This window comes from Thauera terpenica 58Eu (assembly GCF_000443165.1).
GTDB classification, from domain to species: domain Bacteria; phylum Pseudomonadota; class Gammaproteobacteria; order Burkholderiales; family Rhodocyclaceae; genus Thauera; species Thauera terpenica.
The window spans coordinates 1-55052 of the sequence record NZ_ATJV01000048.1; the positions used below are offsets into that span (position 1 = coordinate 1).

60 protein-coding genes (1 of these 60 running past the window's edge) are annotated in these 55052 nt (G+C 62.4%); 19 read left to right on the plus strand and 41 right to left on the minus strand.

Translation table 11 applies throughout. From position 1 onward, the window contains the following. Nucleotides 1-158 precede the first annotated feature (158 nt). The 7 genes from M622_RS26980 to M622_RS27005 are packed head-to-tail and all read right to left on the minus strand — an operon-like array spanning nt 159 to nt 7140. Nucleotides 159-572 (minus strand): type IV pilin protein, encoded by a 414-nt coding sequence (locus M622_RS26980; protein WP_021248725.1) that lies wholly within the window; start codon nt 570-572, stop codon nt 159-161. After that, a complete protein-coding gene (locus tag M622_RS26985) occupies nt 569-976 on the minus strand; it encodes a hypothetical protein (RefSeq protein WP_021248726.1) in 408 nt (135 codons plus the stop codon). The genes M622_RS26980 and M622_RS26985 overlap by 4 nt, the downstream gene beginning before the upstream one ends. Nucleotides 977-998: 22 nt before the next feature. After that, nucleotides 999-4511, minus strand: a complete 3513-nt coding sequence (locus tag M622_RS39635) for a pilus assembly protein (RefSeq protein ID WP_157281981.1) — start codon at nt 4509-4511, stop codon at nt 999-1001. A 10-nt stretch (nt 4512-4521) separates the two neighbouring features. Next, nucleotides 4522-5121, minus strand: a complete 600-nt coding sequence (locus tag M622_RS39320) for a pilus assembly PilX family protein (RefSeq protein WP_021248728.1) — start codon at nt 5119-5121, stop codon at nt 4522-4524. Further along, a complete protein-coding gene (locus M622_RS26995; protein ID WP_021248729.1) occupies nt 5118-6128 on the minus strand; it encodes a PilW family protein in 1011 nt (336 codons plus the stop codon). The genes M622_RS39320 and M622_RS26995 overlap by 4 nt, the downstream gene beginning before the upstream one ends. Then, entirely contained in the window at nt 6125-6625 is a 501-nt protein-coding gene (gene pilV, locus M622_RS27000; RefSeq protein WP_021248730.1) for a type IV pilus modification protein PilV, read from the minus strand. The genes M622_RS26995 and pilV overlap by 4 nt, the downstream gene beginning before the upstream one ends. Before the next feature lie 14 nt (nt 6626-6639). Then, nucleotides 6640-7140 (minus strand): GspH/FimT family pseudopilin, encoded by a 501-nt coding sequence (locus M622_RS27005; protein WP_031346551.1) that lies wholly within the window; start codon nt 7138-7140, stop codon nt 6640-6642. A gap of 372 nt (nt 7141-7512) precedes the next feature. Between M622_RS27005 and M622_RS40510 the strand changes: the two genes are divergently transcribed. Next, nucleotides 7513-8259, plus strand: a complete 747-nt coding sequence (locus M622_RS40510; protein WP_021248732.1) for a PEP-CTERM sorting domain-containing protein — start codon at nt 7513-7515, stop codon at nt 8257-8259. Nucleotides 8260-8332: 73 nt separating this feature from the next. On the opposite strand, the gene M622_RS27015 is transcribed toward M622_RS40510, so the two are convergent. The 7 genes from M622_RS27015 to M622_RS27045 form a co-directional block, all read right to left on the minus strand. After that, complete coding sequence (locus M622_RS27015; RefSeq protein WP_021248733.1) at nt 8333-8530, minus strand: YjfB family protein; 198 nt, start codon at nt 8528-8530, stop codon at nt 8333-8335. Nucleotides 8531-8667: 137 nt separating this feature from the next. Beyond that, a complete protein-coding gene (locus M622_RS27020) occupies nt 8668-9153 on the minus strand; it encodes a YajQ family cyclic di-GMP-binding protein (RefSeq protein ID WP_021248734.1) in 486 nt (161 codons plus the stop codon). A 21-nt stretch (nt 9154-9174) separates the two neighbouring features. Next, nucleotides 9175-9498, minus strand: coding sequence for a pyrimidine/purine nucleoside phosphorylase (gene ppnP / locus M622_RS27025; protein ID WP_021248735.1), 324 nt, complete (start codon nt 9496-9498; stop codon nt 9175-9177). 14 nt (nt 9499-9512) lie between these two features. Beyond that, on the minus strand, nt 9513-9743 hold the full coding sequence (locus M622_RS27030) for a DUF2788 domain-containing protein (protein ID WP_021248736.1): 231 nt from the start codon (nt 9741-9743) through the stop codon (nt 9513-9515). 110 nt (nt 9744-9853) lie between these two features. Further along, a complete protein-coding gene (locus M622_RS27035; RefSeq protein ID WP_021248737.1) occupies nt 9854-11083 on the minus strand; it encodes an argininosuccinate synthase in 1230 nt (409 codons plus the stop codon). A gap of 155 nt (nt 11084-11238) precedes the next feature. Next, nucleotides 11239-12165 carry an ornithine carbamoyltransferase gene (gene argF / locus M622_RS27040; protein ID WP_021248738.1) on the minus strand — a complete coding sequence of 309 codons (927 nt, stop codon included), beginning with the start codon at nt 12163-12165 and terminating at the stop codon, nt 11239-11241. 9 nt (nt 12166-12174) lie between these two features. Continuing rightward, the gene (locus M622_RS27045) at nt 12175-13350 is read right to left on the minus strand and encodes an aspartate aminotransferase family protein (RefSeq protein ID WP_021248739.1); all 1176 of its coding nucleotides are present in this window, start codon (nt 13348-13350) and stop codon (nt 12175-12177) included. Between the two features lie 232 nt (nt 13351-13582). Between M622_RS27045 and M622_RS27050 the strand changes: the two genes are divergently transcribed. Continuing rightward, nucleotides 13583-13873: a DUF3579 domain-containing protein gene (locus M622_RS27050; RefSeq protein ID WP_021248740.1), complete on the plus strand. Its 291-nt coding sequence runs from the start codon at nt 13583-13585 to the stop codon at nt 13871-13873. A 199-nt stretch (nt 13874-14072) separates the two neighbouring features. On the opposite strand, the gene rpsT is transcribed toward M622_RS27050, so the two are convergent. Beyond that, complete coding sequence (rpsT, locus tag M622_RS27055) at nt 14073-14339, minus strand: 30S ribosomal protein S20 (protein ID WP_021248741.1); 267 nt, start codon at nt 14337-14339, stop codon at nt 14073-14075. A 190-nt stretch (nt 14340-14529) separates the two neighbouring features. On the opposite strand from rpsT, the gene murJ reads away from it, so the two are divergent. The 3 genes from murJ to M622_RS27070 are packed head-to-tail and all read left to right on the plus strand — an operon-like array spanning nt 14530 to nt 17848. Next, the gene (gene murJ / locus M622_RS27060) at nt 14530-16071 is read left to right on the plus strand and encodes a murein biosynthesis integral membrane protein MurJ (RefSeq protein WP_021248742.1); all 1542 of its coding nucleotides are present in this window, start codon (nt 14530-14532) and stop codon (nt 16069-16071) included. Between the two features lie 24 nt (nt 16072-16095). Next, the gene (locus tag M622_RS27065) at nt 16096-17016 is read left to right on the plus strand and encodes a histone deacetylase family protein (RefSeq protein ID WP_021248743.1); all 921 of its coding nucleotides are present in this window, start codon (nt 16096-16098) and stop codon (nt 17014-17016) included. Between the two features lie 4 nt (nt 17017-17020). Next, complete coding sequence (locus M622_RS27070) at nt 17021-17848, plus strand: DUF429 domain-containing protein (RefSeq protein WP_021248744.1); 828 nt, start codon at nt 17021-17023, stop codon at nt 17846-17848. A 105-nt stretch (nt 17849-17953) separates the two neighbouring features. On the opposite strand, the gene M622_RS27075 is transcribed toward M622_RS27070, so the two are convergent. Then, nucleotides 17954-18298, minus strand: a complete 345-nt coding sequence (locus tag M622_RS27075; RefSeq protein ID WP_021248745.1) for a zinc ribbon domain-containing protein YjdM — start codon at nt 18296-18298, stop codon at nt 17954-17956. Between the two features lie 92 nt (nt 18299-18390). Between M622_RS27075 and dbpA the strand changes: the two genes are divergently transcribed. Then, nucleotides 18391-19839 (plus strand): ATP-dependent RNA helicase DbpA, encoded by a 1449-nt coding sequence (dbpA, locus tag M622_RS27080; RefSeq protein ID WP_021248746.1) that lies wholly within the window; start codon nt 18391-18393, stop codon nt 19837-19839. Nucleotides 19840-19866: 27 nt separating this feature from the next. On the opposite strand, the gene M622_RS0120100 is transcribed toward dbpA, so the two are convergent. From M622_RS0120100 to mltG, 6 genes are all read right to left on the minus strand, one after another. Beyond that, nucleotides 19867-20631 carry an ankyrin repeat domain-containing protein gene (locus M622_RS0120100; RefSeq protein WP_031346554.1) on the minus strand — a complete coding sequence of 255 codons (765 nt, stop codon included), beginning with the start codon at nt 20629-20631 and terminating at the stop codon, nt 19867-19869. Beyond that, nucleotides 20612-21388, minus strand: coding sequence for a TatD family hydrolase (locus M622_RS27085; RefSeq protein ID WP_021248748.1), 777 nt, complete (start codon nt 21386-21388; stop codon nt 20612-20614). The genes M622_RS0120100 and M622_RS27085 overlap by 20 nt, the downstream gene beginning before the upstream one ends. Nucleotides 21389-21534: 146 nt before the next feature. Then, on the minus strand, nt 21535-21900 hold the full coding sequence (locus M622_RS27090; RefSeq protein ID WP_021248749.1) for a PilZ domain-containing protein: 366 nt from the start codon (nt 21898-21900) through the stop codon (nt 21535-21537). Next, complete coding sequence (holB, locus tag M622_RS27095; protein ID WP_021248750.1) at nt 21897-22952, minus strand: DNA polymerase III subunit delta'; 1056 nt, start codon at nt 22950-22952, stop codon at nt 21897-21899. The genes M622_RS27090 and holB overlap by 4 nt, the downstream gene beginning before the upstream one ends. Beyond that, a complete protein-coding gene (tmk, locus tag M622_RS27100) occupies nt 22949-23587 on the minus strand; it encodes a dTMP kinase (RefSeq protein ID WP_031346556.1) in 639 nt (212 codons plus the stop codon). Before tmk ends, holB begins: the two co-directional genes overlap by 4 nt. Further along, on the minus strand, nt 23584-24603 hold the full coding sequence (gene mltG / locus M622_RS27105) for an endolytic transglycosylase MltG (RefSeq protein ID WP_031346557.1): 1020 nt from the start codon (nt 24601-24603) through the stop codon (nt 23584-23586). The genes tmk and mltG overlap by 4 nt, the downstream gene beginning before the upstream one ends. A gap of 147 nt (nt 24604-24750) precedes the next feature. Between mltG and ygfZ the strand changes: the two genes are divergently transcribed. The 3 genes from ygfZ to M622_RS27120 are packed head-to-tail and all read left to right on the plus strand — an operon-like array spanning nt 24751 to nt 26932. After that, nucleotides 24751-25797 (plus strand): CAF17-like 4Fe-4S cluster assembly/insertion protein YgfZ, encoded by a 1047-nt coding sequence (gene ygfZ / locus M622_RS27110; protein WP_021248753.1) that lies wholly within the window; start codon nt 24751-24753, stop codon nt 25795-25797. A gap of 45 nt (nt 25798-25842) precedes the next feature. Continuing rightward, nucleotides 25843-26145 (plus strand): DUF4936 family protein, encoded by a 303-nt coding sequence (locus M622_RS27115; protein ID WP_021248754.1) that lies wholly within the window; start codon nt 25843-25845, stop codon nt 26143-26145. A gap of 4 nt (nt 26146-26149) precedes the next feature. Further along, nucleotides 26150-26932, plus strand: a complete 783-nt coding sequence (locus M622_RS27120) for an NRDE family protein (RefSeq protein ID WP_021248755.1) — start codon at nt 26150-26152, stop codon at nt 26930-26932. A 16-nt stretch (nt 26933-26948) separates the two neighbouring features. Here M622_RS27120 and M622_RS27125 read toward each other — a convergent pair whose 3' ends face one another. From M622_RS27125 to M622_RS27145, 5 genes are all read right to left on the minus strand, one after another. Next, nucleotides 26949-27743 carry a spermine/spermidine synthase domain-containing protein gene (locus M622_RS27125; protein WP_021248756.1) on the minus strand — a complete coding sequence of 265 codons (795 nt, stop codon included), beginning with the start codon at nt 27741-27743 and terminating at the stop codon, nt 26949-26951. Beyond that, nucleotides 27740-28198: a GNAT family N-acetyltransferase gene (locus tag M622_RS27130; RefSeq protein ID WP_021248757.1), complete on the minus strand. Its 459-nt coding sequence runs from the start codon at nt 28196-28198 to the stop codon at nt 27740-27742. The genes M622_RS27125 and M622_RS27130 overlap by 4 nt, the downstream gene beginning before the upstream one ends. After that, complete coding sequence (locus tag M622_RS27135; protein WP_021248758.1) at nt 28195-28674, minus strand: L,D-transpeptidase; 480 nt, start codon at nt 28672-28674, stop codon at nt 28195-28197. The genes M622_RS27130 and M622_RS27135 overlap by 4 nt, the downstream gene beginning before the upstream one ends. Then, nucleotides 28675-29139, minus strand: a complete 465-nt coding sequence (gene tadA, locus M622_RS27140) for a tRNA adenosine(34) deaminase TadA (RefSeq protein WP_021248759.1) — start codon at nt 29137-29139, stop codon at nt 28675-28677. It abuts the gene before it with no gap. Between the two features lie 118 nt (nt 29140-29257). Then, the gene (locus M622_RS27145) at nt 29258-29833 is read right to left on the minus strand and encodes an HdeD family acid-resistance protein (RefSeq protein ID WP_021248760.1); all 576 of its coding nucleotides are present in this window, start codon (nt 29831-29833) and stop codon (nt 29258-29260) included. A 170-nt stretch (nt 29834-30003) separates the two neighbouring features. Here M622_RS27145 and M622_RS27150 point away from each other — a divergent pair, with 170 nt between their 5' ends. Next, on the plus strand, nt 30004-30681 hold the full coding sequence (locus M622_RS27150) for a response regulator transcription factor (RefSeq protein ID WP_021248761.1): 678 nt from the start codon (nt 30004-30006) through the stop codon (nt 30679-30681). After that, the gene (locus M622_RS27155; RefSeq protein WP_021248762.1) at nt 30668-32068 is read left to right on the plus strand and encodes a sensor histidine kinase; all 1401 of its coding nucleotides are present in this window, start codon (nt 30668-30670) and stop codon (nt 32066-32068) included. The genes M622_RS27150 and M622_RS27155 overlap by 14 nt, the downstream gene beginning before the upstream one ends. A gap of 58 nt (nt 32069-32126) precedes the next feature. Here M622_RS27155 and M622_RS27160 read toward each other — a convergent pair whose 3' ends face one another. The 3 genes from M622_RS27160 to M622_RS27170 form a co-directional block, all read right to left on the minus strand. Then, nucleotides 32127-32888: a COG4705 family protein gene (locus M622_RS27160; protein WP_021248763.1), complete on the minus strand. Its 762-nt coding sequence runs from the start codon at nt 32886-32888 to the stop codon at nt 32127-32129. Nucleotides 32889-32971: 83 nt separating this feature from the next. Further along, nucleotides 32972-33754 (minus strand): 3-hydroxybutyrate dehydrogenase, encoded by a 783-nt coding sequence (locus tag M622_RS27165; RefSeq protein ID WP_021248764.1) that lies wholly within the window; start codon nt 33752-33754, stop codon nt 32972-32974. A gap of 44 nt (nt 33755-33798) precedes the next feature. After that, the gene (locus tag M622_RS27170; RefSeq protein WP_031346562.1) at nt 33799-34926 is read right to left on the minus strand and encodes a DUF3734 domain-containing protein; all 1128 of its coding nucleotides are present in this window, start codon (nt 34924-34926) and stop codon (nt 33799-33801) included. Between the two features lie 338 nt (nt 34927-35264). Here M622_RS27170 and xpt point away from each other — a divergent pair, with 338 nt between their 5' ends. Continuing rightward, nucleotides 35265-35867, plus strand: coding sequence for a xanthine phosphoribosyltransferase (gene xpt, locus M622_RS27175; protein ID WP_021248766.1), 603 nt, complete (start codon nt 35265-35267; stop codon nt 35865-35867). Between the two features lie 79 nt (nt 35868-35946). Further along, nucleotides 35947-36810: an HDOD domain-containing protein gene (locus M622_RS27180; protein ID WP_031346564.1), complete on the plus strand. Its 864-nt coding sequence runs from the start codon at nt 35947-35949 to the stop codon at nt 36808-36810. An 8-nt stretch (nt 36811-36818) separates the two neighbouring features. Here M622_RS27180 and M622_RS27185 read toward each other — a convergent pair whose 3' ends face one another. Continuing rightward, nucleotides 36819-37766, minus strand: a complete 948-nt coding sequence (locus M622_RS27185; protein WP_021248768.1) for an alpha/beta hydrolase — start codon at nt 37764-37766, stop codon at nt 36819-36821. 227 nt (nt 37767-37993) lie between these two features. Here M622_RS27185 and ppk2 point away from each other — a divergent pair, with 227 nt between their 5' ends. Further along, on the plus strand, nt 37994-39202 hold the full coding sequence (gene ppk2, locus M622_RS27190; protein ID WP_021248769.1) for a polyphosphate kinase 2: 1209 nt from the start codon (nt 37994-37996) through the stop codon (nt 39200-39202). A gap of 159 nt (nt 39203-39361) precedes the next feature. Here ppk2 and M622_RS27195 read toward each other — a convergent pair whose 3' ends face one another. Next, nucleotides 39362-39694, minus strand: a complete 333-nt coding sequence (locus M622_RS27195; RefSeq protein ID WP_021248770.1) for a DUF2249 domain-containing protein — start codon at nt 39692-39694, stop codon at nt 39362-39364. 258 nt (nt 39695-39952) lie between these two features. On the opposite strand from M622_RS27195, the gene M622_RS27200 reads away from it, so the two are divergent. The 4 genes from M622_RS27200 to M622_RS27215 all read left to right on the plus strand — a co-directional run bounded on the left by M622_RS27200 (nt 39953) and on the right by M622_RS27215 (nt 42842). Continuing rightward, nucleotides 39953-40582, plus strand: coding sequence for a LemA family protein (locus tag M622_RS27200; RefSeq protein ID WP_040830627.1), 630 nt, complete (start codon nt 39953-39955; stop codon nt 40580-40582). Nucleotides 40583-40605: 23 nt separating this feature from the next. Continuing rightward, nucleotides 40606-41526 (plus strand): TPM domain-containing protein, encoded by a 921-nt coding sequence (locus tag M622_RS27205; RefSeq protein WP_021248772.1) that lies wholly within the window; start codon nt 40606-40608, stop codon nt 41524-41526. Further along, entirely contained in the window at nt 41527-42078 is a 552-nt protein-coding gene (locus tag M622_RS27210; RefSeq protein WP_021248773.1) for a TPM domain-containing protein, read from the plus strand. Between the two features lie 257 nt (nt 42079-42335). Next, the gene (locus tag M622_RS27215; protein WP_021248774.1) at nt 42336-42842 is read left to right on the plus strand and encodes a phasin family protein; all 507 of its coding nucleotides are present in this window, start codon (nt 42336-42338) and stop codon (nt 42840-42842) included. A gap of 140 nt (nt 42843-42982) precedes the next feature. Here M622_RS27215 and moaE read toward each other — a convergent pair whose 3' ends face one another. The 4 genes from moaE to mobB are packed head-to-tail and all read right to left on the minus strand — an operon-like array spanning nt 42983 to nt 45520. Beyond that, complete coding sequence (gene moaE, locus M622_RS27220; RefSeq protein ID WP_021248775.1) at nt 42983-43522, minus strand: molybdopterin synthase catalytic subunit MoaE; 540 nt, start codon at nt 43520-43522, stop codon at nt 42983-42985. 3 nt (nt 43523-43525) lie between these two features. Continuing rightward, a complete protein-coding gene (moaD, locus tag M622_RS27225) occupies nt 43526-43780 on the minus strand; it encodes a molybdopterin converting factor subunit 1 (protein ID WP_021248776.1) in 255 nt (84 codons plus the stop codon). Between the two features lie 28 nt (nt 43781-43808). After that, entirely contained in the window at nt 43809-45014 is a 1206-nt protein-coding gene (locus tag M622_RS27230) for a molybdopterin molybdotransferase MoeA (protein WP_021248777.1), read from the minus strand. After that, nucleotides 45011-45520, minus strand: a complete 510-nt coding sequence (gene mobB, locus M622_RS27235; RefSeq protein WP_031346567.1) for a molybdopterin-guanine dinucleotide biosynthesis protein B — start codon at nt 45518-45520, stop codon at nt 45011-45013. The genes M622_RS27230 and mobB overlap by 4 nt, the downstream gene beginning before the upstream one ends. Nucleotides 45521-45764: 244 nt before the next feature. Between mobB and M622_RS27240 the strand changes: the two genes are divergently transcribed. After that, nucleotides 45765-47363, plus strand: coding sequence for a GMC family oxidoreductase (locus M622_RS27240; protein WP_021248779.1), 1599 nt, complete (start codon nt 45765-45767; stop codon nt 47361-47363). Between the two features lie 88 nt (nt 47364-47451). On the opposite strand, the gene yoaA is transcribed toward M622_RS27240, so the two are convergent. The 5 genes from yoaA to M622_RS27265 all read right to left on the minus strand — a co-directional run. After that, nucleotides 47452-49413, minus strand: a complete 1962-nt coding sequence (gene yoaA, locus M622_RS27245; protein ID WP_021248780.1) for a DNA repair helicase YoaA — start codon at nt 49411-49413, stop codon at nt 47452-47454. 125 nt (nt 49414-49538) lie between these two features. Further along, nucleotides 49539-50651, minus strand: coding sequence for a cell division protein ZapE (gene zapE, locus M622_RS27250; RefSeq protein ID WP_021248781.1), 1113 nt, complete (start codon nt 50649-50651; stop codon nt 49539-49541). A 101-nt stretch (nt 50652-50752) separates the two neighbouring features. After that, complete coding sequence (lpdA, locus tag M622_RS27255) at nt 50753-52177, minus strand: dihydrolipoyl dehydrogenase (RefSeq protein ID WP_021248782.1); 1425 nt, start codon at nt 52175-52177, stop codon at nt 50753-50755. Nucleotides 52178-52260: 83 nt separating this feature from the next. Next, complete coding sequence (gene odhB / locus M622_RS27260; protein ID WP_021248783.1) at nt 52261-53448, minus strand: 2-oxoglutarate dehydrogenase complex dihydrolipoyllysine-residue succinyltransferase; 1188 nt, start codon at nt 53446-53448, stop codon at nt 52261-52263. 24 nt (nt 53449-53472) lie between these two features. Further along, on the minus strand, nt 53473-55052 hold the 3' portion of the coding sequence (locus M622_RS27265; protein ID WP_031346569.1) for a 2-oxoglutarate dehydrogenase E1 component. The gene runs 1273 nt beyond the window's last position; only the last 1580 of its 2853 coding nucleotides appear in the window; its start codon lies off the right edge, out of view; it ends in the stop codon at nt 53473-53475.

Below are 55052 nucleotides of genomic sequence, written 5' to 3' on the forward strand. Positions count from 1 at the left end.
CGGTCGTACTCCGCCCAGTTCGTGACCTGGTAGCGGTACTTTGGCTTGGTTGTGCCAGGATCCTTCTTCGCTCGCGCTGCCATGTTTGATCTCAAACCGTCAGGAAATCCGGCGCCGCCGGGCTGGATGACATTTTATTGCACCAACGCCCCGCACAATTACCAGCACTGCCGGGTCGTCATCCCTGAAGCCGGAGTCTTGAGACCGGTGTTGTCGATTGACAGCGTCCCGCAACGGTCTCCCGTTTGCGCGCCTGCTGGAACTGCCTGTATGACAAAAGTCAGCGCAGTCGGTTCATCTTCTGCGAAGCCAAGGACGTAACTCGACGGTCCGCCGTCCGCAGGACACTGAACCGGGCCCGGCAAAGCACCGACATAAGAGTTGGTCGTTGAAAACCTGCGCTCCATCGCATTAGCCTGTCCGAGCAGCACACTCGCACACTCAGCCCGTCGAGCGCGCTGAAGATATTCCATGTAGTTCGGATAGGCTATGCTGGCGAGGATGGAGATCACCGCCAAGGCAATCATCAATTCGATCAGGCTGAACCCCGCCACTGTCTTGCGGAACTTCATCGCGCAGGTCCCTTCGCACGCTCGCCCTGGTTTGTGTCCATAAGCGTATCGAGCAGAATCACATTGATGCTGCGAGATTCAGCTGCCTCATCCCGCCAGCCAAAGCTGACTGCCTTGCCCACGAGTTGCGTGCCGATCTGTGAAAAAACAACAGACTCGGGGCGGCGGTCTGCGATGAGCAGCACCCGGTTGCTCACCGAATATCGGACACCGTCAATGACCATCGCAGGAGGGGCCAGGGACACGCTCTGAACCACGCCGAAAAGCTCAGGAAGCATTGGCAGCGCATCACGCTCATACGATTGCGCCCAGGCCGTGGTGGTAGAAACTCCGCACAGCGAAACGGCCCATAACAGCGCACAAACCGATAATCTCCTGAACATCAACATCTCCTTGAAAAGCACTCTCACCGCCTGCCTGCCTGCATCAGCGCAATTGGCGCCAGGACTGGCGTCCAAGTTCCCCAGACGTACGGTTTGCCGTTTTACCCAAAACAGCGCCAGACCCCATCGTGTACTTGAAAGTTGCACCATCTCCAGACACGGTGGCTGGCGTCTTTGCCAGGCCACCCGGAACTTTTCGGCCACTCACGACACCACCGCCCTCACCAGTGAGATTATCAGAGTCGTCAAATTTCCCATCCGCATTCATGTCAAATACAGAAAATGTAGTGCGCGCGCCCGATAGCGGCGCCAGTTCCATGATCCAGCTCTCACCCCCATACGAACAGGGATCAGGGTCGGGAATCTGGGTGACGAAAATGATGCGATCATCCCATATTAGAGGCGTGCTGACGGCACGCTCACCTTGCTTGCCATGAACAGGCGAAACAAGATCCATATAAAAACCGAGATCCTTCGTGCCCAGCTTGTTTTCACTGGTGATGCGTGCATCCCAGGTCAAGTCGCCAAACGTCCCGTTCACTTCCTTGATGATCGACTGCTGCACAAGGCTGGAGCGGGCTATATGGGCAGTGTGGCCATCGACCGTTGTCGCCTTGCCGCAGTCCCCCGCCTTGCTTAGCCCACACTTGTCGATAAGTCCATAAAAGCTCTGAACGCGCATGTCGCCCTGATCACCGATCTCAAACATCTGTCCGGTGCCGAAATAGACGGCCACCCCCCCGGTCGGATTACGTGCTGCCTGCGGTTTTGCAGTGATCGCTTGCAACTCGGAGCCGTAGCGCGCTACGAACAGGGGTGCAGGCTTGCTGTTTGCACTGAAAGGAATCCCCCACTCGCCCGCATCCTTTGAACCTAAATCGAATTTCCACAGATTCCCGTGCATGTCCCCAGCATAGACCAGGTCTACCGCACCGTTGTAATCCGTATCAATGGCGAGCGGCGTCGCCAGTCCATTGGGGGACGCGGACCCCGTACCAGTGCCACCCACCTGCGTGTCAATCTTCTTGAGCAACGCTCCCGTCTTGAGATCAACGATGAAAAGCTGCGCCTTGTGAGACACGCTGTTATAGCCATTCCCAAAAATTGCCAACCATTGACCGTTCTCACCGACAACGATCGCAGCTTGACCAATCGCAGCTCCCAATTCAGCGTCGGTAAACTCCCACATGATCTTGCTGGCAGACATTGCCTCAGGGTTCTCGACATCAAGTGCGAAATACCCCTTCCCACCCGCGCCGGTGGAACCGACCAGCACCGTCTTCCAGGCTCCATCCATATAGGCATCAGCAACCCGTGCCGGCCCATCGACCAGGTAGCGATGACTGTATGAAGGTTGCGTCAAGCGAAACAGATTATCGAAGCCAATCAGGTGAGGGATATACGCAAACTCTTCAACGCCGGTCTCCGCATTGAAACCGTGCAACATGCCGTCATTGGAGCCTACGTAGAGCATCCTCTTTCGATTCTTGAATTCCTTTTTTGATTTTCGTTCCACGTAAGCTTGGCGTGCTGATAAATCCAGGACTCCGGCAGAGCCATAACCATAGTCCTCCACACCGACAAAGACCGGATCAGAGTTGACAATATCACCCAAGCGTTTTCTTCTGTCTCGAAAGGCTCCACCATTTGCTTCTTCTTTGCTCTGATCCCCTCTCACCCAATTGACCACATCTGCCGCATCGACGAGATTAGTGCCACCTTTGAGAGCCGCATTTTGAGTATCAGATAGATTTTCCGAAAAAAACTCAACTCCTTTAGGAGGACTCATATCAGGGCGCCAGGTAAATATCTTTCGCGCGGCCGCAGCGGGGATGAGAGTGCTTGCACTCCAGGACGCCGTACTTGCCGGAGAACCCGTGGACCGATTAAGGGGAAAAGCTGTTATCTCACCAGTCCAGCCTCCACTCTCGAAAGTGACTTGATAAATAAGACTGCCTGAAAAAAGCCGATTTGAGTTCGTTGCCACTGCAGCAGACGAGGCCGTTCGCTCCCCAATTTTCGCCAAGGTTTCACTCAAGGCAATAGAAAATTCGTTTGGATTCTGTGCGCTGAAAAATCCACCGCGACCGTTTATTGACGCATGCAGAAGGTCATCAATTAGGTTCAAATCTCTTATTTTCTGAGAACCTCCTCCCCAATCAATTTTCGCCCCACTATCAATTGCGGCAAATGCTTCCACAGGTGAAATAGTCCCAATTACGCCAAGCCCGATGCTGAACGTCACCATATGCTGCCAGAATGCGGGGTCCAGCACCGAAGTCGGCACCCGGTTCGCTAGACTCCCATGCAAATCGCGCTTCCAGTAGTACATCGCCACATCGGCCAGGGTTTCTTCAAAGCCATCGGCAAAGGGGCTTTTCGCCTCATAAGTATAAGAAGCCCCGTCAGGCCCGCTGATCGTGGGACCAGCCACTCCATCCTCGTTCTTGATCGGCGTCTTCCTGAGCTCCCCCTCGTCGCTCCAGTAGCCATCAGTCATGAGAATGGTATAACTCTGTCGGCAGGACAGATGCGTGCCACCCTTTACGCCGGGCGTGCTACTCCAGGGTCCTATTACGCTGCTATTCTCATAGTACTCACCCGCAGCGCGCAGTGCCCGACGCAGCGGCGTACTCAAAGTTGGGTTGATCGCAAACAGCCAGTCGAAGAAAGCTTTACGGTCCGAACCGGAAAAGGCGCGGACACCGCGCTCGATGGTCGTTATCTTCTTGCCATCGACGGTGTCCTCAGTCGCCTTGTTGATACGCCCATAGCCGATGCGAATACCCTCACCCAAGTTCGCAAACGCTCGGCTGACACCCGCCTTTGCCGCATAATCCCGTGTTCTGTAATAGGAGTACCAGTTAGCGAAGTTTTGACGTTCATCCTTATCGGCTGACGTAAATTCTCCATCATTATTGAGATCAATGAGACCAGGTCCTGAAGTCGAACTCACTACCACCTCATCAAAGCAGGCATCATTCAATTCTGCCGAATTGCAACCTTCGTTCGATTCATTGTAGGTGTAATAGTACGCAGACCGCCCTTGCGCATTTTCTGGCTCATAGTATTGGCTATCTTCGTAAGACCAAGTAGGCCTGAAATTTTCACTCAAATTCACCTTGTCCGAAATGTGTGCCCCAGCAGCGTCCAACTGATACCCATTTGTCCAAGCATCCATGAAACTGGCATTACCCAGCGAAACGTTTTCATGATTCCGTGGTGGCAAGTAAACAGCATTCGGATTGTAGTAAACGTTATTAAATCCACTCCATCGTGTCCGACGCCGCCCGGAGCTAAAATAGACTTCATCGGGCATGAAGGACCAAAACATCGACCCTGAATCATCATGGAGATAAATGAGGTTCGGATCAATCGTACCCCCGAGATAGAGTGGTACCTGTGACACATCGAAGCCCTGCGCCTGCACCGTTCCGCATGTGGACAGCGCCGTGGCGGCAACTATTGCAAGCACTATTCTCCTGGATATCGAGAGCTGAGTGAGCGAACACTCTGTACATGACTCAAGCTCCAAGGACAAAATTTCCTTGTTCATCAGCGCCACCTCATTTCATTTTGAAACTGCTTTGCAACACAACCACAGCGACTTCCCTACCATCGACGCCACGACTTGCACCGACGCCACGACTTGTCACTTTGGTTACCTGGATGTCTTTAGAAACTCCAACCTCCAAAGAAGACCCTCCAACAGGGGGTTGGCGCTCCAAAAAAAATCGGGGGGGGACTGCGGCCTGAAAAAAATCGCCATGCGTCTTCGGTTCAGTGCAAGCGTCATCGAAGCTATCGAAAGGAAAACTATTATCTTCCGTCCACTCCGCAGTGGCTGCAGAGGCAATGAAGGCCAGCGCATCTACACCCAGCGCATCTACACTGTTCGCTTCAACATCAAATGCGCCTTTTCCGTTGAAAACGATGACACACTGATTCTCCAGCGCTGATTCACCCTCACGAAGCGCGCTCTCTGCCGCCTGGAAGGCAATATTACGATCCCTCAGGTTGCCTGCCATTCGCTCTTGCTGGGTCGTGACCTGCACGGCAGTCAAACCCAGCATGGTCATCACGAGCAACAGGATCAAGCCGACGATGAGCGTGATGCCTTTTTGTCTCCGCACGGTGACCAGACTCCTGTAGTCAAGGACTGTCATTTGAGCATATTCCTCAGCGCGATGACCTGAGAAAACTCCTGACGATAGACGCGATCTGTAATGTCTCTTTCGAAGAAGGAAGAGGCCTGGGCCTCAGAAAGAACTTCTTCCTGTGTGCTCATCCAGAGATGAACACGGACCGCAACAACCCTTCCCCAATCACCGACCTCGGCAGCGCTTACAAAATCCGTCCGGTCACCGTCAAGCACATAAAAGAAGCGCAGGTCAGCGACACCATCCACCACCTCTTCGTCCACCCCATTCACTTGACGAAACAACGCAAAAATCGGCCCTCCTGAGCTGTTGCTACGTTCCGTTCGGCGTATAAAAAATGCAATATTCATGAAGCGCATCACTTGCGCATCCGGACCGTAAGTCTTTTCTAAATCACCGGATGTATTCTCGGCTGCGCCGTGCCCAATAATGAAGGGGCCATCGCCCTCTACCTTGCTTGCGCGAAAAAGATCGCCAACCTCACAATCCGTAATAAGCACAGCATCCCCCGCAGCGATACCATCCGGATTGCTTTCAAGCTCTATATCCGAACTTTTCAATTCAAGACTTCCTGAAAGAGTGACCGTTTGCCCTGAGCCACGAAACATCACAAGCACATCAGAGCCTTCGACGTTCGGACCAGTCACGACGTCCTCTTCACCATCATGAATAAACCCTCTTAAAACATCATCACTGGTAAATTTTTCCAGCGGAGGTGTTTTTGCAATAACGTCGATCTGGATCGAGTCTGTTTTTCCACAGCCAACGAATCCAGCCATCCTTATGTCATGACTAAGAGCGTCCAGCGCAATTCGCGCATTCTCCTGATTTCTGGACATCGTTTCATTGTAGGTATAGCTCGTACGGCTTTGAAAGAAGACGAAAGTCATCGCACCCAGGATCAGCGAGCCTATGACCAATGAAATCATCAACTCGATGAGTGACATGCCGGTTTGCGGTGCCTTGCCCGTAGAGGAGCGGCCGGCCACACCAAATTTCTGAATGCGCTTCATAACTGCCCCATCACGGTAACCGACTGACTCGCACCAGAGCGGTCGTTTTCATCTGCCCAATCAATGCGGACTATGAAGTTATCGCCGCTGCCTGTGCATACTGCCAAAGCGGGATTATCCGTCCTGCAGATCATCGCCGCGCCGCCTGGCAAGGAGTCCCGAATTGCTGCACCCCATTGGCTCAGATTTTCGTTTTTCTTCGCCGCGATCAACGCCGCTGACATGGTCGTGGTTATGGACTCCTCTTCGTCCACAACAACCACATCATATTCACCTCCATTCGCAACTTCCTTATCCCCTCGCATCCGATCCAGGATGTCGTAGGCGAGTACGCTCGCCTGCGATCTTTGCATTGCGCCTTGATTCACACGCAGACCAGTCAACTGCAAGCCCGCTAGACCGAGCATGCCGATGGACAGGATCACCACCGCGATCAAGACCTCAAGCAGCGAGGTGCCGTGCTGTCCGCGACACGAATCAATTTGCTTGCCCCTCACGATGGGTCTTCTCCTCAAGGACAAAGTTTGCGTTCGGTGGCGATGCGCCCCGCGCCCCGGATCGTCACCTCGCGCGCTCGCGGCGATCCGGACGGGCAATCACCGTTCGCCGCAAGCAAGGAGATTGAGATTGTTCCTGCCCCGGTTTGAAGCGCCCCTCTCGCCGTGAAGCGTAGCGAGACCAGATTTCCAAGCACAACGACGTTTGCAAGCTCTTCGTGCCAGATGAGTACAGCGTCTGGGTCTGAGTCTGCATCGCACGCAACACCCGGAATGATGTACCAGCCACTCACCAGATTTTTGCCATCCTCTGAACACATCATCACATCGTCGCCACGCTTGATGGCCTCGCTGCGAGCGAAGTTCAGTGCCGCCACAAGCTCGTTGGTCTGGCTGGTAACGCGGTGATTGACAATGAGTTGACGCATCTCAGGTACTGCAATCGCGGCGATGATGGCCAGTATTGCAATCGTGATCATCAGTTCGATCAGCGTAAAGCCACCCTTATTGCGCATTACCACACCCTCGATATTCTTGCATGTGAGCATAGAGCCGGCTGTGAAGGAACGCGAGCACGGCTGGATCAGTGGGGCAAGTAGCAGGACGAACGGCGCGGCTGCCACCTTTGCGCGCGCTTCCGCGCCCGCGGATCGTTCGGACCAATTTCGGTCGGAAGCGGGGAGGGCACCAGGACGCTCACTCTACCTCCCACTAAGCTTGTGGCCTGTGATCTCACCCACGGATGTGAGCCTTCGGTGTTGGTGAAATTCTGTCGGAAATATTTACACATGCCAACAGCGCACTCTTTATAATTAATATAAATCAGCGAGTTACGATATACGGCACGAAAATTGCTTTAGAAAGATGACAATTACGAGGTGGCTCAGATGCTCAATACATTTTCAAAGATGGCGGCCGGCGGTGCGGTCGCCTTTTCGATGCTGGTATCAATGCCGGCAAGTGCCCTTGTCATCGACTCCAACTTTCAGGGCTGGGTGGACCAGTATGGTGACGGAAATGGCGCCATCGCCAACAACGACACGTTCACTGGATCGTGGCGGGATCCGCTTACATTTTCAAAAGCCAAGTACAACAGTTGGGCAAATTTCAACCTCAGCGGCATTGCTTCGCCCGTGATTTCAGCAAAGCTGGAAATCCATGCTGCAATCCACCCGGGGGGCGTGTCAGCACCCTATCAAGTGGACGTTTTTGAGGTCAGTACGCCGCTTGCCGCCTTAGGATCAAGCGCGCCAGGCACTGCGGCCTACTGGGACCTTCGGGAGGGTGAGTTATACACGTCCGCTCTTTTGGCAGACGGCGATGTATTGCAACTTGACCTGTCGCTGCAGGCCCTTGCCAACATCAACGCTCTCCTGGGCTCCGACTTCCGCGTAGGCTTCACCAATATCACCACGAATTTGGTCGACCCAGACCGTACTTCAGGCATGTACATCAACGGCAGTGGATCGCTTCCGGGAGGAAGCTATGCCGGACCGAAGCTCATACTTGGATTCGCGAACAACAACACCGTCCCCGAACCTGCATCACTCGCCCTTCTGGGTCTTGGACTGGCAGGCCTTGCGTCGATCCGGCGCAAGCCCCGCGCTGCAAACGAGCTGACCGGGACGGTTTGATACTCACCCAACACCCCAGCCACAGACTCTGATGAAAGGGCTCGTCACTTCACGGTGACGAGCCCTTTCCTATTCAAACCCAGGTATCAATCACCCCGCCGGCTGTACTACCAACCGGCGCTGCAGGCGGTGCAGGAATCGCCTGCAGCAACTGCATCGCACTCTCGGATTGAATGTCCATCGCCATCTTCAGCACCCTGACCGAGGCTTCGGCCTGAACTTCTGCGCTGGCATTGGCGCTGGCGGCGGCGGCGATTGAGGAAACGTCCATGATCTGCTCCGGGTCTGTACATGCACCGCAGCACGATCGCCACGGCACGCTACATGGAGTAACGGCCGCTGATGCGGCCGCTTGAGCATTTTTCCGTATCGCATCGACGCCTGTCAGCGCTGACCGGCGCCATGCCCTCAATCGCGAAAGTTTCCGTACTGCAGCGGGAAGTCGATGATCTGCTTCTTCACCAGCGCGATCGCGTCCTGCAAGATGTCGCGCTTGGCGCCGGAGACGCGAATGGCCTCGCCCTGGATGGCAGCCTGCACCTTCATCTTGCTGTCCTTCAAGAGCTTGACGATCTTCTTCGCCAACTCCTGATCGACGCCTACGCGGACCTTCACTTCCTGCTTGACCTTGTTGCCGGAGATCTTCTCCACCTCACCGTAGTCCAGGCAACGCACGTCCACGTTCTTCTTCGTCATCTCGGGCAGCAGGATGGTCTTGATCTGATCGAGCTGGAAGTCGCTGTCGCCATACAGGGTGAGCAACTTGTCCGCATGCTCGATCTTGGCGCTGCTGCCCTTGAAGTCGTGGCGCCCGTCCACCTTGCGGTTGGCCTGCTCGACGGCGTTGCGCAGTGCGGGCTGGTCAACCTCGGACATGATGTCGAAAGATGGCATTGTTTTGATCCTCCCGCGTGCTCAGCCGTAATGGCAGATGTAGTGATAAGGCTCGCCCACGACCTCGATATCGAAGCTTGAATTGCCCGGCACCTTGAAGGACTCACCCGCGCCGTAGGTCTTCCACTCGGCCTCACCCTTGAAGCGCACGCGGCAGCTACCCGCCGCGCACTCCATGACTTCAGGCGCGTCAGTGCTGAAGGTGAGCGCAGCCGGCAGGATCACGCCCACCGACTTTTTCGTGCCATCGGGAAACTGGAGGCCATGGCTGATGCACTTGCCGTCGAAGTAGACGCTGGCCTTGGTGGAGACGGCGACGCCGTCGATCTTTTCGGTGATGCTCATGAAGATTCAGATCCTTATTCGATGCCGAGCCATCTCTGGATGAAGCCCTTGGCGACGAAGCCGACGAAACCCAGACCCAGCCCGATGAACATCCAGATTGCGCCGTATTTGCCCGCTTTCGATTCCTTGACCAGGTTGCCGATGATGAACAACATGTACAGGATCAGCGCGGTGAAGCAGACCTTGAGGGAGATGTCCTCGAACTCTGCCATCGTCAAACCGAAAATCAGTAGATCCTTATCCATCGCCGGAATTCCAGTGGCCTCTTTGCGTCTCGGGCGGGCTTGCTTGTCGGAGTCAAACGCTGGCAGCACGCATTGCCCATGCGCCTGCCCAGCATCTGGCCAGCCGGCTCTCAGTCGCGCTTTGCCCTGGCGTTGGCTGCGATGCGCAGGCGCAAGGCATTGAGCCGGATGAAGCCATGCGCGTCCTTCTGGTCATAAGCGCCCGCGTCGTCCTCGAAGGTGGCGATCGTCGGGTCGAACAGCGAGTCGGTCCTGGAGTCGCGGCCGGTGACGATGACGTTGCCCTTGTAGAGCTTGACCCGTACCCAGCCGTTAACCGTCTGCTGGGTGTTGTCGATGAGCGCCTGCATGGCAAGGCGCTCGGGGCTCCACCAGTAGCCGTTATAGATCGCGCTGGCGTAGCGCGGCATGAGGTCGTCCTTGAGGTGGGCGACTTCACGGTCGAGGGTGATCGATTCGATGGCGCGGTGGGCCTTGAGCAAGATGGTGCCACCCGGGGTTTCGTAGCAGCCCCGGCTCTTCATGCCGACGTAGCGGTTTTCCACCAGATCGAGGCGGCCGATGCCGTGCTTGCCCCCCAGCTCGTTGAGCTTGGCCAGCAGTTCATGCGCCTTCATGCGCGTGCCGTTGATCGCGACCAGATCGCCCTTCTCGAACTCCAGGTCGACGTATTCAGCCGCATCGGGTGCCGCTTCGGGCGACACCGTCCACCGCCACATCGACTCTTCGGCTTCGGCCGCGGGGTCTTCGAGGTGGCGGCCTTCGAAGGAGATGTGCAGCAGGTTGGCATCCATCGAATAGGGCGAGCCACCCTGCTTGTGCTTCATCTCGATCGGGATGCCATGCTTCTCGGCATAGGCGAGCAGCTTCTCGCGTGACAGCAGATCCCATTCACGCCACGGCGCGATGACCTTCACGCCCGGCATCAGGGCGTAATAACCAAGCTCGAAACGCACCTGGTCGTTACCCTTGCCGGTGGCGCCATGCGACACCGCGTTGGCCCCACGCTCACGCGCGATCTCGATCTGACGCTTGGCGATGAGCGGTCGCGCGATCGAGGTGCCGAGCAGGTATTCGCCTTCGTACACGGTATTGGCGCGAAACATCGGAAAGACGAAATCACGCACGAACTCTTCGCGCAGATCGTCGATGAAGATGTTCTCGGGCTTGATGCCGAACTGCAGCGCCTTGATGCGCGCGGGCTCGAGTTCTTCGCCCTGACCGAGGTCGGCGGTGAAGGTGACCACTTCGCACTGATAGGTGTCCTGCAGCCACTTCAGGATGACCGAAGTGTCCAGCCCGCCCGAATAGGCGAGCACTACTTTGTTGACGTCGCTCATGCTGTTTTCCTGTTTCCTGCCATGTTGCCGGCGCACACGCCCGTGCGTGCCGTGAGTGTCCTGGGGTTTGAGTCAGTCCTGGATGCGGCCGGGCATCAACTACTCGATGAGTGTCTTGAGGGCGTGCAGGCGATTCTGGCTGCGCCGAAATCCATTCATCTTGCCTCTATCCGACCGAGCATCAGGTATTCCATGAGTGCCTTTTGCGCGTGCAAGCGATTTTCCGCCTCTTCCCACACCACCGACTGCGGGCCGTCGATGACCTCGGCCGTCACTTCCTCGCCGCGATGCGCAGGCAGGCAGTGCATGAACACCGCCTCCTTGTTGGCCACCGCCATCATCTCGGCATCAACGCACCAGTCGGCAAAGTCCTTCTTGCGCTCTTCGTTCTCGGCCTCGAAGCCCATCGAGGTCCACACGTCGGTGGTAACCAGATCGGCGCCCTTGCAGGCCTCCATCGGATCGGCGAACGCCTCGAAGTTGGCGGTGCCGTAAAGTCCGGCACGTTCGGGCTCGACCTCATAGCCCGGCGGGGTGGACACATGGACGTTGAAGTCGAGTATCTCGGCCGCCTGCAGCCAGGTGTTGCACATGTTGTTGCTGTCGCCCACCCAGGCCACGGTCTTGCCCTGGATGCAACCGCGCTGCTCGATGAAGGTGAATACATCGGCCAGGATCTGGCAGGGGTGATATTCGTTGGTGAGGCCATTGATGATGGGTACGCGCGAATTCGCGGCGAAACACTCCACCATCTCCTGCTCGAAGGTGCGGATCATCACCAGGTCGCTCATGCGCGAGATGACCTGCGCAGCATCTTCGACCGGCTCACCGCGGCCGAGCTGCGAGTCGCGCGTATTGAGGTAGATGGCCGAACCGCCGAGCTGCTGCATGCCGGCCTCGAAGGACAGGCGCGTACGCGTGCTGGCCTTCTCGAAGATCATCACCAGGGTGCGGTCAAAGAGCGGGTGATAGGGCTCGTAGCGCTTGAACTTGTCCTTGATCCACTTCGCACGCTCGAAAACGTATTCATACTCTTCGCGGCTGAAGTCCTTGAACTGCAGATAGTGCTTGATCGGAGTCATGGGCAATCCTCAGCCGTTGGCAAGGAAGTCGCGAATCATTGGCGCCAGCATGGACACCAGGGTCTGCGCCTCGTCGGCGCTGAAGGTCAGCGCCGGCAGCAGGCGAATGACGCGATCTGCGGTGACGCTGAGCAGCAGCCCCTGTTCGGCGGCACGCCCCATGAGCACGCCGCAGGGACGGTCGAGCTCGATGCCGATCATGAGCCCCTGGCCACGAATATCGACCACGCCGGCGACATCGGCCAGGGCCTCGGCCATGCTCTTGCGGATCAGGTCGCCGATGGCGATGGCGTTATCCATCAGCTTGTCGTCGACGATGGTGTCGAAGGTGGCAAGGCCTGCAGCGCAGGCCAGCGGGTTGCCACCAAAGGTGGAGCCGTGGTTGCCTGGCCCGAACAGCCCCCTGGCATTGCCGGCGGTCACGCAGGCGCCGATCGGCACGCCGGATGCAAGCCCCTTGGCCAGCGTCATCACATCGGGCCGGGTGCCCGCGTGCTGCCAGCCGTACCACTTGCCGGTGCGCCCCATGCCACACTGCACCTCGTCGCACATCATCAGCCAGCCCTTGTCGTCGCAGATGGCGCGCAATTCACGCTGGAACTCCGTGTCCGCCACATTGACGCCACCCTCGCCCTGAATCATCTCGAGCAGGACGGCAACCACGTTGCGATCGTGCTGCGCGATGCGGCGCACGGCTTCAATATCCTTGTATGGCACACGGATGAAGCCCTGCACCAAGGGCTCGAAGCCGGCCTGGGTCTTGCGGTTGCCGGTTGCCGACAGGGTCGCCATGGTGCGGCCGTGAAACGCGCTCTCCATGACGATGATGTGCGGCAGCTCCACGCCCTTGTTGTGGCCGTACATGCGCGCGAGCTTGATCGCGGCCTCGTTGGCCTCACAGCCCGAGTTGCAGAAGAACACCTCGTCCATACCGGAGGTCTCCGCGATACGGTCGGCGAGCTGCTCCTGCAGCGGAATGCGATAGAGGTTGGAGGTGTGGATGAGCTTTCCCGCCTGTTCGGCAATGGCCTTGACCAGTCGCGGGTGAGCGTGGCCCAGCGTATTGACCGCGATACCTGACAAGGCATCGAGATAGCGTTTGCCGGTGTCGTCGTACAGCCACACGCCTTCCCCGTGGGTGAAGGCCACGGGCAGTCTGGCGTAGGTGTTCATGACATGGGACATGGGATACCTCGATCGAAGCTGAGCTGAAAACGCACACGGCGGCAGGCGCCGCCGTGCAGAAACAAGCGGGAATCTTAAGCGAAAACCGGCGCTGCTGTACAGGCGCGTGCGCGCTGGGTGACTGACCGCCGCGCGGTCCGCAAGCTTGTTTTCTGCTAGAATGCGGCGCGCTTTGAGCGCCGCCCACGGGGCAGCGCTGGCGACGCAATCATTCGGCGCTCGGGGGCAATACGTGACTCAGAAGATCGAAAATTTCATCATCGTCGGCATCACCATCGACGGGAAGAAATTCCGCCCCAGCGACTGGGCCGATCGGCTCTGTGGCGTGATGTCGGCATTCGGCGCCGACAACCGGATGATGTACTCGCCCTATGTTCGCCCCGGCTGCACGCTCAAGGGGGACAAGACGGTGCTGGTCGATGCCCGCCTCTACGACATCGAGCCGATGGCTTACAAGTTCATGGTGAACTTCGCCAGGGACAACCAGCTGCAGGTCGACTGGATTGGCGACACGCCGCTCTGAACTCCCAGCGCGTGCCCCCGCAACAAGAGCGGCACATCCAAGGCAGAATCCCGCAGCATCCAGTCAAGCAATCTCCCGGCAAGGCACCCACACAAAAAAAGCGACCCTGAAGTCGCTTTTTTTACTGTGTTCCCGCTTTGCTTGTCGATGCTGTGTGACCCACTCAGCCTTGCTCAAGCACAGCGAGCATCTGACAGGATCAAGCAGCCATTGCTTTGACGGCAGCGGACAGGCGGCTCTTGTGGCGAGCGGCCTTGTTCTTGTGGATGATCTTCTTGTCGGCGATGCTGTCGATGGTGCTCATCGAGCTACGGAAGACCGACTGCGCTACCGACTTGTCGCCACCCACGATCGCCTTGCGCACGGACTTGATCGCGGTACGCAGACGTGAACGGAGGCTGGCGTTATGGGCGCGACCCTTGACTGCCTGACGTGCGCGCTTGCGAGCTTGTGCCGAGTTGGCCATAAATATGATTCCGCTGAAGATTGGTTCTGGAAAGTCGGCCATTCTATCCAGCTATAAAAGCGAACGCAAGCATAGTTTGCCCGCCGGCGCCACTGTTGCGGCTTACAGTGGCGCCGGCACACGGCTATGATGCGTGCCTTGCCGCTCGCGGCCCCGCTTCATCCCACGACCTTCACCTCATCGACTCCGCATGAACCTGCTGCGCGCCCTCGCTACCGTCAGCGGCATGACCCTGCTGTCCCGCATCCTCGGCTTCGTGCGCGACTTCGTCATCGCCCGCGCCTTCGGCGCCGGCATCGCCACCGACGCCTTCTTCGTTGCCTTCCGCCTGCCCAACCTGCTGCGACGCATGTTTGCCGAAGGTGCGTTCTCGCAGGCCTTCGTGCCCATCCTGGCGGAATACAAGAACCGCCAGGGCGCCGAAGCCACCCACACCCTGGTCAATCGCGTCGCCACCCTGCTCGGCCTGATCGTGGCGGTGGTCGCCGCCCTGGGCGCGCTGGCCGCGCCGCTCATCATCTACCTCTCCGCGCCCGGCTTCTCCACCGACCCGGGCAAGTTCGAGCTCACCGTCGAGCTCACCCGCATCACCTTCCCCTACATCTTCTTCATGTCGCTGGTGGCGCTGGCGGGCGGCGTGCTCAACACCTGGAGCCGGTTCGCGATTCCGGCCTTCACGCCGGTGCTGCTCAACCTCTCCTTCATCGCCATGGCACTGTTTGCCGCGCCCTACTTCGAGCCGCCCGTGCTGGCGCTGGCGTGGGCGGTGTTCATCGGCGGCGTGCTGCAACTACTGCTGCAGATCCGCCCCTTGTGGAAGATCGGCATGATGCCGCGCTTCGACCTCAACCTGTCCGACCCGGGCGTGCGTCGCATCATGAAGCTGATGGCGCCCGCCATCCTCGGCGTATCGGTGAGCCAGATCTCGCTGCTGATCAACACCATCTTCGCCTCCTTTCTCGCCAGCGGCAGCGTGTCCTGGCTGTATTACGCCGATCGCCTGATGGAGTTTCCCGCCGGCCTGCTCGGCGTCGCCCTGGGCACCATCCTGCTGCCCAGCCTGTCCAGACTGCATGCCGACGACAAGGCCGGCGAGTTTTCCTCCCTGCTCGACTGGGGCCTGCGCCTCACCCTGATGCTGACCCTGCCCGCTGCGCTCGGCCTCGCCCTGCTGGCGGTGCCGCTGGTGGCAACACTGTTCAACTACGGCGCCTTCGGTGCCACGGACGTGATGCAGACGCGCAGCGCGCTCATCGCCTACAGCGTGGGCCTGGCCGGACTGATTCTGGTGAAGGTGCTGGCGCCGGGCTTTTACGCCCGTCAGGACATCCGCACGCCGGTCAAGATCGCCCTGCTCACCCTGCTCGCCACCCAGCTCATGAACGTCCTCTTCGTCTTCGTGCTGCCGCTGCGCCATGCTGGACTTGCGCTGTCGATCGGCTTGGCGTCCTGCCTCAATGCCGGACTGCTGTATCGCGGTCTGCGCCTGCGCGGGGTCTATCTGCCGCAAGCGGGGTGGACGCGCTTCCTGCTCAAGTTGCTGGCGGCGCTGGTGGTGATGGCGGGCGTGCTGTGGTTTGGCGCCGGGCCAGACCACCTGTGGGTCGAAATCGGCGGCCTGGCGCGCGGCCTGCGCCTGACCGCCGTGGTCGGCGCCGGCGCTCTGGCCTATTTCCTCACCCTGTTCGTGCTCGGCTTTCGTCCGCGCGACTTCCGTCGCCGCGGCGCCTGAGCGCAGCCGAGGCCGTCTTCCGCGATGAAGCTCTACTACGCCGACCACTTCGTGCTGCCCCTGCCCGACGGCCACCGCTTCCCGATGGAGAAATACGCGCTTCTGCGCAGTCGACTGCAGACCTGTGGCCAGTTTGCAGCTGCGGATTTCTGCGTGCCGACGGCGGCGAGCACGGACGAAATTCTGCGCGCGCATGACGCTGACTACCTGCAACGCATCACCAACGGCACACTGGATGCGGCGCAGATCCGACGCATCGGCTTCCCCTGGTCAGCCGCGATGGTCGAGCGTTCACGCCGCTCGGCCGGTGCCACCCTGGCCGCCTGTCGCAGCGCGCTCGAACGCGACGGTGGCAGCGCTTGCGCCATCAACCTCGCCGGTGGCACCCACCATGCCCATCGCGACTTCGGCTCGGGCTTCTGTGTGTTCAACGACGCTGCGATCGCCGCCCTCAGCATGCGCGCCGAAGGCCGGGTGCAGCGCGTGGCCATCATTGACTGCGACGTGCATCAGGGCGACGGCACGGCCGCCATCCTCGCCACCGAAGCCGACATCTTCACCTGCAGCCTGCACGGCGCACGCAACTTCCCGTTCCGCAAGCAGCGCAGTGATCTTGACGTCGAGTTGGCGGACGACACCAGCGACACGGCCTACCTGCTGGCGCTCGACGCGGCACTGGACACGGTGTTCGAACGTGCGCGACCGCAACTGGTGATCTATCTCGCCGGCGCCGACCCCTACGCTGGAGATCGCCTTGGCCGCCTTGGACTGAGCATTGCCGGTCTGCAGGCGCGCGACGCCCGCGTCCTCGGCGCCTGTCGCAGGGCGCAAGTGCCGGTCGCGATTGCCATGGCCGGCGGCTATGCCGAGCCGATCGAAGACACGGTGAGCATTCACTTCAACACCGTCATCACCGCCGCGCGCATGCTGCGCCACATGTCCTGAAGGCATGAGCGCAAGGCCGGTAGAGCTCACACTGATCGGGGTCGACTTCACCTCGGCGCCGCGGCGGGCCAAGCCGATCACGGCCGCCATCGGGCGCCTCGACGGCAAGGCGGTCGAACTCACGCGCATCGAAACCCTGTCCGACTGGCCTGCCTTTGAAGCCCTGCTCGTACGCCCCGGCCCCTGGCTCGGCGCTTTCGACTTTCCCTTCGGGCTGCCACGCGAAGCGATCGTCGACCTGGGCTGGCCATTGAACTGGCCCGAACTGGTGCGCCACTGTGAAGCGCTGGGCAAGAGCGCTTTTCGCAGCGCACTGGACGCCTATCGCCAGACCCGGCCCTTCGGCCAGCGCTACGCACACCGCAGCACCGACTTGCCAGCGCGCTCGCACAGCCCGCTCAAATTGGTGAATCCGCCAGTGGGACTGATGTTCCTGCAAGGTGTGCCGCGCCTGCTGGGCGCGGGCGTGAGCCTGGCGGGCATGCATGCTGCGGACCCACAGCGCCTCGCAGTGGAAGCTTATCCCGGCCTGATCGCACGCAGCATCACGCCCGACTCGTACAAAAGTGACGACAAGCGCAAACAGACCTCAGCACGTCGGGATGCGCGCCGCTGCATCATCGACGCCGTGTGCACGGGACACACGCCGCAAGGCTTCGGCCTGAGGCTTGACGACTTCCACCGGGCGCGCTTGATCGATGATGCCAGCGGCGACTGCCTCGATGCCGCGCTCGCACTGCTGCAGGCCGCCGCCTGCGCCCACGCCGGCCCACCCCATTTCGGCCTGCCCGCAGACATCGACTCCCTGGAAGGCTGGATCGCCGGCGCCTGAAGCGCTGCGCTCTTGTGCCAGGGCTCACGGCGCACCGGCGCCGTCGTGCAAGGCGACAGGCCGCAAGCCGCGCGCCGCAAGCCGCACTTTGGGCGCAGCCCCGGCTCAGAGCTTCTTCACAAACTCCGTCTTCAGCCTCATTGCGCCGATACCGTCGATCTTGCAGTCGATGTCATGGTCGCCCTCGATGAGGCGGATGTTCTTCACCTTGGTGCCGACCTTGACCACCAAGGATGAGCCCTTCACCTTCAGATCCTTGATCACGGTGACGCTGTCACCGTCCTGCAGCACATTGCCGTTGGCGTCCTTGAACACTTTCTCGGCTTCCCCGCCCTCGTCGGCGGCGGCCTGCGGCCACTCGTGGGCACATTCGGGGCAGACATAGTTCGGTCCGTCTTCATAGGTGTATTCCGAACTGCATGCTGGACACTTCGGCAAATTGCTGCTCATCCTGTTTCCTCGTTCGTATCGATTGCATGACCGGGCATGTCGCCACCAACAGATTTTCTCGGCGTGCGCCGTCTCCGGCCTGATAATTGCGCATGACCGACATTATCCCCCCTACCGCTTCAAGCGCCGACGCCACCGCCCTGCCGCAGACCACAACAACTGCACAGGCTTTCGACACCTTGGCGCTGCCCGCAGGCATGCTCGCCAACCTGCAGCAACTCGGCTATCTGTCGATGACGCCCATCCAGGCCGCAGCCCTACCCTTCGCCCTCGCCGGCGAGGACCTCATCGCCCAGGCCAAGACCGGCAGCGGCAAGACCGCCGCCTTCGCCTTGCCGCTGCTGGCCCGGCTCGAGCCCCAGCAGCTGGCCGTTCAGGCTCTGGTGCTGTGTCCGACGCGCGAGCTGGCCGACCAAGTGACACAGGAGATCCGCCGCCTCGCGCGCTTCGCCGAGAACATCAAGGTGCTGTCACTGTGCGGCGGCACGCCGATGCGGCCGCAGCGCGACAGCCTGGCGCACGGCGCCCACGTCGTGGTCGGCACCCCGGGCCGCATCATGGATCACCTCGAACGCGGCAGCCTCAGCCTCGACACCCTGAACACCCTGGTGCTTGACGAGGCGGACCGCATGCTCGACATGGGCTTTCACGACGACATCGCCTGGATCGCCCAGCATTGCCCACCCAAGCGCCAGACCCTGCTCTTTTCCGCCACCTTCCCGGCCGGCATCGCCGCGCTCGCGCAGCGCTTCCTGCGCACGCCCAGGACGGTGAAGCTGGCCGAGCAACACGCCGCCGACAAGATCCGCCAGCGCTTCTACGAAATCGAACACCCCGCACGGCTGCAGGCGGTTGCCACCCTGTTGCGTCACTATCGGCCGGTCAGCACCCTGGCTTTTTGCAACACACGCCAGCAGTGTCGGGCGCTGGTCGAGCTGCTGCGCACCGAAGGCTTTCACGCGCTCGCCCTGCATGGTGAGATGGAGCAGCGCGAACGCGATCAGGTGCTGATCCAGTTTGCCAACCGCAGCTGCTCGGTGCTGGTGGCCACCGACGTGGCCGCGCGCGGGCTCGACATTGCGCAGCTCGAGACGGTGATCAACGTGGATGTGACCCCCGACCCCGAAGTGCACATTCACCGCATCGGCCGCACCGGGCGGGGCGATGCCGAAGGCCTGGCACTGAGTCTGTGCAGCGGCGCGGACAAGCGCCGCGTGGCTGCAATTGCCCAGGCCGCGGGCTTCGAGCCGGAGTGGCAGGACATCACTGCTCTGCCGATCGAGGACGCCTCAGCCTTGCGCCCACCGATGAGCACACTGCTGATCCTGGGTGGGCGCAAGGACAAGATCCGCCCCGGCGACGTGCTCGGCGCGCTCACCGGCGAAGCGGGCTTCACCCGCGAGCAGGTGGGCAAGATCACCGTGACCGACCATCACACCTATGTTGCGGTGACCCAGGAGATTGCAGGCGATGCGCTACGCCGGCTCGCAGCCGGCAAGCTCAAGGGGCGCCCGGTGAAGGTGCGCGCACTCGAGGACTGAAGAGCCGAGGAACTGAGGGGCCTGAGCTTATTCGATCGTTACCCGGATCGCCGGCGCCGGCAGGCCACGTCGCTTGCGCTCGGCCTGTATCAGTTCAGCGATATCGGTGTTGGCGTTCTGCAAGGCCCACACGTCGGCTGCCAGGCCGGCGTCGTTGAGCGCGTTGAGATCGGTGGCAGGCACGGCGAGCAGACGACGCACCACCTCGATATGGCCATTGCGGGCGGCGATCATGAGCGGGGTGGCGAGGTTGGGTGCCTTGATATTCACATCGGCGCCGGCGCTCAGCAAAGTCTCGACCATCGACTCCCTGCCCTCGAAGGCTGCGTAGTGCAGCGGCGCCCAGCCTTCGTGATTGATCTGGGCGCCGGCCTTCAGCAGCGCCCGCGCGGCATCGTCGTGGCCACGCAACACGGCCAGCATCAGGGCCGAGTCACCCGCCGGGTTGCGGTAATCGATGCGCACCCGGTACTTGAGCAAGGCCTCCAGCGCCGCAGTCTGACCCTCGCGCGCGGCGAGAATCAGCAGCGTGTTGCCCTGCGCATCGACGGTGTCCGGATCGACTCCGCGCTGCAGCAGGCTGGCGAGCGCCTTCGCGTCGCCCATCGTCGCCGCATCAAGTGCGTCGTCGTAACTGCCGGCTAGGCTGGCGGTGGACACCAGACTGCAGGCAAGGATGGCGCCAAGGGCGAGAAGCTGGCGCAGCCCGGCACGGGAGAAGGGAGTCGGGGAGAAAGGGGGCGGGGACGAACGCAGAGCGCGCGAAGCGGATTCAGGCAAGTTTCTGGGCATGGCGAAATAGGCGAAAGAAGTTATCGGTACTGGCCTGTTCGATACGGGCCAGCGGTTCATCGCGCAAGCGGGCGATTTCTTCCGCCACGTGCACCACCCAGCCGGGTTCGTTGGTCTTGCCACGATGCGGCATGGGTGCGAGGTAAGGCGCGTCGGTCTCGATCAGCAGGCGCTCGAGCGGCACCCGCTTTGCCACCTCCTTGAGCTCCTTTGCACTGCGAAAGGTGACGATACCGGAGAAGGAGATATAAAAACCCAGCGCCAGCGCGCCTTCGGCCATCTCCCAGCTCTCGGTGAAGCAGTGCATCACGCCGCCTGCTTCGCCCGCCTTCTCCTCGCGCATCAGGCGCAAGGTGTCATCTGCGGCGCTGCGCGTGTGCACGATCAGCGGCTTGCCGGTCGCGCGCGCCGCGCGGATGTGGGTGCGGAAACGCTCGCGCTGCCACTCGGGTGCATCCTTGTGCCAGTGGTAATCCAGCCCGGTCTCGCCAATCGCAACCACCTTGGGGTGGTCGGCCAGCGCTGCGAGCTGGGCCACATCGGGTTCCTCGCAGTCGGCGTTGTCCGGATGCACCCCGACCGAGGCCCACAGGTGGGGGTGGCGCTCGGCGAGCCCGAGCACACGCGGGAAGTCCTCGAGCTTGACACTGATGCACAGCGCGGCACCGACATCATTGTGTGCCATGGTGGCGAGCACTTCATCCTCGCGCGCGGCAAGGTCGGGAAAATCGAGATGGCAGTGGGAATCAACAAACATGGGAAGGGCCAGACAGGAAATCGGAACGGACGCCACACTGACACACAAAACAGTGCGACGGTTCAGCAGGGTATTCAGTTGGGTGCTCGGTGACCCGGCGGTGAGCCGAGCCGGATCGAGTCCGCGTACTCACTCCGCACGCCCATTCAGACCGTATGCCTGGGCCGGCTGGAGCCGAGGTGGCTGCCAAGAATCTGTTCGATGCGCCCGCGCAACACCTTGCCCGCGTCGTCGTCCGCGAACTGCACACCGACACCCTGGGTCTTGCCACCCTGCGCACCCGGTGGCGTGATCCAGGCCACACGCCCGGCGACCGGGTGTCGGGTCGGATCATCCATCAGCTGTACCAGCATGAAGACTTCATCGCCCAGGGTGTAGTGCTTGGAGGTCGGCACGAACAGGCCGGCATGGCTGAGAAAAGGCATGTAGGCGGCATACAGCGCAGACCTGGAGCTGACGTTCAGGGAGAGCACGCCCGGGCGCGCCGTCTGCGGCTTGACGTGAGTGCTCACGGCCTTGCTCCGGCAAGCGCGCGCGCATAGCGCAACAGCATGTCCTCGAGCACCAGGCGCGTGTTCAGTGGGTGGCGAGAGAGCTTGCGAATCTGCATCGTCTCATTGTAGCAGCCGCTCAAGGCCGCAATGCTGCAGCGGCTCGCGAGCGCTGACATCAAGCCCTCCTGCGCCGGGAAGAAGCGCAGCCTGCCGCCCATGCGCAAGGCCGCCAGATCACCGACCCAGCACTGCATCCAGGCGCACAGCTCAGGCAGCCCGAAGCCAGCAGCAAGCGCCTCCCTGGATTTGAGCCAGGCTTCCCACTGCGCGGCAACACGCAGCGCATCGGCCGCCTGCAAGGCCGACACATCGCGCACGAAGCGCGCCAGCAAGGCGCCTGTGCCCGTCGCCGCCATGCGCTCCGCTGCCAGCGGCATGCCTCCGGCGAGCGCGAGCAGCGCCAGCAGCTGCGCGTCGGCCTTCGCCTTCCACGGCTGCAGGGAATCCGCCGACGGGCGCGAGAACGACCACTGCTGGCAGCGGCTGCGGATGGTCGGCAGCAGGCGCCGCGGTGCCGACGACAGCAGCAGGAACACACAGCCCACCGGCGGCGCTTCGAGCAGCTTGAGCAGCGCATTGGCAGTGAACACGTTCATCGCCTCCGCCGGGTCGAGCACGATGACACGGCGCGAGCTGTGGTGTCCAGTGACGCTCAAGGACGCTTGCAGGTCGCGGACCTGTTCGATGAGGATCTGCGCCGACTTGGCCTTGCCTTCCTTCGCGCCGGGGTCCGCGCCTTCACTCTCGGCGCCCTCAGCGACCAGATCGGCGGCCGGCACCAGGTGATGCAGATCGGGATGATTGCCTGCCAGCCGCCACTGGCAGGCCGTGCACCGGCCACAGCCGTGGCCGTCCGCCGTGGGCGCCTCACACAGCAGGCGGGCAGCCAGCGCTTCGACCAGTGCGCGCTTGCCCAGCCCGGGTGGGCCCACGAACAGCAGCGCGTGCGGCAGGCGTTCGCCGAGTTCGACGAGTCGCGTCCAGGTGTCCTGCAGCCAGGGCTGAATCATGCGCCCACCAGCGCCGCGACGATGCGCTCGATGTCGGCACGGATGAGCTCGGGCGCACGATTGGCATCGAGCACGCGGATGCGTTGCGGCGCCATGCGCGCACGCTCGAGGTAGGCCTCGCGCACACGCACGAAGAAATCGCGCTGTTCCCGCTCGAAGCGATCGGGGTCGGCGCCGGTGGAGGCCACCCGCGCCGCGGCGATCTCGGGCGGCAGGTCGAACAACAGGGTCAGATCGGGTTGAAAGCCGGGATGAACCCAGGCTTCGAGCACATCGAACTTGGCCCGCGCCAGGCCGCGCCCGCCCACCTGATAGGCGAAGGTGGCGTCGGAGAAGCGGTCGCACACCACCCAGCGCCCTGCCGCCAGCGCAGGTTCGATGCGCGCGGCAAGATGCTCGCGCCGCGCGGCGAACATCAATATGGCCTCGGTCTCCAGATCCATCGGCTCGTGCAGCAGCAGCTCGCGCAGGCGTTCGCCCACGGGCGTACCACCGGGTTCGCGCGATTGCTCGACGACAATGCCGCGCGCCTGCAGCAAGGCAAGGGTCGCGGCAATCTGGCTGCTCTTGCCCGCGCCGTCTATGCCTTCGAAGCTGATGAAACGTCCGCGCGCCACACGCTCAGTCGAGTTCAAGGTTTGCCCCCATTGGGTTTGCCGCCATTGCGGATGAAGCGGTTTACCGCCTGGTTGTGTTCGCTCAAGCTGCGCGAAAACTCGCTGCTGCCATCGCCGCGCGCAACAAAATACAGATAGTCGCTGTGCGCCGGCTTGAGCGCCGCACGCAGCGCATCCGGACCGGGCATCGCAATCGGCGTCGGCGGCAGGCCGCCGCGCGTATAGGTGTTCCAGGGGTGGTCGGTGTCGAGGTGCTTGCGCCGCAGGCGACCGTCGAAATCCGCTCCCAGGCCATAGATCACGGTCGGGTCGGTCTGCAGCGGCATGCCGATGCGCAAGCGGTTGGCAAACACCGAGGCCACCAGGGCGCGGTCCTCGGCGCGACCGGTCTCCTTCTCCACGATGGAGGCCAGAATCAGGGCCTGATAAGGCGACTGCAGCGGTGAGTCCGGGTCGCGCTCGGCCCAGGCCTGATCGAGCCGCGCCTGCATCGCGTGATAGGCCCGGCGCAGCACGCCAGAGACCGGCGAGCGCTTGTCGAACAGATAAGTATCCGGAAAGAACAGGCCTTCGGCCTGCGTCTCGCTGGCGCCGATGAGGGCGAGAATCTCGGCATCGCTCAAGCCGGCGGTGTCGGGCTCGAGTTCGGCGTGGCGCTCGAGCGTATTGCGCACCTGGCGGAAGGTCCAGCCCTCGACCAGCAGGACCTCGGCCTGCGACACGTCGCCATCGGAGAGCTTGAGCACCAGCTGCCAGGGCGTGATGCCGGCATGCACTTCGTAGCTGCCGGCCTTGATCGTGTTTGCGCGCCCGCCGATGCGCGCCAGCCAGCTCAGCCAGACTGGATTCACCTCCACGCCGGCACGCGCGATCACCGCCGCTGCCTGGCGCATGCTCAAGCCACGCTGCACGGTGAAATCAACCACCTCGCCCTTGAGCGTCAGCGGGCGGTGCGCAAACTCGTATGCCGCCCCGAGGGCGAACACGGCCAGCGCCAGCAACAGCAACACGGAGCGCAATACGAGACGTTTCATGGCGGATCGACAAGACCATGGTGAGCGCAGGGGCGACCACCGTTTGGCGGGCGCCTATAATACTGCATCGCACTGAGCTCACTGAGCCTGTAGCCAGCAAGCTCATCAACCCCACTCACCCACCCCACTCGATCGCACACCGACACCATGACCGCCTGGACCGACCACCTTGCCCGGCAGGGCGCACGCTTCAACGACGATTCGTCACAAGCCAGCCTGCACTTCACCGACCCCTCTTCTGAAGCCTCTGCCGCAACGACCTCGACCGTCGTCGTTCCGCTGCTGCATCTGGGCACGATCCGCTCGGTGGGGCCGGACTCAGCCGCTTTCATCCACAATCTTGTCTCCAACGAGGTGAACAAGCTCGCGCCGGATGCGGCGGCATGGAACAGCTTCAATTCGCCCAAGGGGCGCATGATCGCCAGCTTCCTGATCTGGCCTGAGGCCGAAGGCCACGCGCTGGTGCTGTCGGCCGACATCCTGCCCGCCTTCCTGAAGAAATTTTCCATGTACGTGCTGCGCAGCAAGGTGAAGCTGGCCGACGCCAGCGCAGACACCGTCCTGCTCGGCGTCAGCGGCGCCAACGCAGCCACGGTGCTCGCCGCCGCCGGCCTTGCCGTGCCCGACGCCCCCATGAAGCACACCGGGGGTAGCGAGCACGGGCCACGCTGTGTCCGGCTGGATGAGCGCAACTTCATCATCGCCGTGGCCGCCGATGCAGCGCCTGCGCTGTTTGACGCCCTGCAGGCGGGCGGCGCGCTCAAGGCCGGCACCGCTGCCTGGCAACTGGCGATGATCCGCGCCGGTGTGCCGCAGATCACCGCGCCCACGCAGGAAGAGTTCGTGGCGCAGATGCTCAACTATGAACTCATCGGCGGCGTGAGCTTCCACAAGGGCTGTTACCCCGGCCAGGAGATCGTGGCGCGCACGCAATACCTGGGCAAACTGAAGAAGCGCACCTATCGCCTCGCCATTCCGGCCGGCACCAGCCCGGTCGCGGGCGCGGATCTCTACGCTCCCGCCTTTGGCGAGCAGTCGGCGGGCAAGATCGTCAACGTCGCCGCGGCGAGCGATGGTGGTTTCGAGGCCCTCGCGGTGCTCCAGAGCAGCAGTTTGGAGGCGGGCGAAATTCACCTCGGCGCAGTGGACGGCCCTCGCCTCACCGTGCTCGAACTGCCCTATTCCCTGGGCTGAAGCCCTCCCCGCCGGGGTCCCTGTTTTCACTCGCAGGCGTTCGTGATGACGTCAACTCCCGTCCTCGGTCTTTACATCTATTACCGCCTGCGAGCGGACCTTGATGCCGACATCGCGCACGCCAGCGTGCGTGCGATGCAGGCGGCGCTGGAACGAGCCACCGGCATCGCCGGGCGTTTGCTCCAGCGTGCCGACGACGCGAGCACCTGGATGGAGATCTACGAGGGCGTGACCGAGCACGCCGCCTTCATGCACGCGCTGGAGCGTGAAACCGCCGCCCACCAGCTTGCTGATGTGCTCGCCAGCGGCAGCGTCCGCCATCTCGAATGCTTCATGGAAAAGCGCTGAACCCATGTGCCTGATCGTCTTCGCGTGGCAAAGCCACCCCGACTTCCCACTCATCGTCGCCGCCAATCGCGACGAGTTCCTCGGCCGCCCGGCGGCGCCTGCGCACTGGTGGACCGACGCGCCCGATCTGCTCGCCGGGCGCGACCTTGAGGCGGGCGGCAGCTGGCTGGGGCTGTCGCGCAGCGGCCGCTTCGCCGCGCTCACCAATTATCGCGACCCCACGCAACGCATCAGCGGCGCGCCCTCACGCGGGGCCCTGGTGCGCAGCGCGCTGGAGCGCGACGACACGGCAGAAGCCACCCTGCGCCAGCTTGCGGCAGGTAGCGCCGCCTACGCCTCATTCAATCTCCTGGTGGGTGACGGGCGCAGGCTCGGCGTACTGGAGAGCACGAGCGGCCAGGTGCGCATGCTCGAGCCTGGTGTGTATGGCTTGTCGAACCACCTGCTCGACACACCCTGGCCCAAGCTGCTCAAGGCCCGCAGCGGCCTCGCCGCGCTGCTGCCCCGGCTGCCGGACGACGATGCGGCGCTCGCGCTGTTGCGCGACGCCACGCCTGCGCCCGACCCCCACCTGCCCAACACCGGCATGAGCCTGGAGTGGGAACGCTGGTTGTCCTCAGCCTTCATCCGCGCACCGGACTACGGCACGCGCTGTTCGAGCCTGGTGGCGGTCGAGCACAGCGGCAACATGCGGCTGCGCGAATGGACCTGGGACAGGCATGGTGATCTGCGCAGCGAGCTCACCCATCGCTTCGTCGCGGAGCAGCGCCAGCGTACGCGGGGCTGAGCGGAGCGCGCGCTGGCTAGTCGCTATGAGACCCGGCGCCATCCAGCCCAGCGTCGGCCGAGCGCCTGCCCATCATCCGATCCAGACGAGCAAGCACACGCTGGGCGATGTCAGCGACGTCGAAGCTGTGCAGCTCGGCCAGTTCGGCGCAGCGCGCCAATATCCGGCCACGCGATGGCGGGAAACCCGGACCCGGCGCGGAAAAGCTGATGCGGTTGTCGCCGTCTTCGGCAGCGATCGCAAGCACGCGTCCATCGAAGGCCTCGCGCAGGCGAGCGGCATACACCGGGTAGCGACCATCACCCGCCCAGTGGTTGACCACCAGCACCCCATCGGGCGCGAGCGCGCGCCGGCAATCGGCAAAGAAGTCCGCGCTCCCCAGCCGCGCCGGCTGGCCTGTCGCGACGAAACCATCGACCAGCAGCACATCGGGCGCGTCGTCGCTGTCGCGCAGGTAGTCCGCCCCATCGGCACACAGGACGCGAAAGCGCTCATCGTCGGGTGGAATGCCGAAGCGCTGTCGCAAGGCGATCACCTCCGGGCTGATCTCCACCGCGGTGAAGCGCGTATCGGGCAAGGTGCGCAGACAGTACTTTGCCAATGAACCTCCACCCAGCCCCACCATCACGATGTGGCGTGGACGCGGCTTGAACAGCAGGAAGCCCATCATCGCGCGCGTGTAATCCAGCGCCAGCACATCCGGGTCGGCAATCGACATCACGCTCTGCACCGTCAGCCCATCGAACTGCAGCGCACGCAGGGTGCCGAATTCGGTCACGAACGGCCGGCTCTGTCCTTGCGCCTCGCTCACGCCCCACCCTCACCCGACGCCCTGCAGCACCGCCGCATGGCGCGATGCACGATTCCCGCCTCCATGAAAGGCTCTCCTTCCTCGATGAAACCTTGACGGCGATAAAAGTCCAGCGCCTGCACCTGCGCATTGAGCATCACCTGCTCCATGCCGTGCCGCACGGCCTCGGCAACCAGCGCCTCCAGCACCGCTGCGCCGATGCCGCGTCCGCGCCAGCGCGCATCGACGGCCATGCGCCCAATGTGACCATCGGGCAGCAAGCGGCCAGTGGCCACCACCTCGCCGCCGGCGTTGAGCGCCAGCGCATGCCGGCTCAGCGCGTCGAAGGCGTCGAGCTCGAGTTCGGCGGGCACCCCCTGCTCGACCACGAAGACCTGCATGCGTAGCGGCATCACACGCGCCTGCGCGGCGCCCCAGTCCACGATCTCGAGGTTCAGCTCATGCTGCACATTCATTCGCAGATCTCCACCTTGGTGCCGACCCTCACCAGATCGAACAGCTCCATGATGTCGCGATTGCGCATGCGCACGCAGCCATGCGACAAGGGCACCCCCATCGGCTGGTCGTCGCCGGTGCCGTGGATGTAGATGTAGCGCCGCATGGAATCCACCGCGCCGAGGCGGTTGCGTCCTGGCTCCTCGCCACACAGCCACAGGATGCGGCTCAGGATCCAGTCACGCCCGGGATGCTCGGCGGCGAACGCAGGCGTCCAGTACTCGCCGCTCGGACGCCGGCCCCGAAACACCGTGCCATCAGGCAGACCCTCGCCGATGCGGGCGCGGATGCGGTGCCAGCCGCGCGGCGTGCGATAGCTGCCCGCCTCTTCGCCTGCGCCATTGCGCGCGGTGGACACCGCATAGCGACGGATGCAGGCCCCGTCAGCACCGAACAACTCCAGGCACTGCCGGCCGATATCGACGCGGATGCGCATTCAGGCCACCAGGGTCTTGTTGCGGCGCGCGGCAAAAAAGCTCGACAGCATGCGCCCGCATTCGTCACCGAGCACACCGCGCTCGATCGTGGCGTGGTGGTTGAGGCGCGGCTCGGCGAACAGGTCCACCACGCTGCCGGCGACGCCGGTCTTGGGGTCGGCAGCGCCATACACCACGCGCGCGATGCGTGAGTGCATGATCGCTCCTGCGCACATGGCGCAGGGCTCAAGCGTCACATACAGCTCGCAGCCGGGCAGCCGATAGTTGCCCAGGCGCGCACCGGCATCGCGCAAGGCCATGATCTCGGCGTGCGCGCTCGGGTCATGGCGCCCGATCGGCTGGTTGAAGCCGCGCCCGACGATCTCGCCATTGAGCACCACCACCGCCCCCACTGGCACCTCGTCATTGGCACCGGCCTCGCGTGCCAGCTCGACTGCCGCACGCATGTAGTCTTCGTCGCTCATTGCTTCACTCATTCTTGCGTGGGGCGAATTCTAACGGATGGTGACCGTAGCGGACGCCGCAGGCGGCCCGTTGCCGTACTCCAGTGCTATCGCCACAGTGCACGAGAGGGGCTTGTCATCACGCAGTGTCTTTCGCGGCGCGTGCCAGCATGAGCAGCGAAATCCCGGTCGACAAGAAATTCAGCCCCAGAAGCAGACCCAGGGTCCACACCGCCGTTTGTGGCCATCCAGCAAGAATGATGGCACCAAGGATCAGCGAACACAGCCCGCTGAAGATCATCCACCCCCAGTTGTGCAGGCCTGCGCTCATCCGCAGACCAAGAAGGATGGAGACGATCCCTTCCATCAGGAAAACCACCATCATCACGACCGTCAGCGCTTCAACGCCCACGCTGGGGTACAGCAAAAAGAGGAGCCCCAGGAGAAAGGTCGCGCCGAACGCAACAGCGGCATAGCGCCCTTCCTGTGCGGCGCGCATTTCCCAGGCAAACCAGAGGCCAGCCGCACCCCACAAGCTCAGCATCCAGGCGATCAGAAGCTCTCCGGCCAGCGTCGCCCAAGCCGGCACAAGAATGGCAATCGCCCCGATCACGATAAAGACGATACCGATGCCCTTGAAGCGTTTCGCGATGCCATACCGCAGGAAAGGCGGCTTGAGGACCGCGCCTCTTGAAGGGTGATCCAGGGTACGCATTTGAGGTTTCTCCGCTGTCGGTCGGCCCTGATGACCGTCCGGTCTGACCGTTCTACGCTCCCGATCGGACACGAAACTCACCCCAAGCTTACGTTTGCGCAAGCTTCGCAGAAAAGCTGGTTGAAACCGGAGCCGATGCGTAACCTTCCCCGAACACACGGAGTGCCCCCATGAAAATCCTGCTGGCCGAAGATGATCTGAAAATGGCCGAATACCTTTGCGCCGGATTGATCGAGAATGGCCACAGCGTCGATCATGTGACTGACGGACGCGAAGCCCTGAGCTATTGCCTCTACCAGACCTGCGACATCGTCATCCTCGACCGCATGATGCCGGGGATGGACGGGCTGTCGGTTCTCAAGGCGCTGAGGGCGGCGCGCAAGGACGTGCCGGTTCTGTTTCTCACCGCCATGGGGCAGATTGATGACAGGGTGGAAGGGCTCTCGGCGGGCGGTGACGATTATCTCGTCAAGCCCTTTCATTTTTCCGAGTTTCTGGCGCGCGTCGCAGCAATTACACGGCGCAAGCTCGAGACGCCGGAAACGAACGCACTCGACGTCCACGACCTGCATCTCGATCTGCTCTCACGCACCGCGTCCCGCCAGGGCAGGCTGATCGAGCTCCACGCCAAGGAATTCGCCTTGCTTGAAATCCTGATGCACAACGCGGGCCGCGTGGTGACGCGCACGATGCTGCTGGAACGTGTCTGGAACTTCAACTTCGAACCCAACACAACGGTGGTCGAGACGCACATGAGTCGCTTGCGCAGCAAGATCGACAAACCCTTCGATACCGCCCTGATCCACACCATCCGCAACACCGGATACTCGATGCATGGACCGCGGTAACGTCCTTTCAGGGGCCGCGTTCTCGGCGGTCCTGATGTCGGCGCTGGTTTTTCTGGTCGTGCTGATCACGGTTGGGGTGGTGACCCATGGCTACGTCGAGCGCAGCATGACCGAGGAGTTGCGCGACGACGTGAGGACGCGATGGGATCTGTTCGCGGCCGACTATGGCGACAAGGACATCGCCGCCGTTGCCGAACTGATAGCCAACGCCACCCTGTTCACCGCGCAGGGACGTGGGGTCGTCGGCCTGTTCGACCCCGCGGGGACCCCAATCGCCGGCAACATTCTCGAACGTCCGCACGCACCCGGTTGGCACGAGGCCGCGCTGGCCGTGTCGGGTGCTGCCACGCCGATCCAGACTGGCGAGCGCGACTTCACCTATCTCTATCGCAGCGCCCTCCTCGGTGGCCACACCCTGGTCGTCGGTCAACGCACCGACCGTCTGGCCCTCACCAAGCGTGCCACTTTCCGCACCCTGGCCATATCGGGTTTTGTGGTGGTCCTGGCAATGCTGAGCGCAGGCTATTTTTTCAGCCGCAAGAGCCAGTACAAGCTTGAACAGCTCGAGACCACGCTTGCGCGGATTTCGGACGGCGACATGAGCGCACGCACAAACTTGTCGTCAGACAAGGACCAGATCGACCGCATCGCTGAACGCATCAACGCCCATCTCGACACGCTGTCGCACCTGATGGTCTCGACCCGCGTCACCGCCGCTGCCATTGCTCACGATCTCAAGTCACCACTCGCGCGCGCTTATCTCGGGCTCGGGCGCGCCCTGACACAGTTCGAGGCAGGGCGGGATCCGCGCGCTGAAATTGAGGACACCCAGGCCGAGCTCGAACGGATGAACGGAATTTTCGACACCTTCCTGCGTCTCGCCCGCATCGAGGGCGGCGCGGACGGTGCGACCTTCGCCGAGCTCGATCTGGGCGCCCTGATGGACGATCTGGCAGAGACCTATCAGATGGTGGCTGAAGACAAGGGACAGCGCTTTGTCTACACGCGCCCGGTCAGGGAAAGCACGATGGTCATGGGTGACGCCACCATGCTGCAACAGCTGCTTGTCAACTTGCTTGAGAACGCCGTGACTCATGGTGGCGACGACAACCGCATTGGGCTTAGCATCGACCACACCGCGGATCACATCCATCTGATCGTCAGCGATTCAGGACCCGGCATTCCCAAGCTGGCCCGTGATGCCGTGTTCGAGCCCTTCCATCGCCTCGACCCCAGTCGCAGCAAACCCGGCAGCGGGCTGGGGCTGGCGCTGGTGCGGGCGATTGCAGAGCGCCATGGCGCCCGTGTCACGCTGTCGGACAATGCACCTGGCCTGCGTGTCGTGGTGTCCTTTCTCCGCACGAACACGATTTCGGTCGCACTGTAAAGCAAGGCCATCACCTCGAAATTCTGCTGCTGTCGGCTTCACCGCTCGGCCGCTGCGCTCAGGCGATGCGAGCCTTGCGATGCTGCCGCATCTCAAACACAACAAGCGCCACAATCAGCACAAGACAGACGAATGAAGCATTGTAGGTGCCAAGATTCAGGCCTCCCTTCGCCAGGGGCTTGGTGAGCAGATCGCCGAAGGTCGCGCCAAAGGGTCGGGTGAAGACGAAGGCAACCCAGAACACCGCCACTTCATTCATCACCTTCGTGTAGTGGGCGACCAGCACCGCTGCGATCACACCGAGGCAAACCAGCGCGCCGCCGAGATAGCTCAGACCCAGGCCGTCAACGAGCCAGTCGCCGAACGCCGTGCCGAGAGAGTTGGAAAACAGCACCGCAATCCAGAACAGGATCTCGACATCCCTGCGCACGATGGCGTCGACCTTGAGATGCCCCTCGCGCCGGAACCACACGAACAGGGTGGTGAACAAACCAGCGCTGAGCAGGATCGACCCACCGAGGTAGCCGACATGCAGCGTCCGATCCAGAAAATCCGAAATCTCCGTACCCATCGTGGTGGTGCCGACAATGGCGGCCCAGAACAGGGCTGGATGGTATTTCCTTGCACTGACTTGAGGAAGCAGAAAGGCCAGGAAAAGAGCGCCCGTCACCCCCAGCCCGACGAGATAGCCGAGGCTGAGGGTTTGGGCGATGAAATCACCGGTCGTTTCGCCCAGCGTCGTGGCAACGATCTTGATGACCCAGAAGGCGAGCGTGACTTCGGCGATCTTGTTCAGGGTGTGGGTGTTGGACGATAGCATTCGCAGTTCCTTCCATTGCAGGGCCGGAACCAGAGCGAGCGGATCGCGCGCCCGGCCCCGACCCTGGTTTTTTTCGAGCGGATTCAGTTCATGTACCAGCCGTGGCTGACGACCAGGGATTGGCCGGTCAGGGCATTGGAGGGAAAGGCGGCGAAGAGGTGGGCGACTTCAGCCACGTCCTCGATCGTGGTGAAGGCATGATCGACGGTTTCGCCCAGCATCACGTGATTGATGACTTCCGTGGTGGAAATCCCCAGATCCTTGGCTTGCTCCGGAATCTGCTTTTCGACCAGCGGCGTGTTGACGAAGCCGGGGCAGATCACGTTGGCGCGCACGCCATGTTCGGCCCCTTCCTTCGAGATCACACGCGCCAGGCCGAGCAGGCCATGCTTGGCCGTGACATAGGCCGACTTCAGTGGCGAGGCCTCCTTTGAGTGCACCGATCCCATGAAGATGATGGAGCCCGACCCCGCCTTGTACATGTGCGGCAGGCAGGCTTTCGAGGTCAGAAAGGCACCGTCGAGGTGGATTGCGAGCAGCTTTTTCCATTCGTTGAAGGGAAAATCTTCCAGCCGGTGCACGATCTGTATGCCGGCGTTGGAGATCAGAACGTCGATCCGACCCCACTTTTCGACCACCTGCGCAACGCCCGCGTTCACCTGCGCCTCGTCGGTCACGTTCATCTCGACCGCCATGGCTACGCCCGGGCCTTGGGCTGTAAGTGCATCAGCCGCCTGCTGCGCAAGGCCGAGCTTCAGATCGGCAATGACGATCTTGGCACCATCGGCAACGAAGCGCGTCGCGATCCCGTAGCCGATCCCGCTGGCTGCGCCAGTGATGATGCACACCTTGTCCTTGAGATTCATTTTTCAGCTCCTTTTACCGCGTTTGAATTGAGGCCTAGCCAATTTCACGCCAGCGCCGACGATCGCTTTCGTGATGGCTTGGCACCGAGATCGAAGACCTGCAAGCCGTCCATGCCGATCTGACGGGATTTCCACGCTTCATGCGTAATGGTCCGTTTCGCATCCGCCATGCCGGCCGCCCAGTGCTCGGTCATGGACAGGCGCGAAAACTCATAGTCCTTCGAGTTGCTCTCGAAGCCCTCCTTGCGATGGATCAGATGCGCCAGCGTCACCGGACATTCAGGGCCGGTCGCACACAGAAAGGCCAGGTCGGGATCCGCTTGCAGCGCTTTGGGGAGTTTCGCGGCCAAGCGCGTGGCAGCGCCATGGATGTCGTGCAACTGCCTGAATCGATCAGTGGTCAGGCGCGTACGGCTGGAGAAGCGGATGTCCTTTTCACGCTGCTCCACGTCGACCAGGTTTTCGGGGATATCGCCGCGAGCGTTGAACAAGTCGACCTGAAAGATGCAAACCGGATCGGCGCCTACGTTCTCCATCACATATTGCAAAGGGGTGTTGGACACCAGGCCGCCATCCCAATAAAAGCGCCCATCGATCTCAACCGGTGGAAAACCTGGCGGAAGGGCACCGCTGGCCATGATGTGACGCACATCGATCCGCATCTTGCTGCTGTCGAAATAGGCGAAATTTCCCGTTTCGATGTCGACCGCGCCAACACTGATCCGTGGCCCCTTATCGTTCAGATAAGCGAAATCCACCACCTCAGCGAGTGTTTCTTTCAAGGGTGATGTGTCGTAAACACTCAGCGCCTGTGTTGCGCCAAGCGGCCAGAACGCCAACGGCGAGCGTGGGGTGAAAAACCCCGGAACGCCTGCTGCCATGACCTGCGCCGCGGCGAACTCGGTGAATGTGCTGCGCGACCGTGAGCCCCACAACCAGGGTGTGAAGGCGAGCGAGGAACTCACGCACTCCCAGAATGCGCGCAGGCGTCCGACTCTCTGATGCGGTGGGTTGCCACAGATGATCGCTGCATTGATCGCCCCGATCGAGATGCCTGCGACCCAGTCGAAATCAAATCCACCTTCGGCCAGAACCTGAGACGCGCCGGCCTGATAGGCACCGAGTGCACCACCGCCTTGCAGCACCAATACCGTCTGTTCCATCTTGGGCATCACCCACTCCTTCATCGTTTTCGCTTCGACGAGGGAAAGATAGTCCTTCGATGGCGCCTGCCTTTTTCCCGAACCTTACATTTGTGACAAGCATGGGGCCGCGCGCTCAAGCGCTGTCGTGGAGATGCTCTGCGGGCGCTCACTGCTCCACCCCGGTCACCTCTGAACATCTGATTGCATCAGGGCCCGGTTCGAGGTGTCATCGGGGCGACAAATCATCGCCTCACCTTGCCGCCCCGACAGACAGCCTCTCCGGCACGAAACCGTGCCCCGCTGTGCGCTAGAATTCGACCTCCTGCCCCCAGCCCAGGGGGCGTTTTCGTTTTTGGATCTCAGGCATGAACATCAAGCTCAGCGCACCCTATGCCCCGCTGGTGCGCCGCATCGAAGCGGAAGCCACCGTGATCGGCGATCAGGTGCTGAAGATCGACCATTTCCTCAATCACCGCATCGAGCCCCGCTTCATCACCGAAATGGGCGGGGAGCTGGCACGCCGGCTGGCGCAGTTTGAACCCAGCGTGGTTCTGACCGCCGAGGCCAGCGGCATTGCACCGGGGCTGGTCGTCGCCCAGGCGCTGGACATACCACTGGTATATGCGAAGAAATACGCGCCGCAGGTGGAGTCTCCCGCGATCGCACGCGTGATTCCGTCGCCTACCAAGGGTGGTGAGACCAAGCTGGTGCTGTCGCAGCGCTACATCGTGCCGAGCGATCGAGTGGTGATCGTCGATGACTTTCTGTCCAACGGTCGCACTGCGGTCGCGCTCATCGAGATGGCGCGCGAGGCGGGGGCGCAGGTGTTGTGCGCGAGCTTCATCGTCGAAAAACGCTTCCAGCAAGGCCACGCTGCCATCGAGGCACTGGGTGTGCCGCTGGCGACCCTGGCACAGGTGGAAGCACTGGAAAATGGTCGCGCACTGCTGACGCAGCCCGCAGACTGACAAGAGTCGTGTCAAATTGCTGCCGACCGCGGCAGCTGAATCGCTACACTGACGCCAACGCTTTAAGGGTATGCAGACCATGGAAGATTTCGAACAACAGATCAAGGCGTTCGCGGCCGACATCGACACCGAGTTGAAGGGTGGTCAGATCAATTTCCCCACCGTCTTCGATCTGTCCCTGCGCATCAAGCGACTCGCTGACGATCCCAATTCATCGCTCAATGAGCTCGCAGCCGTCGTCCGCGCCGAGCCCCTGCTCAGTGCAAAAGTGCTGCGCATGGCCAACAGCCTGCTGCTCAATCCCTACCAGAAGGAAATCACCAACCTGTCGGCAGCGGTCTCGCGCATAGGCTCGTCCACGCTGCGCTGCCTTGCCTTTGCAGTCGCCGCCGACCAGCTTGAACGCGACCACCGCTCGCGCCAGATGCGGCTGGTGGCGTCGGGCTTGTGGATGCACTCGATCGATGTCGCGTCCTGGGCTTATGCCTTCTCGCGCCACCTGGAACGGGGCAACGCCGACACCGCGTTGTTGAGCGGGCTGATGGTCAGCATCGGGCAGTTCTATCTGCTCGCCAAGGCCACTGACTACCCTGCGCTCGAAGGCGAGCTCGTGCACTTTGCCGAGTTCGTCATGCTGTGGGACGAGCCAGTCAAGCGTGCCGTACTCGAAGCCTTCGAGCTACCCGAAGAGATTGTGGACGCGGTGGAAATCTGCGCCGATGGCAGCACCGAGTGGCCACCGCGCGAGCTGTCCGACATCATTTTTCTTGCCACGCTTGCAGCCGAAACCCCCAATCCCTTCGCCGATCTGCTTGGCATCAGGAACCGACCCGAAATGCTTGACGCCTGCCTGGGCGCTGCGGGCCGGGTGGAGTTCGAGTCCTTGCTCGAGGCCGCACGCCTCACCCGCCAGCAGATGCTCACCGCCGTCAGCGCCAGCTGAAACGGTCCTCACCCGGGCGCAGCGAGGGCACGCGCGAGCGCTGCGGCTGCGGCCTGGATCGCCTGTTCGGCCTGCGGAAACAGCTTGCCGAGCGTGATGAAGCCGTGCAGCACGCCGTCGATCTGCACGTACTCCACGTCCACGCCTTGCGCATGCAGGCGCTGCGCGAACGCGGCACAGTCGTCGACCAGCGGGTCGAACTCGGCGGAGAGCACGAACGCCGGAGGCAAGCCCGCGAGCGACGCGGCGCGCATCGGCGAGGCGCGCCAGTCTTCGCTCTGACCCGCAGGCAGGTAGTGCTCGAAGAACCACTGCAAGGTCCCGAAGTCGAGAAAATAGCCTTCGCCGTAACGCTGCCGCGAAGCGCGCGTGCTGTTGATTTCGGTTGACGGATACAGCAGCAGCAGGAAGCGCGGTTCGATCGGCGCAGCGCGCAGCGACAAGGCGGTGACGATGGACAGGTTGCCACCGGCGCTGTCGCCACCCAGGGCAATACGCTTGACATCGACGCCGAGCAGGTCGGCATGCGTAATGGCCCAGTCGAACGCGAAGGCCGCATCCTCAAGGGCTGCCGGAAAGGGGTGCTCGGGCGCCAGCCGATAATCCACTGACAGCACCGCGCAGCAGGACGCATTCGCGAGCTGGCGACACAACACGTCGTAACTCGCCACGTCGCCCACGCACCACCCGCCGCCATGAAAGTAGATCAGCAGCGGCAGCACGTCCTGCGGCTGGCTGGAAAGCGGGCGATAGAGTCGCGCCAGCAAGGCGCTGCCGTCGGCCCTGGCCATCGGCACCTCGGTGGTGGACGCCACCGCGGGAGCGTCGGGGCGAAAGGCGAACTGCAGCTTCTGAAACGAATGACGCGCCTGTTCGGGTGACAGATCTTGAAACCTTGGCGCTCCGACACGGTAGGCCATGTCGAGCAGGGAACGGGCGGCGGGACTCAAAGGCATGTTCTACAGGGCGCGCTGGGGGTGCGTACCGTCATCAGTATCGGGGGCGCAATTCTAGCCTTCCGGCAACGGCGCTGCCCACCCACGATGGCGGCGTGTGTTCATGCATGGCCAGGAGCGTTCGTCGATTGCACACATTTTGTCTTCAATTGTCGAATCCGATCGACAGGCCTGAGCTGCGTCGAGGATTAAAATGAAGCAGGCAATCGACGCCATGGAGACTGCAGATGACGCAAAAGAAAAACAAGGCCGGGAGGGCGACGCCACCTGAAGGCAAGGTCGATGGCACCGCTCGCAAGCGCGCGACGACTGCCGCGAGCCGACGCAAACGCAGCGCAAAAGAGGGCGATGTCGCGCCCGAACTGAGCGCTGAGGGCATCGAGGCCTTCGAAGTCGAACAGGCGACGGCGGGCGCGCAGGATTCGAAGCTCGTCGCGCTGGTCGACATCCTGTGCCGCGAAAGCAGCGAGAATCGCAGCAAGAATCCCGCCAGCGCGACGGAGGCGCTCGACGCCATCCTGGCCGGCGCTTCGCCCGATGACGTTCACATGCTGCGCCGCGCGCTGATGAAGGTCGACGCCAAACTTAACGGTGGGGGCAAACACCCGCCCGACGACGAGCTGTCCGCGGACTGGCGCAGCGGTGCTTACCCCTACCGCAACCTGATGTCACGCAAGGCCTACGAGAAGCAGAAATATCGCCTGCAGGTGGAGTTATTGAAGCTGCAGGCCTGGGTGAAGGAGACCGGCCAGCGCGTGGTGGTCTTGTTCGAAGGCCGTGACGCAGCCGGCAAGGGTGGCACCATCAAGCGCTTCATGGAGCACCTCAATCCACGCGGCGCGCACGTGGTGGCCCTGGAAAAACCCAGCGACACCGAACGCGGGCAGTGGTACTTCCAGCGTTACATCCAGCATCTGCCCAGCGCTGGCGAGATCGTGCTGTTCGACCGCTCCTGGTACAACCGCGCGGGCGTCGAGCGTGTGATGGGTTTTTGCTCGCCTGACGAATACAACGAGTTCATGCGCCAGGTGCCGGAGTTTGAACGCAACCTCGTGCGTAGCGGCATCCACGTGATCAAGTTCTGGTTCTCGGTCAGTCGCGAGGAGCAGCGTCGCCGCTTCAAGGAACGCGAGAGCCATCCGCTGAAGCAGTGGAAGCTGTCACCGATCGACCTCGCCTCACTCGACAAGTGGGACGACTACACCAGGGCCAAGGAGGCGATGTTCTTCTACACCGACACCGCCGATTCGCCATGGACGGTGGTGAAGTCTGACTGCAAGAAGCGCGCGCGCCTCAACGCCATGCGTTACGTCCTGCACAAGCTGCCCTACGCCAACAAGGGCATCGACCTTATCGGCGCACTCGACCCCTTGCTGGTGGGTCGTGCCAACGTGGTCTATGAGCGCGGCGAAAAGGACGCAATGGTGCCGCTCTGATCCATCCCCGGCCGAATGACTTCAAGCAGGAGACAGACGACGCGGCGCAGAGCGCAGAAATGCGCAAGGCGATCGAATAAGTCCGCTGAGGACGCGATTTTCGATCGCCTTGCTTGCATCCGGATTCAGGCCTGTTACGAACTCAGGCCTGTTGCGGGCTCAGCCGCAGCAGTTGGATCCGCCGTCACCACCACAACTACCGCCGGTCTTGGGCGCTGCGACCGCCGCGGCGGCAGCCGTGTCTGCGCTTGCTCCGGCCTGAATGCGGAAGTCGATGACGATGTTGCCCGGCTCACGGACAACGTAGCTGATACCGACCTGCTTGCCGTAGCGCTGTTCGATCTGGCCAAGCAGCGGCAAGGGGTCATGATCATTCACGAAGCGCATGGTCTCGCCGTCCTCGAGAGACTCGAGAGCGCCAAAGATGGCAGCGTGACGGAAGCGCTTGGCGACGCCGCGGGCGTCAAAGGCATGAACGGCAGAATTCAACATGGAAAGAAGTTCCTTGATATCGGGCTCCGGACTTTGCTTGCGGCCGGCGACGCAATGTGAAGAATGCTAAGGATGATTCGGGAAAAAAAACTTGAGCAAGAACAAAAAGGGCAAGCTGATCAAGGCGACATGGATCCGGCTTTACCCTGTTCACCACGCCGGGACGCCGCGCAGCCGGCGCTCCACTTTGCGCCGCGCTGATAGAGTGCGCGCAGACCGTCCACCCCTGCAATCCGCGCTTTTGCTGGAGTCTTCATGATGCTCTCACGCCTTTCCGGACTCACCCCCGCCATTGTCATTCTCAGCGCCACGCTGGCCCTGAGCGGTTGTGGCTACAACGACTTTCAACGCCTGGATGAACAGACCAAATCCGCCTGGGCAGAGGTATTGAACCAGTATCAACGCCGCGCCGACCTGATCCCCAATCTGGTTGAAACCGTCAAGGGCGAAACCAGCTTCGAGCAGGAAACGCTCACGCGCGTGATCGAAGCGCGCTCACGCGCCACCGCCATCCAGGTGAGCCCGGAGACGCTCAACGACCCGCAAGCCATGGAGCGCTTCCAGCAGGCACAAGGACAACTGGGTGGCGCCCTTTCACGTCTGCTCGCGGTGTCCGAGAACTATCCGAACCTGAAAGCCAATCAGGCGTTTCAGGACCTGCGCGTGCAGCTCGAGGGCACCGAGAACCGTGTCACCGTGGCGCGCAACCGCTACATCGACAGCGTGCAGCAGTACAACGTGCTGGCGCGCAGCTTCCCCACCAACCTGACCGCGATGATCTTCAGCTATTCACCCAAGGCAGGTTTCACGGTGGTCAACGAGGCTGAGATCTCCACCCCACCCAAGGTCGACTTTGGCGGCGCCGGGCAGTCCCCGGGCAAGCAGTGAGCGCCCTGCTCATGAGCACAGCGATGAGGACACCCGCGCTGCAGTTGCTGCCCTGGCTGCGCCTGCTCGCCGCAGTCTTCGGTCTGCTCTTGCTGCTGTGGGTGACAGACGCCCAGGCTCAGCCCGTGCAGCCTGTGCCGGCACTCAGCGCGCGCGTCATCGACCGCAGCGCGACGCTGAATGCGACCCAGCTTCAGGCACTCGAACAGAAACTCGCCCGCTTCGAGGCCGAGCGCGGCAGCCAGATCGTGGTGCTGATGCTGCCCACGACGGCACCAGAGGACATCGCTGCCTACGCCCATCGTGTCGCCGACAACTGGAAGATCGGGCGGCGCGAGATCGGCGACGGCATCCTGTTGATCGTCGCCAAGGATGACCGCCGCGTGCGTATTGAGGTGGCACGCGCGCTCGAGGGTGCGGTGCCCGACCTGGCCGCCTACCAGATCATCGATCGGCTGATCACCCCCGCCTTCCGCCAGAACGACTTTGAGGCCGGCGTGAACGCAGGGGTGGACGCGCTGATGGCGCGCATCCGCGGCGAGGAGCTGCCGCTGCCGGCACAGACTGCGCCCGCCAATGAGCTTTCAATCGAGGATCTCGGCGCCTTTCTCTTCATCGCGGTGCCGGTGGTCGGCGCCTTTCTGAGCGGCATCCTGGGGCGCAAGCTGGGCGCGGCGGCAACGGGTGGCGCGGCTGGCCTCGTCGTCAAGCTGTTGACCGGCAGCCTGCTGATCGGGCTGCTCGCGGGTGGCGCGGCGCTGGTGTTCGTGCTTGTACTGGGCATCGGTGGCGGCGGCGGTCGAGGCGGGCCAGGAGGCTTTCACCGCGGCGGCGGGCCGGTGATCTGGGGCGGCGGCCGCGGCGGTGGCGGAGGTGGCGGAGGTGGATTCAGCTCCGGCGGCGGCGGCAGCTTCGGTGGCGGCGGCGCCTCGGGGAGGTGGTGAATGAGCCGCCTGACCCTGAACCGTCTGACCCGACTCCTGCGTCACCTGTGGCTGGATGCCGATGATGCGCAGCGCGCGCTCGGGCCCACCGGGCTGGCCCGACTCGAGACCCAGGTCGGCGCCAGCGAACGCCAGCACAGCGCTCAGATCTGCCTTTGCATCGAAGCCAGCCTGCCACTGCGCTACCTGTGGCGCAATGTCGCGCACGGCGAAGCCATCGAGGCGGTGTTGCGCGACCGCGCGCTCACCACTTTTGGCAAACAGCGCGTGTGGGACACTGCGCACAACAACGGCGTGCTGATCTATGTCTCGCTCGCCGAGCACCACATCGAGATCCTGGCTGATCGCGGGCTGGCAGACAGGGTGCCCGCACACACATGGCAAACGCTGGTGGATGCGGCCAGCGTGGCGCTGCGCGCGGGGCAGCTCGTGGAAGGCCTGGAGCAGGCACTGGCCGGCGTGCACTCACTGCTGCTGCAGCATTTTCCGGCCAGCGCCTCGGCCGCGAATCAGGGCCACGAGGCTCTGCCGGACCGCCCTGTGGTGCGCTGACGCCAAAGCCTGGCTTCAGGCCGCTTCCAGGAACGGCAAATATCATCCTTATGGGTGTTGCTGCATCGCAACAATAAACCCCTGTTTTGGCGCTCAAACCCGTGATTTGAACGCGACGAAAAAAATGCTGTGGTATTGTCGGAACTGAGGCGGAAGGAAGGGCGACAGCTCCCTTCAAGCTTGCGCAATGCCCGAGACACGGGCATGAGACGCCTTGCAGAATTCCAGACAAACCAAATCGTGAGAGGGGATCGACTATGGCCAACAAGCAAGAGCAGTTCAACGAACTTCAAAAGAAGAACCTTGAGGCCGCCATGCGCCTCGCTCAGCTCTCGATCGAGAACTCGCAGCGCATCATGGAAATCCAGGTGACGGCGGCAAAGAGCCTGTTCGAGGAAGGTGTGCATAACGCCAAGGCCATGTCCACCGTCAAGGATCCGAAGGACATGATGAACCTGCGCGCCAACTACGCTCAGACCACCACCGAAAAGATGCTGGCCTGCGCCCGTGAAATCGCCGAAATCACCGCCACCACCCAGGCTGAATTCGGCAAGCTGGTGGGCGAGCAACTGACCAGCGGAAGCCAGGACATGTTCGAAGCCATGCAGAAGATGTTCAAGGGCATGCCGATTTCGGATCAGAACGCCATGGGCGCCATGCAGACCGCGATGGACACCACGCGCTCGGCTTTCGAGCAGATGACCCGTGCCTCGACTGAAGCCTTCCAGGCCTTCAATCCGCAGGGCGGCAAGGGTCGCAAGTAATACCCGCTACCAGGGCATCGCCCCTGCAGTCACCAACGGCGCCTGACGGCGCCGTTTTTTTGTGAACCCGGCCCCTCAGCCCCCCAGCCGAACGCGCCCACACATCGACGGCGATCCGGTCGCAGCGGGGCTGCGCCTTGTCAGCGCCTGCGCTCGACCTCCTCCCAGCTCAATTCGTCACTCTCAGCAGCGTGCTCACCACCCGCTGTTTGCCAGCGCGCCGCTGCCGAATCGTCGCTGTCACGTGCGTCCACCCAACGTGCACCAGCTGGCGTTTCCTCCCGCTTCCAGAATGGCGCCCTTGTCTTCAGGTAGTCCATGATGAATTCGCAGGCCGCAAAGGCCTCACCGCGGTGTGCGCTGGCCACGCCCACGAACACGATGCGATCTGTCGGCACGAAGCGGCCAAAGCGATGGATGACGCTCACGCCCAGCAGCGCCCAGCGCTCTCTGGCCTGGGCAACGATCTCCTCGAGCGCCTTCTCGGTCATACCCGGATAGTGCTCCAGCGTCATCGCCGTGACCCCGTCACCTTCGTTGATATCCCGCACCAGGCCGACAAAGCTCGCAACCGCCCCTACCTGGCCGCTGCCGCCGTGCAAGCTGCCCACTTCGGCACCGACATCAAAATCCGCTTCCTGCACACTCACGCGGGCATGAAAACTGTTCCGCTCGGACATCACTCAGCCCCCTGTAACCGGCGGAAAGAATGCAACCTCGTCGCCCGCCTGCACCGCGCCATCGGCCCCAACCATGTGCTGATTGACGGCCGCACGCACATTGCGGCCTTCGGCCAGCGCGGCCCACGCCTCGCCGCGTGCGGCAAGATGGGCGCGCAAGGCCCCGACCGTGGCCACGCCCTGCGGCAACCCGAGCTCTTCGCTCGCCCGACCCAGCGCTTCACGCAGGCTGGCAAAATAAAGTAGCTTCACACTCATCACTGATCACCCTTTTCCATCACCCAGTTCAATGCAGCAGACCGCCGTAAGGCAGGAAGCGCAGCATCTCGCCCCGTTTCACCGTTGTTCCTGCCGGGATGTCCACCAGACCGTTTGCCCACACTGTCGAATTAAGTGCCGCCGAGCCCTGATTGGCGAAGAGTTCGATCCCCCCGCTCGCGTTCATGCGTGCGCGCAGGAACTCGCGCCGCCGATCAGGCCGCGGCCAATCAAACTCGGCACGCAACATCATGGACTGCGCCGCCACCTCCGTACAAGCCTGGCTGGCGAGCACGAAGGGCCTCACCAGCAGCAGGAAGGTTACGAAACTGGACACCGGATTTCCCGGCAAGCCGATGAAGGCCGCGGCATGTACACGCCCATAGGCCAGCGGCTTGCCTGGCTTCATGGCGATCTTCCACATGTCGAGGCGGCCTTCCGCCTCGACTGCCGGCTTGACATGATCTTCTTCGCCCACTGACACGCCGCCGCTGGTGAGGATGAGGTCATGCCCTTCGGCGGCACGACGCAACACCTCGCGAGTAAGATCGAGACGATCGGGCACGATGCCAAAGTCCTCGACTGCGCAGCCCAGATCCGCCAACAGCGCGCGCAGCAAGAAGCGATTGGAGTTGTAGATTGCGCCCGGTGGCAGCGGCTCGCCCGGCATCACCAGCTCATTGCCGGTGGAGAACACCGCCACCTTCAGGCGCCGATACACCGGCAGCTGCGCGGCGCCCACCGAGGCAGCGAGCGCAAGCGCCTGGGGCGTAAGGCGCACGCCAGCTGGCAGCACCTCCTCGCCCACACCAATGTCCTGCCCCTTGCGGCGCACGGCCTCACCCAGCGTAGGCACAGTGTTTATGACGACATGATCGCCGTCGTGTTCGCACAGCTCCTGCATCACCACGGTGTCGGCCCCCGCCGGCAGTGGCGCGCCGGTGAAGATGCGAGCGGCCGTGCCGGGCAGCAGCGCGTGACCGACGCTGCCCGCAGGAATGCGCTGGCTCACTGCGAGACGGGTGCCGGCAACGGGCACGTCGGCCGCACGCAGGGCGTAACCGTCCATCGCCGAGTTGTCCATCGTGGGCTGGCTGATCGTGGAGTGCAGCGCTGCCGCCAGCACTCGGCCACAGGCCAGCATGGTGTCCACCGACTCGACTTCGCGCACAGGACGAACGAAGCCGAGCAGCTTTTCATAGGCCTCGTCGAAGGAAAGCAGATTACCGTTCATCGGGCATCCAGATAATCGAGAATGAATTCAGCGATGCGTGCCGGCTCGTTGATCGGCAGCACGGGCAGTGGGCAGTCAGGCGCCAGCTCTTCAGCGCCAACGTCGCTCGCGACCGCCACCACATGTGGACTTTCCGGCCACAGCGGCGGCTTGCCGTGTGACGGACGGTGGATCTCGAGCTTGGGAACGGCGGCCGCCTTGTAGCCCTCGATGAGAACGAGGTCACAGGGCTCGAGCAGCAGCAGCTGCTCGTCCAGCGTGGGCTCGGGTGCGCCGCGCAGCTCATGCATCAGCACCCAGCGATCGCTGGACAGCATCAATACCTGAGTGGCACCGGCCTCACGATGACGCCATGAATCCTTGCCTGGCTTGTCGAGATCGAAGCCATGGTGAGCATGCTTGATCACCGACACGCGCAGGCCGCGCGCGGTAAACTCGGGCAGCAATCGTTCGACAAGGGTCGTCTTCCCCGATCCGGACCAACCGGCAAAACCGAAAACTTTCATCGAGAGCAAACACCCACGGCTGCATTGGACAAGGGTGAAGGATACAACAGAGCCCCGCAGCCAGCGCAGTCCGCGGGCTGGCAGCAGCATGCGAAGGCAGCGCCTGGGCTGCGCAGCCTGCATGCAGCGCGCAAGCACCGAGCTTCCTTGACTTCCTGGCGCGGTCGATTAATATCCCGCAAACACCACTTTTGTTGCGTTAAAATGAGTGGCTCTCCAATGATCAAGGCAGACCAAACCAACCATGCCCATTCGTGCTGAGTTTGATTTCATCGTTATCGGAGCGGGGTCTGCGGGCTGCGTGCTCGCCAACCGACTCTCGGCAGACCCGCACAACAAGGTATTGCTGCTGGAGGCCGGCGGCGCCGACAAGAGTCCCTTGATTCATATGCCTGCGGGCTTCCTGCCGATGATACGGGGGGGCATGTTCAGCTGGCATTACCAGACCGCGCCACAGAAGCACCTGAACAATCGTATCCTGAACGACGCGCGCGGCAAGGTGCTGGGCGGCAGCAGTTCGATCAATGGCATGTGTTACAGCCGTGGCGCACCGGAGATCTTCGATTTGTGGGCAAGCCTTGGAAACTCCGGCTGGTCTTATGCGGAGGTGCTGCCCTATTTCAAGCGCGCCGAGAACAACGAGCACGGTGAGACCGCGTTTCACGGCGGCGACGGCCCGCTGCCGGTGACTCAGGCCAGAATCACCAATCCCGCGCAGCAGGCCTGGCTGGACGCCGCACTGCAGGCGGGCTTTCCCTATAGCGACGACCACAATGGCGCCAAGCCCGAGGGTTTCGGCCCATCGGATCGCACCATCAAGGGCGGACGCCGGATCAGCACCGCCGTTGCCTATCTGAAGCCTGTCCGGCAGCGCCCAAATCTGCGCATCGAAACCGGTGCGCACGTGACGAAGCTCCTGTTCGACGGCAAGCGCGTCATCGGTGTCGAATACCTGCAGGGTTCAGAGGCCCGACAAGCCCATGCAAGGCGGGAGCTGATCTCCAGCGCGGGCACCTTCCAGTCGGCACAGCTGCTGATGCTGTCGGGTATCGGCGAGGCGGATCATCTGCGCTCGGTCGGGATCGAGCCCATCGTCGATCTGAAGGGCGTGGGCCAGAATCTTCACGATCATGTCGGCACCTCCGTGCAGATGAGCTGCCCCCTGCCGGTCACTGACTACAAGCTTCTGAGCAGCAATTTCGTCAAGGCCAAGGCCGGCTTGCAGTATCTCCTCACCCGCGGTGGCCCCCTGGCTGGCAACAGCACCGATGCGGTGGCTTACCTGCGCTCAGGCGCACCTAGCCATGACGAGCTCGATCTCAAGTTCTACCTGGTACCGATACTCACCGGCAATGGCGAAGTCGTGGAAGAGCATGGCGTCACCAATCTGGTCATTCTGACGCGACCGGAAAGTCGCGGGCAGCTGCGCTTGCGCTCCGCCAACCCGATGGACAAACCCATCATCGACGCCAATTACCTGGCCGAAGAGCGCGACCGTGATGTGCTCAGGCGCGGCGTCAGAATTGCACGCGACATCTTTACCCAGTCGGCTTACGACCGCTACCGCGGACGCGAGTACCTGCCCGGGGCCCAGATCAGGAGCGACGCCGAGCTCGATGAGTATTTCCGCAACACCTGCAACGTGAACTACGAAGCGGTCGGCACCTGCAAGATGGGCAAGGACGAGCTTGCGGTGGTCAATGACAAGCTGCAGGTTCGCGGTGTCGAGGGACTGCGGGTCGTCGATGGGTCGGTCATGCCCCGCATCACCACCGGCGATCCGAGTGCAACGATCATCATGATGGCCGAGAAGGCCGCTGATCTGCTGCTGCAAGGCGCATGAGGCCCCAGCGCTGAGTGCGCGGCGCTACATGCATTCAGGTGGCGCCGCTCAAGCGCGGTGAAAACCGGATGAGCCGCGCTGCCTGTCATCAATCCAGGCGGCGCGGCGGCGCCAGCGTGTGCAGGAAGGCGACCGCCTCCTCCTCCAGCCGGGTACGCCGCATCGGTGGCAGACTGCGCCACACCACCTTGCCATAAGATTTGTCGATCATGCGTGGGTCGCAAATGCACAATACGCCGCGGTCACGCTCGCTGCGGATGAGACGCCCTGCCCCCTGCTTCATGTTGATGACCGTGCGTGGCAACTGGTGGTGAATGAAGGGGCTGAGTCCCTGGCGCTGCATGTGCTCGACACGGGCGGCCAGCACCGGGTCGTCCGGTGAAGCGAACGGCAGCTTGTCGATAACCACCAGCGACAGCGCGTCACCCGGCACATCGACCCCTTCCCAGAAGCTCTGGCTCGCCACCAGCACGGCATTGCCCAGGCGGCGAAAGCGCTCCAGCAGTTCGGTGCGTGAGCCCTCGCCCTGGAGTAATACGGGCAGTTCGTCCTTGGCGTGCTGCAGCCCTTCGACGATGAGTTCGTGAATACGGCGCATGGCACGCAAGGAGGTGCACAGCACGAAGGCGCGACCACGCGCGGCACGAATCAAGGGCAAGGCCACGCCCGCGACGCGCTCGCTGTAGTTCGGCGCATTGGGGTCGGGCATGCCCGCCGGCGCGTAGAGCAAGGCCTGCTGGGCGTAATCGAAGGGGCTGCCCCAGACCGCGGTGAGCGGCGGCGGGTCCATCCATGCCAGACCGAGCTCACGGCAGTAGTGGCCAAAATCCGCCTTGCCCACTGCCAGCGTGGCCGAGGTGAACACCCAGGCGCGCGGCTGTGCCTCGAGCTGGCGCTTGAACACATCAGCAACGTGCAAGGGTGTGGCGTTGAGCGCCAGCGACTGGGCAAACACTTCCACCCAGAGAATCAGCTCCCTGGCTTCGGGCTTGCGCCAGCTCGCAAGCCGTTCAGCCATCTCCTCGCTGCGCCGCAGGCAGTTGGCCAGTCCCTCAGAGCGCTGCGCCTGGGTGTCGAGCACGGCCTGAAAGTCGGCGAGCGCCTTCTCCAGGGCCTCGACCTGCGCGTCGAAGTGCTCGCGCTCGGAGGCCTGCGCTGCCGACAGACGCGCGGACTCGTTGCCGAACACCAGGCGCAGATCGCGCGCAGCTTTCTCGAGGTTGCGCGTGTGGTCGATCAGGGCGATGCAGTCACGCGCGCCGGACACGGTCTCCGAACGCGTATCACGCGCAAGCTCCAGCACCTGAGCGGTCGACACGCTGTCGCCGAAGAACAGGCTCGCGGTCTCGGGCAGCTGATGGGCCTCATCGAAGATCACCGCATTGCAGGCCGGCAGCAGCTCGCCCATGCCTTCGTCGCGCAGCATCACGTCGGCGAAGAACAGATGGTGGTTCACCACCACCACGTCCGCCTCCATCGCGTTGCGCCGCGCCTCCATGACGAAGCACTCTTCCTTGTTCGGGCACTCCTGGCCGAGGCAGTTGTCACGCGTCGACGTTGCCGCGACCCAGGCCATGGAGTCCTCGCGCACGTCGGCGCATTCAGCCTTGTCGCCGCTCTGGGTGAGCTGCGCGAAGCGCGCAATGGCGCGCAGATCGGCGGCGTCCTGCGGACTCTGAAAGCGGCCGTCACGGGCATTGCGCTCGAGGTGGTAGTGGCAGACGTAGTTCGCCCGCCCCTTGAGCAGGGCGATCGTCACCGGCACCTTGAGCGCGCCACGCACCGTGGGCAGGTCACGGTTGAAGAGCTGATCCTGCAACGTTTTGGTGCCGGTGGAGATGATGACCTTGCCGCCGGCCAGCAGCGCCGGTACCAGATACGCGAAGGTCTTGCCAGTGCCGGTGCCGGCCTCGGCGACCAGGACGCGATTGCCCTTGATCGCCTCGGCGATTCTTTGTGCCATTTCGATCTGTTGCGGGCGCGCACGAAAACCCGCAATCGCGTTAGCGAGCGGGCCGTCTACAGCGAAGATGGGGGTGGGGTCGGACATGCGGAGCGGCGTGCACCAGGCAAGGTGAGAGGATGCGCAATTGTACGTGCTCGCATGCAGTGCAGCATCGCAGGACTCATCCCTTCCAGTGCAGGCAAGCCGCGTGGCGCCCACTGGAGCTGCAATCAGGCGACGCGGTGCGCCTCAGCCAGGTAGGGGCGCGTGCGCATCTCGATCAGGCGACTGACGGTACGTACGAACTCATGCGCGTTCTGACCCTCGGTGTAGAGCTCATGGGCCGGCACTTCGGCGCTGACGATGAGCTTCACGCGGTGGTCGTAGAGCACATCGATCAGCCAGGTGAATCGCCGCGCCTCGGCGGCGTTGCCGGACAGCATCTTCGGCACATTCGACAGCACCAGGGTATGGTGTTCGCGTGCGATCTCGAGGTAGTCATTCTGTGAGCGTGCCCCCTTGCACAGGGTGGCAAAGTCGAACCAGATCACCCCCGGAGCCTTGCGCACCACCGCCAGGCTGCGCTCCAGAATCTCCACCGTGCCGATTTCGCCTGGGCCGCCGGCGAGGCGCACGAAGTCCTCTTCCAGCTTGCGCTCGGCAGCAGCGTTGTGCGGCACCAGATAGATTTCGAGGGTCTCGAGGGTGCGCAAACGGTAATCGGTGCCGTCATCGACTTCGACAACGTCGAAGTTCTTCTTGATGAATTCGATCGTCGGCAGGAAGTTCACCCGCATCAGTCCGTTGGGGTATAGCCCGTCAGGTGGGTAGTTGGTGGTCATGACGAAGATCACGCCACGCGCGAACAAGGCTTCGAGCAGGCGCCCGAGAATCATCGCGTCAGCAATGTCGGAGATGTGGAACTCGTCAAAACACAACAGGCGGGTTGCCGTGGCGATCCGATCGGCCACCTTTTGCAGCGGATCAGGCTCGTGATTGTGATCCTTCAGGTCGCTCTGCACTTCCTGCATGAAGGCATGGAAATGCACCCGACGTTTGCGCTGGTAAGGTACGACGTCAAAGAAGCAATCCATCAGAAAGCTCTTGCCACGACCGACCCCGCCCCAGAAATACACGCTGCGCGGCAAGGCCGGGCGCGCGAACAGCTTGCGCAGCTTGGTGCGGCGGGCGGCCTTGAAGCCGACGAGTTCAGCGTACAGCCGCTGCAGACGAATGGCGGCGGCACGCTGTGCAGGGTCGGAGCTGAAGCCGCGAGCCTTGAGCTCGGCCTCGTAGGCGTCGAGCATGCCGTGCTCGGCCACGTTGAGGGTGCGATAGGGCATGGGACGAAACGACTCGATTCAATGACTGAGGTGTTGACAAAAAAAGGTGAGTGGAGAGGAGTTCCCTCCTCGCCCCTCACCCCCTGCAAGCGGCGAACCGATCAGAAGTGCAGCGCGCGCTTGTCGCAGGCCAGTGCCGCTTCGTGCACCGCCTCCGACAGCGTCGGGTGGGCGTGGCAGATGCGCGCGAGGTCTTCGGAGCAGCCGGCAAACTCCATCGCCACGACGGCTTCGGAGATGAGCTCGGACGCGTTTGCGCCAATGATATGCACGCCGAGGATGCGGTCGGTGTTCGCATCAGCCAGCATCTTCACGAAGCCGGTCGGATCACCCATGCCGAGCGCACGGCCGTTGGCCAAGAACGGGATCTTGCCAACCTTGTAGGTAACGCCAGCGGCCTTGAGCTGCTGCTCGGTCTTGCCCACCCAGGCAATCTCGGGGCTGGTGTAGATGACCCAGGGCACGGTGTCGAAGTTGCAATGACCGGACTGGCCCGCGATCATTTCGGCGACCATCACGCCCTCTTCCATCGCCTTGTGCGCGAGCATGGGCCCACGCACCACATCGCCCACCGCCCACACCCCGGGCAGATTGGTGCGGCAATGGTCGTCGACTTCGATCTGGCCACGCTCGGTGATCTTGAGTTCCACCGCGTCGGCATTCAGACCTTCGGTGTTGGGCACGCGTCCGACCGACACCACCAGACGATCCGCTTCGAGCACCTGCTCTGCGCCATCCTTGTCCTTGTAGGCGATGCTCACGCCCTTCTTGCCGATCTTGACCTCACCGATCTCCACCCCGAGCTTGAGCTGCAGACCTTGCTTGGTGAAGACCTTGAGCGCCTCCTTGGCGACGTCCTGGTCGGCCGCGGCAAGAAAGTCGGGCATGGCTTCAAGCACCGTGACCTCGGCACCCAGACGGCGCCAGACCGAACCCATCTCCAGACCAATGACACCGGCGCCGATCACTGCGAGTCGCTTTGGCACCGCTTCGAGTTCGAGCGCACCCACGTTGTCGCACACGATCTTGTTGTCGACCGGGACCCCGGGCAGGTGACGCGGCGAAGAGCCGGTGGCGATGATGACCTGCTTGGCGACAACCAGGGATTCACCCACATTGACATGCCAGCCCGCGTCACCCTTGCCGGCAAACGCGCCATGGCCATTGAGCATCGTGACCTTGTTCTTCTTGAACAAGCCCTTGATGCCGCCGGTGAGCTGATCGACGATGCCGGCCTTGCGCGCGATCATTTTCGCTACGTCGATCTTCGGCGTGCCGACGTTGATGCCTTGCGCTTCAAAAGCATGCCCGGCTTCCTCGAACAGATGCGAGGTGTGCAGCAAGGCCTTGGACGGGATGCAGCCCACGTTCAGGCAGGTGCCGCCCAGGCGGGGCTCGCCCTTGGGGTCGGCATAAGGATTGGATTCACAGCAGGCCACCTTGAAGCCGAGCTGCGCCGCACGAATGGCTGCAACATAGCCACCAGGTCCGCCGCCGATGACGAGGACGTCAAATTCACTGGACATTCATCACTCCCTGAAGGAAAGCGGGGCAGCGCCACCGCGCCAGCACCACGGCTGACGCAGAGGCGTGCCCCGACATGTATCGATCAAACGTCGAGAACGAGGCGCGCCGGATCTTCCAGCGCTTCCTTCATCGTCACCAGACCCAGCACCGCCTCGCGACCGTCGATGATGCGGTGGTCGTAGGACAGGGCGAGGTAGTTGATCGGGCGTACGACCACCTGACCGTTCTCCACCACCGCCCTGTCCTTGGTGGCGTGGATGCCGAGGATGGCCGACTGCGGCGGGTTGATGATCGGCGTCGACATCATCGAGCCGAACACGCCGCCGTTGGAGATCGAGAAGGTGCCGCCCGAGAGATCGTCCATGGACAGCTTGCCGTCCTTGGCCTTCTGCCCGAACTCGGCGATCTTGAGTTCGATCTCGGCGATCGACATCGATTCGACGTTACGCAGGATGGGCACCACCAGGCCGCGCGGCGAACCCACCGCGATGCCGATGTCGATGTAGCCGTGATAGACGATGTCATTGCCATCGATCGAGGCGTTCAGGATCGGGAACTTCTTCAGCGCGGCGACTGCCGCCTTGACGAAGAAGCCCATGAAGCCCAGGCGCACGCCATGCGCTTTCTCGAACTTGTCGCCATACTGCTTGCGCAGGCCCATGACCGGCGCCATGTTCACTTCGTTGAACGTGGTCAGGATGGCATTTTCGTTCTTGGACTGCAGCAGGCGCTCGGCGATGCGGGCACGCAGACGCGTCATCGGCACCCGCTCCTCGGCACGGTCACCGACGGCGGAAATGACCGCCGGCGCGGCTGCAGCAGCCGCTTTGGGCTGAGCCGAAACGGCATCTTCCTTGGTCACCCTCCCGCCGCGGCCCGAACCCGCGACATCCGCTGCGGCGACGCCCTTCTCGTCGAGAATCTTGCGCGCTGCCGGGCTGGCGACACCGGCGGCGGACGATGTGCGGGCTGCAGCGGCAGGCGCCGCAGCCTGTACAGCCGCCGCGGGGGCGTCGCTTGCAGCCGCCGTCGCCTCGGTATCGATCTGGGCGATCAGCTCACCCGAAGCGACGGTGTCGCCGCTGGCGCGAATGATCTTCACCAGCACACCGTCGGCGGGTGCAGGGGTCTCGAGCACGACCTTGTCGGTTTCGATATCGATCAGGTTCTCATCACGCGAAACCGCGTCGCCCTCCTTCTTGTGCCAGGCCCCCAAGGTCGCCTCAGAAACGGATTCGGAAAGCTGCGGTACTTTGACTTCGATCAGCATTGATTCATCTCCCTGGTTTTTCTATCAATTCGGCGAGTGCGGCGTGGTGTCCTGAATAGGACCGAAAGCATTCTCGAGGATGGCCTTCTGCTGCTGGTTGTGCAAGGCGTAGTAACCCACTGCCGGCGAGGCCGCAGCCGAGCGGCTGACGAGCAGCAGCTTGCGCTTGGTGCCCAGCACATTGACCAGATGCTGGCGCGAAGCCAGCCAGTACCATGCGCCCTGGTTACGCGGTTCTTCCTGGCACCAGACGATTTCCTTGGCGTTGGGGAACTGGGCGATTGCCTTGCCAAACTCCTCAACCGGGAATGGGTACAGTTGCTCGACGCGAACCAGCGCAATATCGGTGATCTTGTTCTCGCGCCGATAAGCCAGCAATTCGTAGTAGATCTTGCCCTGGCAAAGCAGTACGCGCTTCACCTTCTTCGCGTCCAGCTGCTCGACCTCCGGAATGACGGTCTGGAAACGTCCGTTGGCAAGTTCGTCGATCGATGAAATCGCTTCCTTGTGGCGCAGCAGTGACTTCGGCGTGATGATGATCAGCGGCTTGCGCAGACGACGGACCATCTGCCGGCGCAGCAGATGGAAGATCTGTGCGGGTGTGGTCGGCACGCAGATCTGCCAGTTGTGTTCTGCGGCATTGTTCATGAAGCGCTCGAGGCGCGCAGAGGAGTGCTCGGGGCCCTGTCCCTCATAGCCATGAGGAAGCATCATCACCAGGCCGGACAAACGCCCCCACTTGGCTTCGCCGGAACTGATGAACTGGTCGATCACGACCTGGGCGCCATTGACGAAGTCGCCAAACTGAGCTTCCCACACCACCAGTTCGTTGGGTTCAGCGGTCGAGTAACCATACTCGAAGGCCAGCACCCCCTCCTCGGACAGCACCGAGTCGAAGCACTGGAAGTTCGCCTGACCATCCTGAATGTGCTCCAGGGGCTTGTAGATGCCTTCGTCCCAACGCTCACGGAGCTGATCATGCAGCGCCGCGTGACGATGGAAGAAGGTGCCACGGTTGACGTCCTCGCCCGAGACTCGAACACCATAGCCCTGAGCCAGCAGGCTGGCATAGGCAAGGTTTTCACCCATGCCCCAGTCCAGCGGAAGCTCGCCGCGCCCCATCGCCGCGCGGTCGTCGATGATCTTCTTGACCCGCGAATGCAGCTCGAAGCCGTCCGGGACCACGGTCAGGCGCTCGGAGAGGCGCTTGACTTCCTGCACTGGAATGGAGGTGTCGGCGGCGTCGGTGTAGGGCTGCTTGAGGAAAGGCGTCCAGTCCACCGCAAACTGGCGATCATGTCCCGACAGCACCGGGTTATAGAGCAGCTCGCCGCGATCGAGATGCGCGCGATACTGGGCGATCATGTTCTCCGGTTCGTCTGCGCTGATGCTGCCTTCCGCCACCAGGCGATCGGCGTAGAGTTTGCGCGTACCGGGGTGCTTCTGGATGGTGCGGTACATCAGCGGCTGCGTGACCATCGGCTCGTCCTGCTCGTTGTGGCCGAGCTTGCGGAAGCAGATGATGTCAACGACGACATCCTTCTTGAACTCCTGGCGGAAGTCGACCGCCAGTGCGGTCACAAAGGCCACCGCTTCCGGATCGT

What these genes read in the sequence shown, in the direction of transcription:
- M622_RS26980 (WP_021248725.1), bottom strand. Translation starts at nt 572, where the DNA reads ATGAAGTTCCGCAAGACAGTGGCGGGGTTCAGCCTGATCGAATTGATG.
- M622_RS39635 (WP_157281981.1), bottom strand. Translation starts at nt 4,511, where the DNA reads ATGAACAAGGAAATTTTGTCCTTGGAGCTTGAGTCATGTACAGAGTGT.
- M622_RS39320 (WP_021248728.1), bottom strand. Translation starts at nt 5,121, where the DNA reads ATGACAGTCCTTGACTACAGGAGTCTGGTCACCGTGCGGAGACAAAAA.
- M622_RS26995 (WP_021248729.1), bottom strand. Translation starts at nt 6,128, where the DNA reads ATGAAGCGCATTCAGAAATTTGGTGTGGCCGGCCGCTCCTCTACGGGC.
- M622_RS27005 (WP_031346551.1), bottom strand. Translation starts at nt 7,140, where the DNA reads ATGCGCAATAAGGGTGGCTTTACGCTGATCGAACTGATGATCACGATT.
- M622_RS40510 (WP_021248732.1), top strand. Translation starts at nt 7,513, where the DNA reads ATGCTCAATACATTTTCAAAGATGGCGGCCGGCGGTGCGGTCGCCTTT.
- M622_RS27015 (WP_021248733.1), bottom strand. Translation starts at nt 8,530, where the DNA reads ATGGACGTTTCCTCAATCGCCGCCGCCGCCAGCGCCAATGCCAGCGCA.
- M622_RS27020 (WP_021248734.1), bottom strand. Translation starts at nt 9,153, where the DNA reads ATGCCATCTTTCGACATCATGTCCGAGGTTGACCAGCCCGCACTGCGC.
- ppnP (WP_021248735.1), bottom strand. Translation starts at nt 9,498, where the DNA reads ATGAGCATCACCGAAAAGATCGACGGCGTCGCCGTCTCCACCAAGGCC.
- M622_RS27030 (WP_021248736.1), bottom strand. Translation starts at nt 9,743, where the DNA reads ATGGATAAGGATCTACTGATTTTCGGTTTGACGATGGCAGAGTTCGAG.
- M622_RS27035 (WP_021248737.1), bottom strand. Translation starts at nt 11,083, where the DNA reads ATGAGCGACGTCAACAAAGTAGTGCTCGCCTATTCGGGCGGGCTGGAC.
- argF (WP_021248738.1), bottom strand. Translation starts at nt 12,165, where the DNA reads ATGACTCCGATCAAGCACTATCTGCAGTTCAAGGACTTCAGCCGCGAA.
- M622_RS27045 (WP_021248739.1), bottom strand. Translation starts at nt 13,350, where the DNA reads ATGTCCCATGTCATGAACACCTACGCCAGACTGCCCGTGGCCTTCACC.
- rpsT (WP_021248741.1), bottom strand. Translation starts at nt 14,339, where the DNA reads ATGGCCAACTCGGCACAAGCTCGCAAGCGCGCACGTCAGGCAGTCAAG.
- murJ (WP_021248742.1), top strand. Translation starts at nt 14,530, where the DNA reads ATGAACCTGCTGCGCGCCCTCGCTACCGTCAGCGGCATGACCCTGCTG.
- M622_RS27065 (WP_021248743.1), top strand. Translation starts at nt 16,096, where the DNA reads ATGAAGCTCTACTACGCCGACCACTTCGTGCTGCCCCTGCCCGACGGC.
- M622_RS27070 (WP_021248744.1), top strand. Translation starts at nt 17,021, where the DNA reads ATGAGCGCAAGGCCGGTAGAGCTCACACTGATCGGGGTCGACTTCACC.
- M622_RS27075 (WP_021248745.1), bottom strand. Translation starts at nt 18,298, where the DNA reads ATGAGCAGCAATTTGCCGAAGTGTCCAGCATGCAGTTCGGAATACACC.
- dbpA (WP_021248746.1), top strand. Translation starts at nt 18,391, where the DNA reads ATGACCGACATTATCCCCCCTACCGCTTCAAGCGCCGACGCCACCGCC.
- M622_RS0120100 (WP_031346554.1), bottom strand. Translation starts at nt 20,631, where the DNA reads ATGCCCAGAAACTTGCCTGAATCCGCTTCGCGCGCTCTGCGTTCGTCC.
- M622_RS27085 (WP_021248748.1), bottom strand. Translation starts at nt 21,388, where the DNA reads ATGTTTGTTGATTCCCACTGCCATCTCGATTTTCCCGACCTTGCCGCG.
- holB (WP_021248750.1), bottom strand. Translation starts at nt 22,952, where the DNA reads ATGATTCAGCCCTGGCTGCAGGACACCTGGACGCGACTCGTCGAACTC.
- mltG (WP_031346557.1), bottom strand. Translation starts at nt 24,603, where the DNA reads ATGAAACGTCTCGTATTGCGCTCCGTGTTGCTGTTGCTGGCGCTGGCC.
- ygfZ (WP_021248753.1), top strand. Translation starts at nt 24,751, where the DNA reads ATGACCGCCTGGACCGACCACCTTGCCCGGCAGGGCGCACGCTTCAAC.
- M622_RS27115 (WP_021248754.1), top strand. Translation starts at nt 25,843, where the DNA reads ATGACGTCAACTCCCGTCCTCGGTCTTTACATCTATTACCGCCTGCGA.
- M622_RS27120 (WP_021248755.1), top strand. Translation starts at nt 26,150, where the DNA reads ATGTGCCTGATCGTCTTCGCGTGGCAAAGCCACCCCGACTTCCCACTC.
- M622_RS27130 (WP_021248757.1), bottom strand. Translation starts at nt 28,198, where the DNA reads ATGAATGTGCAGCATGAGCTGAACCTCGAGATCGTGGACTGGGGCGCC.
- M622_RS27135 (WP_021248758.1), bottom strand. Translation starts at nt 28,674, where the DNA reads ATGCGCATCCGCGTCGATATCGGCCGGCAGTGCCTGGAGTTGTTCGGT.
- tadA (WP_021248759.1), bottom strand. Translation starts at nt 29,139, where the DNA reads ATGAGCGACGAAGACTACATGCGTGCGGCAGTCGAGCTGGCACGCGAG.
- M622_RS27145 (WP_021248760.1), bottom strand. Translation starts at nt 29,833, where the DNA reads ATGCGTACCCTGGATCACCCTTCAAGAGGCGCGGTCCTCAAGCCGCCT.
- M622_RS27150 (WP_021248761.1), top strand. Translation starts at nt 30,004, where the DNA reads ATGAAAATCCTGCTGGCCGAAGATGATCTGAAAATGGCCGAATACCTT.
- M622_RS27155 (WP_021248762.1), top strand. Translation starts at nt 30,668, where the DNA reads ATGGACCGCGGTAACGTCCTTTCAGGGGCCGCGTTCTCGGCGGTCCTG.
- M622_RS27160 (WP_021248763.1), bottom strand. Translation starts at nt 32,888, where the DNA reads ATGCTATCGTCCAACACCCACACCCTGAACAAGATCGCCGAAGTCACG.
- M622_RS27165 (WP_021248764.1), bottom strand. Translation starts at nt 33,754, where the DNA reads ATGAATCTCAAGGACAAGGTGTGCATCATCACTGGCGCAGCCAGCGGG.
- M622_RS27170 (WP_031346562.1), bottom strand. Translation starts at nt 34,926, where the DNA reads ATGCCCAAGATGGAACAGACGGTATTGGTGCTGCAAGGCGGTGGTGCA.
- xpt (WP_021248766.1), top strand. Translation starts at nt 35,265, where the DNA reads ATGAACATCAAGCTCAGCGCACCCTATGCCCCGCTGGTGCGCCGCATC.
- M622_RS27180 (WP_031346564.1), top strand. Translation starts at nt 35,947, where the DNA reads ATGGAAGATTTCGAACAACAGATCAAGGCGTTCGCGGCCGACATCGAC.
- M622_RS27185 (WP_021248768.1), bottom strand. Translation starts at nt 37,766, where the DNA reads ATGCCTTTGAGTCCCGCCGCCCGTTCCCTGCTCGACATGGCCTACCGT.
- ppk2 (WP_021248769.1), top strand. Translation starts at nt 37,994, where the DNA reads ATGACGCAAAAGAAAAACAAGGCCGGGAGGGCGACGCCACCTGAAGGC.
- M622_RS27195 (WP_021248770.1), bottom strand. Translation starts at nt 39,694, where the DNA reads ATGTTGAATTCTGCCGTTCATGCCTTTGACGCCCGCGGCGTCGCCAAG.
- M622_RS27200 (WP_040830627.1), top strand. Translation starts at nt 39,953, where the DNA reads ATGCTCTCACGCCTTTCCGGACTCACCCCCGCCATTGTCATTCTCAGC.
- M622_RS27205 (WP_021248772.1), top strand. Translation starts at nt 40,606, where the DNA reads ATGAGGACACCCGCGCTGCAGTTGCTGCCCTGGCTGCGCCTGCTCGCC.
- M622_RS27210 (WP_021248773.1), top strand. Translation starts at nt 41,527, where the DNA reads ATGAGCCGCCTGACCCTGAACCGTCTGACCCGACTCCTGCGTCACCTG.
- M622_RS27215 (WP_021248774.1), top strand. Translation starts at nt 42,336, where the DNA reads ATGGCCAACAAGCAAGAGCAGTTCAACGAACTTCAAAAGAAGAACCTT.
- moaE (WP_021248775.1), bottom strand. Translation starts at nt 43,522, where the DNA reads ATGTCCGAGCGGAACAGTTTTCATGCCCGCGTGAGTGTGCAGGAAGCG.
- moaD (WP_021248776.1), bottom strand. Translation starts at nt 43,780, where the DNA reads ATGAGTGTGAAGCTACTTTATTTTGCCAGCCTGCGTGAAGCGCTGGGT.
- M622_RS27230 (WP_021248777.1), bottom strand. Translation starts at nt 45,014, where the DNA reads ATGAACGGTAATCTGCTTTCCTTCGACGAGGCCTATGAAAAGCTGCTC.
- mobB (WP_031346567.1), bottom strand. Translation starts at nt 45,520, where the DNA reads ATGAAAGTTTTCGGTTTTGCCGGTTGGTCCGGATCGGGGAAGACGACC.
- M622_RS27240 (WP_021248779.1), top strand. Translation starts at nt 45,765, where the DNA reads ATGCCCATTCGTGCTGAGTTTGATTTCATCGTTATCGGAGCGGGGTCT.
- yoaA (WP_021248780.1), bottom strand. Translation starts at nt 49,413, where the DNA reads ATGTCCGACCCCACCCCCATCTTCGCTGTAGACGGCCCGCTCGCTAAC.
- zapE (WP_021248781.1), bottom strand. Translation starts at nt 50,651, where the DNA reads ATGCCCTATCGCACCCTCAACGTGGCCGAGCACGGCATGCTCGACGCC.
- lpdA (WP_021248782.1), bottom strand. Translation starts at nt 52,177, where the DNA reads ATGTCCAGTGAATTTGACGTCCTCGTCATCGGCGGCGGACCTGGTGGC.
- odhB (WP_021248783.1), bottom strand. Translation starts at nt 53,448, where the DNA reads ATGCTGATCGAAGTCAAAGTACCGCAGCTTTCCGAATCCGTTTCTGAG.